We start from the raw sequence: 57,671 nt of genomic DNA, 5'->3' as shown, positions 1-57,671 counted from the left end.
TTTACCTCACCTATGAAACGTGCCACACGTAAACTATGTGGTTCTTCGTACACTTCTCGCGGCGTACCGATTTGTTCGATACGTCCTTCATGCATCACCACCACGCGATCCGACATCGACAAGGCCTCTTCTTGATCATGCGTCACAAAGATAAACGTAATGCCCAATTGGGTTTGTAGCTGCTTTAACTCCAGCTGCATGGTTTTGCGCAAGCGATAGTCTAAAGAACTTAACGGCTCGTCCAATAAAAGAATGCTGGGTTTATTCACTACAGCCCTGGCAATGGCTACACGTTGCTGTTGTCCGCCACTTAATTGTTCGGGTTTACGCGCACTTAAGTGTGCCAACTTCACCATATTTAAAGCTTCATCAACCTGTTGCTTAATCTCTGCTTTCGATAATCCACCTTTGCAACGCAAACCGAAAGCAATATTGTCAAAAACATTCAGATGAGGAAATAAAGCATAACTTTGAAAAACGGTATTTACGTGACGTTCTTGCGGCGTTAAGCCTTTAACATTAACACCATTAATGCAGATGACGCCACCATCAGGTTGTTCAAAACCCGAGATCAAACGCAACAACGTGGTCTTTCCGCAACCGCTAGGCCCCAGCAAGGTCAAAAATTCGCCATGCCTCACCTCGAAGTTAATATCTTCTAAAACATCTTCGTCATCGAAGCGTTTAGTAACTCCTTTGAGTTCAAGAACATTCCCATTCATTACACAGGTAACCCCACTTTCATGATGGATAGTAAAATTGAAAGGGATTATGCAATAGAGCTTCAGTAAAACCAAGTATTTTATATCTCGTCATTGCGAGCGCCAAAGGCGCGCGGCAATCCAGATAAAATAACTCCGGTCCCTTAAATCATTTTGAAAAAATCATTTACTGTTTGAGGCAATGAAAAGTTTTCTGGATAAACTACTTGGGATAAGTATAAACCATTCGGTGTAGCCGTCACATCAGCAGCACGACGGTCTTGCGCTAATAACACTTCTTTAGCCCAAGTGATAGGTTTTTTACCCGCGCCTATCGACATTAATACCGCACTGATATTGCGTACCATATGATGCAAAAAAGCATTGGCTTGAATATCGATGGTAACATAGCATTTTTCACGCGTGACTTTAATAAACTGCACCTCGCGTCGTGCATGCTTGGCTTGACAACTAGCTGCGCGAAATGAACTAAAATCATGGACGCCGATAAGAGTCTGCGCAGCGGACTGCATATCACTTTCATTTAAGGGATAATAACAATGACTGGTATATTGATTCCATAGTGCACTTTTTAAGCGCTGATTATAAATAATATACTGATAACGCCGTGCTAATGCAGAAAATCGCGCATGAAAAGTACACTCCACCCCCTTCACCCAATTAACCCGAATATCTGCGGGTAAATGACTGTTGCAACCTAATAACCACGCCTGTTGGGATCGCTGCGCTAGTGTATCAAAATGCACCACTTGACCTAAGGCATGCACACCTTTATCGGTGCGTCCGGCACAGCTAAGCACAATCGGATGATCCGCAACATGACTAATAGCTTGTTCTAAATAGGTTTGTATGCACGACAATCCCGTTTGCGATTGCCAGCCGTGGTAGGCGCTACCTTGATAAGAAACCCCTAATGCAATTCTCATAAGCTTGATCGTCTGCTTAATATTATTCTTGCTCGACATTACTAGTACGTAAAATATCACTCGTCATTGCGAGCACCGCAGGTGCGGCAATGCATGGATGCCACGCTCATTCCATTCGCTCGCCGTGACGTTGAGTTTTATATTCATGCATTTAATTCTTTAAACCTTGTTTTTGGTTGGATTAGTCGCTGCAGAAATCATGGCTTTAAATTGCTGTAAGCGGGCTTGAGCCGCTTCTGCGGCCTTCGAATCAGGATATTGTTGAATTATTTTTTCAAACGTTTCCATCGCCATTTGCTTATCGCCCTTAGCAAAATAAGCTAAGCCACATTGCAACATAGCATCAGGAACTCGTGCATCTTGGCTATAACGCGTAATAAAACGTTTAAAGAAGTTAATCGCGGGATCGGCTTGACCTTGTAACAAGTACAACTGACCTAAAAAATAATCGGCATTCGCCACATTCAGATCATTCGGAAATTTTTTATTGAAAGTCTCAAAGGCTTCTATCGCTTCGTTGTATTGTTTGGTTTTTAGCAATTGAAATGCAGCCTGATAAGCACGCTCTGCCGCCGGTGTAGGCGCGGCATTAGGCATCATTGACTTTCGGTCAGGAGACACTTCTTTCTTAGAACTACTCAGATCAACCAGTGGACGCGGACCCAAGCGGCTATTAACCGGCAGTGTTGAAACAGCGGCCGATTTTCCAGTATAAGCCGCCGTCGGATTACTTCGTGGAGCCAAGCGTTTTTCCAAAGCTAAATATTGATTACGTACTTGCTCTTCTAATACTTTGATCGCATGTTGTTGTGATTCAATTTTGCCCTGTAAAGTTTGTAATTGTTGTTGTAAATCATCGATTTGCACCAACAAAGGATTCAGATTAGCGATTTGTCGCTCTAAAATCGTGACGCGCTGTTCCAACGAAAAAGAAGCTGAATTACTCGGCACCGCTGGCGGACTTGGCGCGGCTGGACTGGGTTCGGAATTAGGTAGCGTATTATTCGACTGACTCGGTGCATTCGCTGGGCTTGAAGGTGTAGTAGCAGTAGATGATGTCGCTGGCGCGTCATCGTCATCATCATAGGCATCAACGACGGGTGCAAGTGCATACGCGAGTGAGCTTATTAATAAGCTCACACAGCATAAGCTAATCTTAATCGACCTCACTAGGCTCGAATTTATTCTTTCAGGTAAAATCGAGTCTCTATTTTGCAACGTGAGTACTCTATCTAAAGATAAATTCGATCGCATAGTTAATTCCTAATATTACATCTTATCGGTGATGACCGGAGTTTGATACTGTAAATCAGCGCGACGGTTTTTTGCATAATCTGCTTCGCTATGACCAAACGCAACCGGTTTTTCCGCGCCATAACTAACCGTTAAGATTTGCTTGTCATTTACGCCATTCGCGATCAAAAACTGTTGTACACTTAAGGCGCGGCGTCGGCCTAACGCAATATTATATTCGCGACTGCCTCTTTCGTCGGTATTACCCGTTATCAATATTTTAGCTTGTGGATGGCTAATTAGGTAATGCGCCTGTACTTGTAGCGAAGGTTTATCTTCTTCACGGACGATACTTTTATCAAAATCAAAATAATAGATTTGATCACCTACTTGCATAGGATGCGTGCTCTCATCGCCAGCAAAACTTCCGACATCACCGGCTCCCTGTGTCAACGCGCTATCTGCATGCATGGGATTGGCCGTCACATCACCTAATTCACTCTTATCGGCCGTGGAACAAGCGCCCAAACTAACACAGGCTGCAGTCATCACACTTATTTTGAACAATTTTTTTATTAACATAGACTATCCTCTAAAATAGTTAACTCGATAAAAAAGGCGACCAGACCGGATCTTGTACATCACCTTCAGGTGTGGGTAAGCGCAAATTAATTCTTCCATCGACAGAAGCCATGCCTAACAACCCATGTTCACCGGGTTTTGATTCATATAAAACCATTTGTCCATTCGGCGCAAAACTAGGTGAAGCGTCAAAACCTGAATGCGTAACGCTTAATAAGGTATCGTCGTCTAAATCTTGCACGGCTATATTATACATTCCTTGTTCTCGATTGAGTACCACTATCATTTTTCCATCCGGCGAAAAAGAGGCACGCGCATTGTAACTGCCGTCAAACGTAATACGTTGTAAACGTTTACTGCGCAAATCCATTTGATAAATTTGCGGACCGCCGCCTCTATCCGATGTGAACAACAATGATTTCCCATTCGCTGACCAAGTCGGTTCGGTATCAATGGAAAATCCAAAACTCACTTGATGTAAATCTTTACTGGCTAAATCCATTAAATAAATTTTCGGTGTCGCCGAGTTTCTAGATAAGGCTAAGGCCAAGGTTTTATCATCCGGAGACCAAGCCGGTGCACCATTAATACCGGGATAATCACTAATCAATTGGCGTTGCCCATTGGCAATAGTTTGAATATAGATACGCGGCATGATTTTTTCAAAAGAAACATAAGCAATGCGTTTACCATCATGCGACCATGCAGGAGACATAATCGGTTGCGTCGAAGTTAATAACGGTTTGGCATTATGCCCATCCATATCCGCCACTTGCAGACTATAAACACGATGATTATTCTGGCGTGTCACTAACACATAAGCGATATGCGTAGAAAAAACACCGTGAACACCGGTTAATTTTTCATAAATCAGATCGCTTATATGATGCGCTAAAGCGCGCAATTGTGAATATTTCGCGGTAAATTCGCGTTGTGCTAACATTTGCTTACGGCCTTGTGCAACCTGCACTAAATCCATATGCACTCGATATTGTCCCTGCCCTAATGGCGTTATTTTTCCCATAATGACATCGTCAATATGATGCGCACGCCAATAAGATACTGACACTTTATCGCTGCTAGACGCTTGGGTTTTGGCCCATAAGACTTTAAATTGACCGCTATGCGTTAAATCTGACTCAATCACGCGACTCATATCATTTTCGGGCGAAAAACTCTCAGTGCTCACAAAAGGCACCATCGCAACGGGTAATTGATTGGCCACTCCTTGTGTTAACTCAAGATTCAGCGCTGCCGAGGCGTAACTGCTAAACCATAAACTACTAAATGAGAAAAGATTGAACAGTATCCATATCAATTTTTTCGTGGTACGACACGACTTTTTTAAGCACAAGCCCTTCATTTGTTATTCTCCGTTTACTTTATTTTTAGATAATACCCACATTCTTTGCAAAACAGGATGGTAAAATGCACCGATCACATGCAACGTAAATGACGCGATCAATAAATAAGCTAATATTTCATGTGCCTTTGCAAAAAAGTTTGACCAAAGCTGATTATCGGCTAAGGGTGACACGCTAAAAATACCATAAAAACTAATCGGATGATTCCCGAGTGTCGACATAAAAAATCCGGTTAATGGCATCGCCAACATTAATAGATACAATGCGGTAATATTAAATTGGGCTAACTGTCGCTGCCAGAAAGGAATCGATGGCGGTAATTTCGGTGTCTTATTCATAAAACGCCAGATCAGTCTTAAGATCACTAGGCCTAATATAAACAAACCGGTGGCTTTATGTAGATTAAATAAACCATCGCTAAAGTGCGAGGCCGGGATATTGATCATGGTATAGGCAACGATAAACATACCGAAAATCAGCAGTGCCATCAACCAGTGAAAGGATTTAGCAATAAAACCATACACCGTTGCCGAATTTTTTAACATCATAATAGGACTCAATGTTAGAAAATTGAGGATATGGCTCGCCGATTTCAGCATAAACGAGCCATTAATTGATAATGTAGTTGAATTAGCGGCCAATACCAATAACTAATCTATTATTTTAAGGACTAACTTTGCTTGCTAAGCGTACATCTTGTTGCATATCGGGTGTAACCGCATCATTCTTAACGCTAGCTGGGTGAGTAAACACATGATATTGAATTTTACGTTCTTCTGGCAAATGGTTTCCTTCAGAAGCAAACTCACTGGTTTTTTTGTCTGCTAATTCCTTTTTGTCTTCATCACAACGTGTGTTTAATTCAGCAGATTTTTCTTCCTGGGTGTTCTGAGTAGCGTCAACAAGCTCGTTCGTGATTGATTTGCTGGCAAAGTGCGCAAATCCTGTTAACACCCCCGATACAGCGCAGGCTACAACTAAAGGCGAGGCTATAAGCGTAGCGGCAATCATAACCAGATTTGCGGCCAGTAGCGCACAGAAATTTTTTCCAAAACCTTTTCCCGATAAGCCTACAATCCACGGTCCTATTGCAAGCACTGAGAAAAGTGCTAACGCAAACAATGTTGGTACCGACATTGGAAACAATAGCATAGCAGTCAAGGAAATGCCGAAAACTCCTAGGGCTACCAGTGAATTAATGATCTGGGAGTGCTTCTCAACAAAACTTTTTTGTACGCGCATAGGTTTAACTCTTTTAGTCGTTATTATTCGAATAAGTGAACTTTATCATATTTATAAAAGTCTGCTTAGTTTTTATATTGGGGTAATGCCTATTTATGCAATAACAAGTAAACATTCAGCTCAGTTATTTTTTTCACATTAGAAAAATATCTTTATAAAAGATATTCAATAAATTTTATTTTTTAATTCTAAGAATTTATAGATGGTAAATTTTTATTTATTCAAAAAATTACTTATAAAAATATTCTTTCATTAACCATCATGATCATTTTTAAAAATTTTATGTTACAATAAAATTTAAATTAATAATTTATTTATCAATAAAAATAGGAGATATTTATGCCAAATAATGGAATTAGCGGAGCAAATACTAATAAAACTACGAACTATAGAATAGAAAAACCTAAATTTCTTGTAGTAACTAACTCAGTATCACCTACTCCAGAACAAGCTATATTAGCTCTTTATAGAGATGGTAATAGCGCAAGTGTACATTATTTTATTCGTAAAGAGGGTAAACAAGATCAATTTCACTTAGAAGACAACCAAGCTTTTACTTGTGGCCAAAGCAAGTTTAGAGAAGAAGTATCCTTAAATAAAACCGCCATTAGCGTCATGTTTATTAATAATGGAAACGAAAGTTATACGCAAGAACAAAAAGATAAATTTAAAGCTTATTTAGAAGACTTTAAAAAAAGAAATCCAGCAATCGATCTAAAAATAAATCTTTTAGGTTTAGGTGAAGTAGCAACATTAACAAAAGCAGACGTACCCGAAGGAGAAGGAAAAATATTTCCGCGTCATGAAGCACCCGGGAAATTATTTTTTTGGGATGAGCTCGCTGAACTTGGCTTTGGATTATTTATTCCGACCACGCCAGAACAAAAAGGCGAGAGTTGGGTATCACCTGCAAGTTCTGAATTAGAAATTAAAGCTTTACAAGAAAATTTACAAAATTATGGCTATGCTCTAGAAACCAGTGGAAAGTACGATAACGCAACCAAAGCCTGGGTCACTCGCTTTAACCAACGTTATGTTCCGGATCCTACTCAAGCTATCGATGCGAGCATTTGGAGTAAAGCGAGTCAGATAAGTCTCGACCATATACAACAATATAATAATGAAAAAAACATTGCCGCTACACAGACTGCTATTTTGCCAAGCAGTTTATTTAATAAACCTACTGCTCCAGAGGCTGATACCGATGAAGTTACCCAGCAAACTGCTACCTTAAGTATGAAATAATTCGTATTTAATGAATTATCGCCATCATGATTAACCCTATCCTGATGGCAGTAATTTATAATGATAAGTTTTGATTTTAATTGATACGTCGACAATAGGTTTCTTTGATACCACATGCGACAAATATGGCCAACACTAAACTTCCTAGCAAAATAAATAAAGCCGAACGAAAATCACTATTAGAATAATACGGTAAACCTTGTATGGTTAGGCCGTCCCAATTTTTTTGCAACAACCAACCTATCAATGGCTGAAATCCAGCGCCAATAATCACCGATGCCATATTCGCGAATGCCACCGACGTGCCAGCCACCGATTGCGGATTTATTTCTGACGCCACGGCATAAGACGTCGCAACGCCGGTATTAGCAAATCCATATAAAAATAACAAACTAAATAAAATACCCAACGGTAAACCAGGCACTAAAATAACCAAACTGGCAAATAGTAAACTAAAACTTGCCGATAAAATGATAATAATTTTGCGTCGTTGAATTTTATCCGAAATCCATCCGATTAAAGGTCCACCGATGGTCCAACCGATAAAGATCAAACCGATCCCCATCGCAGCGACTTCGTTACTTAACTCATAGGTTTGACGAAAAAATTTAACGCCCCACAATTCGGCTAAGGCGGCCGTGGGTGCATATAATAAGCCGGCCAGCAAAGCATTCCACCAGCTCTGTGGATTGCGTAATACAAGCATTAAACCTGACCACGGCGATTGTGCTAAAGTTTTTTTAGCTTTCGCTTGTGTAGCCGGTAAGATCGGATCGCGAACTAGCAGCGCCACCATCACCGACAGTAAAATCATTAACCCGGCGATAAAAACCAAAGCGTTGCGCCAACCGAAATTGTCGACTAAATAAGCCATTGGCATTTGACCCATTGCAGCACCTAACATGCCTAGAGCTTGTGTTAAACCGGCTAACAATCCAAATTTTTGCGCCGGAAACCACACCGCGGCTACTTTCAATGCACTGACAAAAGCAAAGGCTGCACCAAAACCCATCATTAAGCGCGCAAACGCAGCAATTTCTAGATGCGTGGTACTTGCAAAAATCAGACAAGAGACACCACAAAGAAAGATCATGCTGGTCAATAACCAACGTAAACTAAACCTATCGACGAGAACACCGACCGGAAGTTGCATACCGACATAGGTGTAATAAAAAAAAGCCGATAAACTTCCCAATGCTAAGGCTTGCACTTTAAAATCGTGCATCAACGAATCGACCATCACACCCGGCGCTACTCTGGCAAAATACTCAATAAAAAACGCACTCGCCGCCAGACCCCAAACTAACCAAGGATAATACGGGTGTTGCAAACATCTGTTGATAAAACTGTTATTCGACATTTTAGGTAATCCAAAACTTAAGTGACTGAAACTGATAAGCAAGTTCCTTACCCTGCAAAACTATGCAAACACGTCCCTATAGGCTGATTTAAGCCTAGTATTCCCTTACTTCAGGATTTTTAAATATCCTACATAGTAAACAGTGCAAAAAAATTTGTCTATGTCGATGTTTATAGGTTTGTTTATTTTCAATACTCGATGATCCTGATAGGATGAGCTTGCTACATCTTGCAGATGTGCTTGCGATGCTGCATGAATAATAATAGGTTTCGTTACCGAGAGGATTGTGTTGATTTATGAATAAATACATTAAATATTGGCTATTCTTATTTACTTTCTCCCTACAAATTCCAGCGTATGCCTATAACGATGAAAAAATAAACGCTTTAGCGCATACCTTCATGCAAGAAAATCAAGTTCCAGGCTTGTCGATGGCGGTCATCGACCACGATAAAATCCATTTTTATAATCTCGGCTGGGCCGACCCCGTAAAAAAAATCCCTACGCGTAATCAGACTATCTATACCATAGGTTCTTTTACTAAAACCTTTACCGCCGCACTCGCCGCTCGCGCGATGCTAGAGAAAAAATTAAATTTAAACGATGCCTTTATTAACTATTTCCCTGAATTAAAAAACAACACAAATTTAAATAAAATCACCATTAATGAATTACTCACACATGTTTCTGGTTTTCCTTTTGATTTTCAGCCACGGCCAAAAAACTATTCCGAGCTCATCAATGATTTACAACGGTTTAAATTAACACGAGCGCCTGGTAGTGAATACAGCTATTCAAATGCCGGGATCGGTATCGCAGGATATATATTACAAAGTATTTATCAACAACCCTATCAAGCAATTTTAGCGGCCAAAGTTTTAGTCCCCTTGAATATGCATTCAACCTATTTGCAGGTACCCGCAGAAAAAGAAAAGAATCTTGCTGTCGGTCATGATCCGCATAACAATGTAATTGCTTACAATAAAAACATTGAAACATGGTTTGCAGCCGCCTCACTGAAATCAACTATTTCTGACATGGCTAATTATTTATTTGCCCAAATCCATGCAAATACTCTCCGTGATACAAAACTAGGTAAAACGTTAATTTTGGTCCATCAAAATAGAGTTTGCTTCGCTGATAAGCGATGCTGTGAACAACTGTCATGGCAAGCACATCCTCTATCCGTATTAAAAACTTCAATAGGTGACACTTATTTTATTCACTTCGATAAAGAAGGTTTTCCACTCTTTAATACAAAAAAAATAATGAGTGGTAACACTTTAGTCGGCAGTAAAATTTTTATTGATAAAACCGGATCCGGTTATGGTATGTCCAGTTACATGGCCTATATTCCTGAACAAAAAATTGGCATTGTTATTTTGACGAATAAATTCTTAGGTAACGAAAGAATTAAATTGGGACGTGATATTTTACTCAGCCTATCAACTAGCTAGTCATGGCGAGTTAAAAAAATTGATCGTCATGGCAAGCGCCGCGGGCGCGCGGCAATCCATGAATATGAAACTTGGATAGCCACACGCATTACATACGCTCGTCATAACGCTATTTTTTAATGCACCAGGGTAACAAATGGTTTACCTGGCTGTAATGCCCAAGTAGCAAGAATTTTAGCGCCCTTAGGTCCTGCTTTAGTCCAGTGTACCAGATTAGGTAAATTTTGGTAGCTATCTCCCGCTTTGTAGGTTTTTGCCGCTTGTCCCTCCACCATAAACACCACTTCACCTTCCAGTACATAACATAATTCAGGCCCGGTTTGTTTTTGTGCGGCCTTAATCGCATTCGGGGCAAACTCAGCGATACCCATACCCATTTGATAAGACGATTGCGGAACATTAATTCTTTGTAAAACATGCGTTTGTGGTATCGATTCGGCAAAAGCCACACTCGCTAGCATACAACCGAGACCTACCCGTGCGCTTAATAGCAAAAAGGAAAAAGTTTTAAACATATAACCTCAATTAAATTTTAAAAATAAAAAAAAATTTATTAACTAATAAAAAATTTTATATAGAAAAAGGACATGTCTATTTAAATGTAAATACACTATAATAGTGTCCCCTTTCAGCTTATCAATGTTTTGGCTGCCCTACTAGCAATAACAAGGAGTTATTATGCCCTTTCCTACAGAAATACAAAATGCTTTACGCGTCTATGATCTCAACAAAGGTATCTGGCGACGCTTATTCCGTCGCGATCAAGCGGCGATACGCGCTTTACGCAAACTAAGCGATACTGAACAAACCAATCTGTTAAAAATTTATCAATGCTTTATTGAAAACTTACCTAAAGTTACACAAGAATCGTATAAAGTTTATCTAGCCGTCACTTATTTGAACCCTACGATTCCTGAGATGATGAATGAACTGTATAACGCTAAACTCTTAAAACATATTGATGTTGATAGTTTAAACCATTTAGGTAACCCTCAATTCGAAAATCTCACTTCGATATTAAAAAAACTCAGCGAGGCGCAACTGCTCACACAAGAGAATTTAGATCGCATCGCCATCTATTATGAAGCGCCTGAAAAGCTAAGCATTATTGACTATGCAGTCGAATCACTCGCGATGGCTAATCGATTAAAACAAGAAGACTTTACTGAACTTTCTACGCTGTTGTATGAACTACATAATAATCAATGCTTAACCCCAGAAAATTCCAACCACATAGTAAATTTATACCCAAATTACATTCGCATACTGACCCATTTAGTCAAAAGCCTGCGTTCACACGACCTTTTCACACAGAATAATCTTGATAATATTCAAAAGCTTTTTCAAAAACCGGATTATCTAGCTATCCTGGCCAACGCAGTGGATATACTTACAGATAATGGTTGCTTAAACCAGGTAAATTTAGATAGTATTTACCAAAAACCTGAAGCTGCAGTAAATATTGCCTCTACTTTAATTCTTTTAGACCAATCAGAATTATTGACAAACGATAATCGTAGCAAACTTATGGATGCAAAAAACCAATTTCTACTGAGCAATGAAGCTTATTCTTTGGTATGGCGTCCGCTTGAGATGAGTTTACCCTCACTCGCTACTATGAATGAAAAACAATCACTATTTGACCACATCATTGAACTCGCTCAGCAAGAAGATCCAGCAGAAAAAATCAAAAATTATATTCGTGAATCAAATCCAGAATCCTATAGACGTAGAGCATATAGTAACGATAAATATAATACTGCTCCACCACCCAGTAGACGCCATGATCCGGATAGCTTTCCAGAATATAATCAACTCTCTAGACAGCCCACGATATGAATCCTGTTAATCTGAACTAATAAAAAAAGCATACTGTTTAAACACAGTATGCTTTTCTATCTTCAGTTTTCAATATTTTATACTTTTAGTTTCGGAATTCCCCCTACAATAACAGGTTTGTTTTGCTCTAGAGCAGATAAATCTGTTTGAAAAGGTCGTAATGTTTTATCAAACATCATTGAAGTAGGTCTACTTTCACTGGAATCTTGAATTAAGGATAAAGATCTATTTGGACGTTCAATAAACTCTTTAGCCGCCGTTAAATAGTCGTTACATAAAACGTCTAATAAATTTTCCCATTTTTCGGAAGATTTATCGTTAGTTTGAGATGGAACTATATTATTTATCTCTTTGTTGTATGCTTGTATTTCAGCAAATTTTTTCTCATATTCTGTGGGCTTCTTTTCATCATGGCTTAAAGTGACTGAATTTTTAGGATCTACAGATTTAAGTTTAACACCAGCAAGATCGTTTGGATTAATGACAAAAACAGGTGAACCCTTTTCTTTTTTATCCATTGGAGCAGGCTTCTTTTCAACTTTATTTTTAGCAACTGGTTTTAGTTGAGCTTCTTGGATTTGTTGAAGGAAAGAACCCTTATTGACAATTTGCTCAGGTGCCTTTTCATAAATTACTGGTGGCATTGGCACTGAAGAATTGCTTGATGTATGTACTTTCACTGTTTGATTTATATTTTCAGATTGAGCCAAAAGGATGGTTTGTTCTTCATACATAGCAATCATTTTATTAAAACTGTTGATTTCTTCAGGCGTTTCTTTTTCTTTTTGAGAAAGTTTTTCAATCGCACGCATAAGAGGTAATAATTTTTTTAGTTTTACTATCTTTTCTTCATAATCTTTTATCACTCCTTCAACATTAGGAATCTCTCGGCAAATTTCTTTTAAAATTCTTTGTTGTTCTTGTTTAAAACTAGCAGTGTGCTTTAACATGATCGACCTTAAGCTGAGTTTAAGAATGATCGAGTATAATTTTAGATCCTTAAGATAAACTTAATAATTGTTTATATTTATTATCTAAACTGTAATGAATAACAATTTATTTATCGAATCGAGATGTTTTTTTATATTTCCCAGAATAAAGTAGAGTTTCCCCTATTTATTCTGAAAAATAATCCTATTTTCTAATCAAAATAGAAAACCATGATTCCTATTGAGGACGAAAGGATGAAACTGAAGCACTGGCATCATCAGCTTGTTCTGATTTTACCGGTACTGTATATAAGCTTGAGCAGAATGACGCTCTCGATACAACTGGGCTGTTTTGTTTTTCAGTCTGCAATTTCTTAAAAATAGGTAAGAGATAGTCATGCTCACTGATAAATTGTTCAATATCCTTGATTGTTATCTGCTCTTTATTTTTAAAATTTTCATAAAGTTCACTAACGAGCCGTGCCGGGTTGTTAATCTCTAAATCAAGAATCCGATCGATAATTCTTTTAATTTGATCTGAACCTAGTTTATCTACAAAAAGTTGGGTTAGCTTATCCAAACCTTCTTTTAACAACTCTTTAGATGACTCTAAATAGTTAATAGATTTACCGAGGCCTTGATAGATCGTTTCAAGTGCCGCACTATTTAAACTACGCTGATAATAAAGAATTTTAATATAGGTAGCCAGCTCATAAAGATCTGCTCGTCTAAGAATAGCCGCTTCTTTCTCAGATCCTAAATTAGCTACTGCTTCAATTTCCTTAAGACAAATTAAAATAGTAGTTGCTGCTCTAGGATATTCATTTTTTTTGATGTTTTTCAGAAATGCTTGAAGATGGTCTTGGCCAAGAATATCTGAAGAAGCATAAGCAAGAATTATCGTTTTAGCCCAAGTTTTCGGCGAATACTTGGAGCCCTCCAACGGATGATCAAGTATCCTATCTATTATTAGCTCCATATCTGCACCGAGCTTTTTTTCATTAACCTTACTTATTAACGCTCTTTCTCCTAGTTGTTGATAGATAGCAAGAAAATAATTTATTGCTTTTGCCTGTACTAAAAAAACTTTTTTATCTTCCTTTATTTTAATGCCAAGTTGACCAAGCTTTTCTTTCATTATTGCTTTTTGACCACCCGCTTCCTTTGCTTTTCTTGCTGCTATTTTTTCTTCTTTGGTTAATTTTTTGGATTCATTCATAATTTATTTCTCTAAATAGTTTAGTTTATTATTTACTTTGCATCTAAAAAACTAATTCAAAAAATAATTTTCTAGACTGACAAAGTATAGGTGAACCTTAAAAATAAACAATCACCTATTAATTAAAAATAAATTACTTATTATTATCTTTGCATCATATTTTGCAAGGAGCAAAATTAAAAACTAGTTATTACGTGATCACACCTTCGGGACGTACGGTCAGATTGATTTGCCGAAATGTGTGAAACAAACCCTTATTTTTTGGTACGGGCAAAGGCGATGCCTTATACACTGCCGTTTGTGCAGACCTATCCAATACCGAATTACCGCTGCTTTTGACAATAATCACTTCTAACACCATGCCGCCCGGTGCTAAATGTACCGCTAATTTCGTTTCCAAATGTTTATTCATTTCTGGCGGAATGATCCATTGCTGCGCAATCGCTTGTAGAATAAGATGACGATATTTATCGGTAGTCGCGGCGTTGCGTGCGGCATTGATCTGTTGTTTCGCTAGTGATTTCATTTCTTGATCAAGTAATTGCTGAACATTTTTTTCAACTAACTTTAATGATGCTTTTGACGCTTTAGGATGTTGAGTACTGACTTTTTTTGATTTATTGGCCAGCGCTTTTGTTGCTTTAGTTTTAACGGGCAACACTTTTTTTACTAATGAAGACTGTTTATTCGGCGATTTTAGCGGAATTAATTTATCCCGCTCGGCTTTAGAGACTTTGTTTTGTTTAATCGGTACCACGACTGGACTTTTTTCCAATAATGCCGGTTTCGATAGTGTCTGTGCAGCAACAGGAGATGGCGGTTTTATTTCCTCGACAACCGGCGCAGGTTTTTGCGGCAATGCATCCATCGATATCGCCGTCGCATGAATTACTTGCAAAGGCGGCGGCGCTAAAAATAATAATTTGCTACTATGCCGTAGCGTCAAGAATAACGCTAAAAATAAGACGATATGCAACAGAATCGCAAAGCTTAGCGAATAAGCAACATTTTCTTTATTAACTCGACTCAACATACATCAGGATTCAAACCGCTTTTGGCGGTGACTCGGTTAACAACCCGATATTGATGGCACCGGCTTGTTGCAATAAAACCATGGCTGTCACTACTTTGCCATAATCAACCTTTTTGTCTCCTTTCACAAACACTTGGCGCGGCGTTTTTTTTTGTTCGGCACTACGTATTTGTTCGCTCACCTCTCGGCTTAATTGATCGGCATTTAAAGCTGTTTCAGGATGCGCAGCAGTGTTTAAATAATAAAGTCCTTGGACATCTATCGATACAATAATAGGTTCCTGCGCCGGCGCAATGGTTTGCGCTTGAGCTTGCGGCAAATTCACTTTAATACCTTGTGACAAGAGTGGCGTCGTGACCATAAAAATCACCAATAACACTAACATCACATCGATGTAGGGAACGACATTGATCTCAGACATCGGACCTTTACGTCGTAGCATTGGAAATTGATAAGGATTATGCAACATAACTCCCCGTATTCCCATGAACTTGACGGTACAAAATATTCGCGAACTCTTCTTGAAAGCGGTGATAATTATGTAATAAATGTTGAATTTGATGAGAGTAACGATTATAAAAAATCACCGCGGGGATAGCGACAAATAAACCCATCGCTGTGGCGATTAAGGCTTCCGAAATACCCGGTGCGACCATCGCAATGGTCGCCGTCTGTTGCGAAGCGGATAATGCTTGGAAAGAGGTCATGATGCCCCATACCGTACCAAACAAACCAATGTATGGACTGGTCGAACCTAACGTCGCTAAAAAATCGAGATGTTTTTCTAATTGTTGATGTTGTTCGGAATAGGCAATGCGCATCGCACGTTGCACACCTTCCATAATAACAACCGGCATATCGCCCACTTGTTGGTGTAAACGCATAAACTCACGAAATCCAGAATGAAAAATACTGGCCAAGCCGACGTGTTCATCTTGTTCACGATTTAAATCGGCATAGAGTTTACTTAGATCAATACCTGACCAAAATTTGTCTTCAAATTGCGCCAGTAATTTTCTTGAACGCCTTAGCATAAATCCACGTTGTAAAATCATCGACCAGGATACGATGGATCCCACCAGCAGAATTAACATAACCAATTTAACAATTCCGCTAGCAGCGGAAAAATAACTCCATAGTGTGGGATCAACCGTTGGCATTACCTATCCTCATTATATTTTGTATGAGATACATCTCACTGATAAAAATCACGCACCGTCATGGCGAGGCCGAAGCGTCAGTGAGGCCGCGGCCATCCATGGATTGCCACGCACCTACGGTGCTCGCAATGACGATCATGTTTTACGTACTCGCAATGGCGAGTAAATTATTTCAATCTTTTGTATCTTTTAAGCACGAGTTTATATTAGTTTATTCTATCAGAAAAATCGTAATTGAGTTGTTTTTGTCCGTTAAGATGACCCGGCATCGTCAATCCAAAATGAATATAGGTTTTTTTTGTGGCAATGCGGCCACGCGGTGTACGCATGATAAAGGCTTGCTGAATTAAATACGGTTCGATCACTTCTTCTATCGTATCACGTTCTTCACCGATGGCGGCAGCTAAGCTGTCTAAACCGACCGGTCCACCGTCAAATTTTTCAAGTAAGGTTAATAATAATTTTCGGTCTTGTTGATCAAAACCTTCTTTATCAACTTCGAGTAGATCTAAAGCTTGTGCGGCGAGTCGTTCATCAATCTTACCATCGGCTTTTACTTCAGCAAAATCTCTAACTCGGCGCAATAAGCGATTGGCAATTCGTGGTGTACCACGCGCACGCTTGGCAATTTCATTCGCGCCTTTTGCATCAATCGCCACGCCTAAAATTCCTGCCGAACGCGTCACGATACGACACAGATCAGGCACACTATAAAACTCTAAGCGTTGTACAATGCCAAATCGATCGCGCAGTGGTGACGTTAATAAACCAGCGCGTGTCGTCGCACCAATTAATGTAAACGGCGGCAAATCTAATTTAATCGAACGTGCGGCTGGCCCCTCGCCTATCATGATATCTAATTGATAATCTTCTAAGGCTGGATACAGTATTTCTTCAATTACCGGACTTAAACGATGTATTTCATCAATAAACAACACTTCTTTTGCTTCAAGATGGGTTAATAATGCGGCCAAGTCACCGGCTCTTTCTAAAATCGGACCAGAAGTTTGTTTAAGTGCGACGCCCATTTCATGCGCAATGATATGCGCCAACGTGGTTTTACCCAAACCCGGCGGCCCTACAATTAACACATGATCTAAGGCTTCGTTTCTAGCGCGCGCGGCATGAATAAACAATGCCATTTGCTCACAAACTGAGGCTTGTCCCAAATAATCCGCTAACGCCAGTGGCCGAATACGTGGGTGTAACTTTTCATCTTCAGAAAGTTTTTTAGTAGCAGTTAAGCGATCAGTGATTTGCATAAATAATAATAAACAGTTTATTCTGAATTAAGCCACTACTATCTTAATTGTCCAATTATGATTAATTCAATCATTGCCGTGATAAAAAAAATAGCATAGTCTATGACTATATAATACAACAAAAAGGAATTAACCATGTTAAAAGCATTTTCTGTCAATACCGCTGCATTATTAAAAGCATTACCCTTTCTCGAAGCGCTAAACTGGTCGGGTGAAAATCAAAATACCTTAGATTTAACGAGTATTAAACGGATAAAGGGTTGCCGTACAATTTTAGTTCAGGATAGTCTAATATTGATTCAAAAATTAGATAAGTTAGCTGAAAAAAGTGCTGAAGATAGGATTAAAAGTTACGTCTCAAAAAAAATGAAAGAACTGATTGAAAATCTCAAGCGGTATAACGTCAGCTGTGAACGCTACCCACGAATCAAGGATTTTTTAAATATCATTACGGATAACACCGGCGAAATGGTTGTTTTTATGATAATTGCCAGCGTCGGGGCATCAATTGCATTTCCCCCTTTAGCAGTCATTCCTCTGTTTATTTTTTCTTGGGTGTTAATGGATCTATTTTTTAATAACCGGGACGAAGCGAAAAATCTCCATAACCTATTGCACAGTATCCTAGACGAATTAACAACGCTTGAAAAAGCTGACATTATTTTAAACCCCGAAATTCACGCTGCTCAAAACGCTGTTCCCACTCAGGCATCTCGTCTTACGCCAGAACCTAGTACAAGCAGAAATTACGCTCCTGGTTTCTATGGTTCTATAGAAGATGGGCAGGTAAACACTGAAATAAGTTATATAAACTCCTCCACATCCCCTCGTTTCACTTGAATGGGACTTATTTAAACTTAGTTGACGCTATTTAAAGCTTGTCGAATTAACGATTCTAAAGACAATGATGTGTCTTTAATCTGTAGTACTGCTCGACTCGCTTCCTGATTTTTATAACCCAAGGCTATCAATGCCGCAATCGCGTCTTGTTGAAAGTGCTGTAAAGAACGAATTGTAGTTTTTTCGGATTCTCCACATTGGTTATGGGATAAACTTTTTAAACGATCACGCATTTCGATGATTAAACGTTCAGCGGTTTTTTTTCCAATACCTGGAACCTGTTGTAAAGCACTGACATTTTGCTGCTCGACGCAACTAATAAATTCTGAAGCGGATATTTTTGATAAAATACCTAGTGCGACTTTGGGTCCCACACCATTTACTTTTAATAATTGCGTAAATAAGGCGCGCTCATCGGCTGTGCTAAAACCATACAAAAAATGACCATCTTCACGCACAATAAACTGTGTGTATAAAAAAACCTTTTCTCCACACAAAGGTAATTGATAAAACGTATGCATAGACGCTTGCACTTCATAAGTAAACGCATCGGCTACTTCAATGAGTAGATACGGTGGCTGCTTTTCAATTAGTATGCCGCGTAATCGATTGATCATCGTCTTCTTCCCCTGCGAAATCCTTGTTTAAGTCCTCGGCCTGCCGACTGCCGCGCTTGGGCATGACAAATCGCAATCGCCAATGCATCAGCGGCATCGGCTTGCGGTGACCTATCTAAATTTAATAACAGTCGTACCATATGTTGTACCTGTTGTTTATTAGCCGCTCCATAACCAACCACCGATTGTTTGACTTGCCGAGCAGAATATTCACTCACCATTAATTTAGCTGCAGCCACAGCCACTAACGCAGCGCCCCTCGCTTGACCCAACTTCAGTGCCGCATTGGCATTGATATGCATAAATACTTGTTCTATGGCCGCCTCACTCGGTGCATATTGTTGTACTACACTTTGTAAACCGCTAAATATTTTTTCTAAGCGTTCTGAAAAGACAAGCTTTGCCATTTTAATACAACCGCTATCCAGATAGCTTAATTGTGAACCTTCGATTTGAATAATGCCATAACCGGTGATGCAAGAACCGGGATCGATACCTAAAATAATGGCATTTTTACTTAAACTTTGACTTTCCTGATTAAGCATTAGGCTTGGTTAGTGTAGACATTTTGCACATCGTCTAAATCTTCTAGCAGTTCAATTAAATGCTCCAACTTTTCTTGATCCTCACCATTAAGTTCAAGCTTGGTACTTGCTAACCATGTCACTTCGCTATTCGCGAAAGTTAAATTTTTTTCTTGGTAAATCTTGGTTAAGGCCGCTAATTGGTTTTCTGCCACCCAGATATCAATACTATTATCTGGATAAGTGATGGCATCTTCCGCGCCCTCCTCTAAAGCTATCTCTAAAATACGTTCCTCTTCCGACCCCGGTGGAAAAGTAATCACGCCTTTTTTGCTAAACAAATAGCCGACCGATCCCGTAGTACCTAAGTTCCCGCCTGACTTACTAAACGCATGCCGGATTTCAGCCACGGTACGGTTACGATTATCGGTTAAGGTATCCACTAACACCGCGACACCTTTAGGACCATAACCCTCGTAGCGGATCTCTTCCATTTGCGCACCATCCAAACCACCCGCTCCGCGCTTAGTCGCGCGTTCGATAGTCTCTCTGGTCATATTAGCCGATAAAGCTTTATCCGTGGCTAAACGCAAACGCGGATTACTATTTAAATCGCCGCCGCCCATCCTGGCTGCCACGGTAATTTCGCGGATCAATTTGGTAAATAATTTACCACGCTTGGCATCTTGTTTATTTTTTCGATGCTGTATGTTTGCCCATTTACTGTGTCCGGCCATAACATTCTCTTATATATTATATTTGGTATTCGAAAATATCGTCATGGCGAGCGAATGTTCATTCGTGTGACCACCCATGGATTACCGCGCACCTTCGGTGCTCGTAATGACGAGTAATATTTTGCGCGCTCGTAATGACGAGTAAATTATTTCAATTTTCGTGTCTTCAAGTACGAGCAGCCTATAAATTACCTTCACAAAAAATTTGATTATACTGGATAGCCGTCACTAAGGATGTCATCGGTAGTAACCAAATTAAACCAATTCCTAAAGTCATCAAGGCTAAAAGCCCAAATACTAAGCTTGTTACGATAATCAAACAGATATTTTTAAAAAAATGTTGGTTAACGGACTGAAAAGCCAAACCTAAACTTTGTTTGCTGGGTATTTTTTGATCTAAAATAAGCAGTACCGTCATATACACGAGGATCGAAAGATAGAAATATAAAAAGAAGCAGATTAAAAAAATAACCAGTAAAAAAATACCACCTAAACCCGCGCCTAAATAAGCAATTTGCTGTTTAAATAATGCACTGTGTAACAGTATATTAGTATTTGCAATAATAAAACTATTAAACAGATAGAGTAAAAACCCAATAATTATTAAAGATCGCCAAGCCTGGCGGAAAGAAAAAACCATCTTCGCATGGATGGGTTGATTACGTAAATGCTGTAAGGCCATATACGCCAAAGAAGCGGTGAATAAAAAACGTAACACTTCCACCGTGGCGACGACAATAAATTTAAGCACTAGCTTTAAATTATACAGAATGCTGGCATCATGGACGGTAGCTAATGGCAGTACAAATACATCAAATAACGCCAATATTAAGCCTAATAGCAGGCAAGCGGCTGCCATCACTAAAATAAAATAAAGGAAACCTAACCAAAAAGAGGCTTTCAATCCTTTTACCCGATACCAAGCTTCCAGAAAGATCGCTTTAATCGGAATACGATAATCGCCGCTGGTGGCTTTGCTAAAATTCGGTGGGTTAGAATGTGACATAAGCTAAATGATTATCCAAAAAAATGTGCTACCTGAGATCTGAAGGCTCTTAAAAAATAATTTGATAGTAACTTATCTTAACATAGCAAAATTGATTATTTTTTACGAATCTGTAACGATAACTCATTTAATTGTTGCTCGGAAACTGGACTGGGCGCATGCGTCAACGGGCAGCTTGCCGTCTGTGTTTTTGGAAAAGCAATCACATCGCGTATCGATTTTGCTCCTGTCATCAACATTACCAAACGATCCAGACCAAAGGCCAATCCACCGTGCGGCGGACAACCAAATTTAAGTGCTTCGAGTAAAAAACCAAACTTTTCTTTCTGCTCTGCTTCATTAATATTTAATAAATCAAATACCGCTGATTGTAGATGCGTATCATGAATCCGGATCGAACCACCGCCAATTTCACAACCGTTCAACACCATATCATAGGCTCTGGATAAAGATGATTCTGGATTAGCCAATAACTCTGCGGCATCATTAACTTTAGGTGCAGTAAAAGGATGATGTAAAGCTTGCCAACGCTTTTCCTGTGCATCATATTCAAATAAAGGAAAGTCCACTATCCACAAAGGTGCCCACTCTTGTTTAACACAATTAAAATCATGACCTAATTTGACACGTAACGCGCCTAAGGATTCACTGACCATTTTCGCCGTGCCAGCACCAAAGAAAATAATATCACCGTTTTCCGCTGACACGCGTTGTAATATTGCTTCGACAGTCGCCTCTGGAATAAATTTTAAGATCGGTGATTGCAAACCTTCCAGACCCAATGTGCGATCCAAAACTTTAATATAAGCCAAGCCTTTGGCCCCAAAAATAGCTATGTATTGTGTGTAGTCTTCAATCGCTTTACGACTCAAGTCGGCGCCTTTAGGGATGCGTAAGGCCGTCACCCGTCCCTGTGTATCATTGGCCGGCCCCGAAAAAACCTTAAATTCGATGTCCTTAACCAAATCAGCAATATCTACTAATTCAAATGGAATACGCAAATCCGGTTTATCACTTCCATAGCGTTGCATGGCCGTTGCATACGTCATGCGTGGAAAAGGGTCCGGTAAATTCACATCCAATAATTCTTTAAATAGATGGCGGATCAACGATTCATTCAAGGTTTGTATATCTTCTTCATTACAAAAGGACATTTCCATATCCAGCTGCGTAAATTCTGGTTGACGATCAGCACGCAGATCCTCATCACGAAAACAACGCACAATTTGGTAATAACGATCAAATCCCGACATCATCAATAATTGTTTAAATAACTGTGGTGATTGCGGCAAGGCATAAAATTCACCGGGATGAACACGACTCGGTACCAAATAATCCCGTGCACCTTCCGGTGTGGCTTTAGTCAGCACCGGTGTTTCGATATCTAAAAATCCTTTTTCTTCATAAAAGCGCCGCATCAATTGCACGACGCGCGTTCGCAACCGAAAGCGTTCTTGCACTTCGGGACGGCGCAAATCCAGATAACGATAACGTAATGCTACTTCTTCGCTCACCGGTGTATAAGCATCAATGGAAATTGGTAACGGTGCTGAAGTATTTAAGATATTTAATTGCGTCGCCTGCAATTCTATCGTTCCAGATTTTAAATTAACATTTTCAGTCCCTTTCGGGCGTAAACGTATTTTTCCGGTAATTTGCACCACATATTCGTTACGTAATGTTTCTGCTCGCTTAAAAAGCTCCGCCTGTTCTGGATTAAACACCACTTGTAAAAGTCCAGTACGATCGCGACAGTCAATAAAAATAATGCCACCGTGATCACGTCGATGATGTACCCAGCCACAGACTTGTATGGTTTCATCGACCAAGCTTGGGTTTAATTGCTGATTGAAATGTGTTCTTTGCATATAATATTTTTTAATTTAAGAGGATTTTTCATCCGATTTATCGGTTTTATTAGTTTTGTCCGCAGGATTTGCTGCTGCAGTTTCTGATGTTTTAGTGTCTTTACTCGTTTCTTTATTCGCTTCCGCCGGCTTCTTACTGGCATCCTCAGTTTTAGTTTTCTCTGAGCTATCCGCTTTAGCGGGCGGGTTTTTAAAATCAGTCACATACCACCCACTGCCCTTTAAGTGGAAGGCCGATGCCGAAATCAATTTCTTCAATGCCGGTTCTTTACAAACCGGACAATCGGTTAAAGGTTCTTCACTAAAGCTTTGTATCGTATCAAACGTATGACCACAGGCCTTACATTGATACTCATAAATAGGCATGAAATACCTCACCTTGTTGTATGCATTTGGGGTTTTTGAAAGCGAGCCGGTAGCAAGCTATCTCACGTGCGACTCCATAAGCGGCATTTTAATCCAGTGTTTACACTTTGGCCAGTGCGGACTTACACTCTTTTGAGTGAAGCACTATCGTATATGGCCGCTTTTAGGGAGTTTTTTTGCCATTTTTCAATGGGTGCGAGGTCTTCTTGAAGTAAAGCAATGTTGTCCCTTAACTTTTCTTGGCAGATAAAATAATTATGTCTCGTAGGAGTATAACTTGACATCGTCGGAGCGTAACCATACTTAGCCGCCACAATATAGACATTTTCGCTACTTAGATTCCGAGGACCGGCAAACAAACAGTTATACAGTTTTAACAAGCTGGTTTTAATAAATTGATATAATCTTTCGAACCAACCTGGATAAGCAGCGTCTTTAACGGCGTGATGTAACTCAGTTAGTTTTTGTGCAAAACAATCAAGACTCTTCTGCTTATCGACATAGTATTGATTGGGGTTACGATCAAAGAGACAATGATTTTCCGGCTTAGGATACTCAAAGTTCCAAGCTTCCTTAAAGTCTTGCCAATGCTTAATTAAACATTTTATCATTCCTTGAATCTTTGGCGCATCTTGATCGTTAATTTTAGCAGATGCAATTAAATCATTGATATGCTCTAAATATTTATTCCATACCTCATCGATTATCTTAATGCCTTCTTTTACACGATTTATATCCTTTTGACAGTATTGATAATCATTTTTTTTTGACAAGCCTTTTCCCATATCTTCCATAGCAAGCTCCTTGGATTTCTAGTTAATCTGCATCCTTACTAAATTTTACTCGATACTGCATGCTAAACAAGTTATTTTAACCAAACTAAGAGTGTTCAAAAATAAATAAAAAATATCCCTTTTTTATGTAAATTTTTAAACGCTACTTATTTCATACCTAATTTCCCCATGGAATCAAAGGATGGAGCTCCTTCCGTTTGATTAGAAGCGTTTCTTCTTTGGAAAAAAACACTTGAATTAACCATATATTCAGATCGTTCAAAAATATTCGAAATCCATCGTCTAGCTGACAACCGTTCTCTTAATCCAGGTAGCATTTCTACGTTGAATTTCACCTCAGAAGTGCAAAATAAATCTTTCAGCTTAACTTCAATTTTTTCAGAAAACGAAGCTAAAGACTTAATTTCTACCCATATTTTTGCCAATCGATCAGGCTGTGTTTCAAATATTCCAAGTAGGTCATTTAAGAATCTCAAGTCTTTTTCATCGCCCGCATCGATTAAATCAATCAGATTAGACTCTAGTTCTTTATTCACTTTACTAGATATTTGGTAGTGAGTAATCTCCTTATTTACGTATTGACGAAACAACTCGAGTGAATTCGATTTTTTCTGTTGCGCAAGTTCAACGAGCTGATTTAAAATAGCCTGGGACAAGATTCCTTTCGAAAGAATAGGCCCCCAGATAGGGTAGTAAGCTTCATTAGTCCATAAAAAACCACTTGTTTTCTCTAATAACTGCTCAAGATTGTGTTGATTTAGAAGATTAGCATTCTCTAAACCCTTAACTATTTCTTCAATATAAGAACCAAAATTTTCGATCATAAAATCAAAAATTCTTTGTGAAGATTCTTGCTTAGGAAATACCTTATCTAATGTAAGAATTAAAGCAACCCCCCCTCTGCGCATGTAATCCAGCGTGAAATAGCTCTTTAGGTTGTCTAAGCTAAAAAGCTCTCTCATGCTAAAAACTCTTAGTAGCTGCGTATCAACCTGCGTGCCTGTTATAATACTTATAAGCTCAGTTACAACTATTGGATTTAAAATAATAGTTTTACTTAGACACTTCAGGGCTACAAACAAAGTATGAGGATGCAAGCTAGAGTTGATAATATCAAAGTGTTCTTTCGATAGAAAGTTTGGCCATTCCAGAAAACCTTTTTTAAAAACTTCCAGCAATGGACTTTCACTTTCTTTGATGTGGATTCGAATTTCTTCTTGCATCTCACCTTCGAAGTTTCTGTAACCTTCTACAATAGTTAAAGCATGGGCGGCTTGTATTGGTTCAGCATGATTCAAGGCAATCATCATATCCTTAGAGTGAAAAAAACGAACGCTTAAAATGGCTTTTATTTGTTTAAAAAAATTTAGATAAGTATTAGGTTCTTGTATAAACCGAGCAAGAAGATCCTGAGTCAAATATTTTTCATGAGACATAAACCCTCTGCGAAGTTCCTTAAGTAACTTGCAAAAAGCTACCCTCTCCTTCTCAGTCAGTTTCATAATGCTATGAAATATTTCCTGAGTAAGAAGATGCTGCTTGCCGAGCCTATCCAGCTGATCAGCAACGCCCCAAACCAACCAACCATACCAATAATAAATTTTCCATATCAATTCACCCTTTTTATTGATAATAGTCTGAAAGTTATCGGGTGTAACAAGTTGGTAATGGTCGAGAACTTCTAGCAGAGAAGCCACTTCTAAAGAAATCTCTGTTGGAGTTACTAATTTCTTTATTTTTGAAAGTAGAGGATATACTTCCGAAGCGATCTCTTGAGTCATTACATTGTTTTCTTTCGAAAGTAGAAAAGCCACTCTTGAAGAAATCCTTTTTGGATCCATAAAATTGTTTATTTCCAAAAGTAGAGAAGCCACTTTTGAATAAAACTCCTTTGGAGTCATAGAACATTTTTTTTTCGAAAGTAGAGAAGCCACTTCTGAAGGAATCTCTTTTGGAGTCATTGAATTGTTCATTTCCAAAATAAGCGCTATGTTTTTTTCGTCGTCAAGTTTATTTTTTATTAAAACAACCCATTGTCTAAGTAATACGGGAGAAGTGCAGTTTTTTTCAATAAATTCAAAAGTAGTTTGATTATAAAAGTCCTGTTGCTTGCATAATACCAACAAACTAGCAACCTGCTCTGGCTTAGAAGATTTTTCAACAAGTTTAATATGCTGCTCGTTAAGAAGATCGTTTTGATAAAACTTAACTAATATTTTAGCAAAATAGTTTGGGAAAGCAGATTTTTTAATAAGCTCAATAAGTTTGTCATCACAAAGATTACTTTTATAAAGCGTAGCTAACCCTTCAGCAAAAAATGAAGGGTCAGCTCTATTAACAATCAGATTAATTAGTTTCTCATTTCCTAAAAGATCATTTTTAGAAAATGTAATTAATGCCTTAGCTAAACTTAAGGGTTTATTATGCTTAAAAATTAGATTGACCAGTTCTTTGCTCTCTAAAAGTTTACTTCTAGAGAGCTCAACTAATACCTCAGCAAATTTTGGACCTTTATCTTCGTCTATGGTTTTAGGTCTCGCAGAACAAGCATAATAATCAAGTAATAGATCAACATTAGTTGATGTAAAAATATCATTTTCTTTCAATATTTTTAACCCAGGAGCTGCATACCAAGGATATTTACAGGCGAGAAAGCGAGATAAATAACTTTTAGACTCATCACTAAATTTTAACTTTAAAAGTCCTGCGAGCCCATTTTTCCTAATAAAATCAATCAGGTTGGCCGTAGTTCTAGGGCTGCGTAATGCATAAATCTTCAATAAAAGCTCTTGAGTCAAAAAAGGAGCTAACGCACGAAATAACCTGCTAACACCGAATAAACGTTGAATATTTCTACTGTCTCGGAGATTTTTCAGTCGAGTTAATTTAATTGTAGATAAAGAATCGGTCCTATAATATGCCAGAAACGCAGCCATATTTTGCTCTGTTGCTAGTTTCTGTACTAAAACAAAAGGAGCTAACGCACGAAATAACCTGCTAGCCATATTTTGCTCTGTTGCTAGTTTCTTTACTAAAAAAAAAGGAGCTAACGCACAAAATAACCTGCTATCATCGAATAAACGTTGAATATTTGTACTGTCTCGCAGATTTTCCAGTCGAGTTATTTTAATTGTAGATAAAAAATCGTTCCTATAATATGCCAAAAACGCAGCCATATTTTGCTCTGTTGCTAGTTTCTGTACTAAAAGAATCTGTCCTCCTTGGTAGATATTTTTTAGAACTTCAATCTGGTTTGCCCTTATAGCTAAAGCAGATAGAAAAGGTTCTCTAAATAAATCACATTGTAAAAACAAAATTAATACTCTTGTATATTCTTCTATGTATACAGGCTTTCCTGCTGATACAACATTTTTTAAAGCTAAAAAAACTTTGTTTACATTAGATTCTGTTACTAGCGACTTACTATTATGTTTCTGATCTACCAGTAAAAACTGAACCAACACTCTGAAAAAGTCCGCAGAATCAATATTGTTTGGTATTGGAAAAGCGTCCAGGTATTGTAAAAATTCGTGCAACAAATTCTTCTCTATAAGTTGCGCGATTAAATAAGAATAGGGACCAAGTATGTAAAGAATATTAATCAATGATTGAGTTATAAGTTTTGGTTCATTAATTTTGATCAAACAGGAAACAATGACTTCGAAATTAGAGTGATCTTTTAATATCGATTGATTTTCTGCCCAAAGCTCTAATAGCTGAAATTTTTCAAACAAAGTGGATATATTTTTTTCAGCTTTTTGGTATCTGACAACTGCAGTTTTTTTTGGTTGTTTCACATAAGACTCAAATCTAAATAGAATTTTCTGGAGATCCCCATCTAGAGTCGCATCATCGGAATGTGTTAAAAGCTTATGTATGAATTTTCTGGTTCGGAAATCACGTGGTATATTTTCGATTGAATCAACCATTAAGGAAACCCGTTCAAATTGACTTTCAGAAAGTACTTCAAGCTTGGCGCGGAGCATGTCAGTGTTAGGTCTATTAAGACATACGTGACAACTTAACTTCGTACCTAAAACAACTAGAATTTTTATAAGTATTTTTCCAACCCTAAAGGTTTTATCATCGCGTATTAAAAGCTTATGAATGAATTCTTCGGTTCGGAAATCATGTGGTATATTTTCGATTGAATCAACCATTAAGGAAACCTGCTCTAATTGACTTTCAGAAAATACTTCAAGCTTAGCGCGGAGCTCGTTAGTGTCAAATTTGTCAGTATTTAAAACAACTTTAACCTTTGCCAGTATTTCATCAATTCGCATAAACTTCTCTTTTTTATTAAAAAAATTTTATAATTTCAAAAATAGATATAAAAACATACCCATTTTTGTATCTTAGCAGTGGCTCACTGAAAAGCAATATGCTTTTAAAGTAATAGAAAGTCATAAAAAGACATTATAAGTAATTCTTAAACAGAATATGCCTATAATTAAAAATTAAAAAATCTTAAAATAATATTTGACTGAAAACTTATTTAACCCGCTAATTTATCCAGTACACCCAAGCACTTGAGATTTATAAAAAAGGCGTACGTGGTTTTGCAGAAGAGCGGTTCTAGTGTAAGCTTTGGTATCGTAAATGTTCACTGAGATTATCCATTATGCGCAGCAGTCATCTGTATTTACCCACGCTCAAAGAAGCACCGGCCGATGCCGAGATCAAAAGTCATCAATTAATGTTGCGCGCCGGCATGATCCGTAAATTAGCCTCTGGAATTTATACTTGGCTGCCCTTGGGTTTGCGCGTGTTACGCAAAGTCGAAACTATCGTGCGCGAAGAAATGAATCGTATCAATGGCCAAGAGGTGTTGATGCCCAATCTACAACCAGCGGAGCTTTGGCAAGAATCAGAACGTTGGGATGCGTACGGCCCAGAATTACTACGCATTACCGATAGACATCAACGCTGGTTTTGCTTTGGACCCACCCACGAAGAAGTCATTACCTCGTTAGTACGTAATGAAGTCCGTAGTTACAAACAATTACCGCTGATTTTTTATCAAATACAAACCAAGTTTCGTGATGAAATTCGTCCACGTTTTGGCGTGATGCGCGCCCGTGAATTTATCATGAAAGATGCATATTCGTTTCATCGCGATAAAGCTTCCCTGGCAGCAACCTATCAAATTATGCATGATAGTTATTGCAGAATTTTCACACGCTTAGGATTAAAATTTCGTGCTGTCTTGGCGGATACCGGCAATATCGGCGGCAGTCAATCACAAGAATTTCAAGTATTGGCACAAACCGGCGAAGATCAAATTTTTTATAGTGATAGCAGTGATTATGCTGCAAACGCCGAACTGGCAGAAAGTCTCGTCGTTAATCAACGACCTACTGCTACGGCGCCACTCAAGAAAGTAAAAACACCCGACACAAAAACTATTGCCGCAGTTTGTGAATTTTTAAAAATCGATCCTCAACATTGTGTCAAATTATTAATGGTAAAGGGAAAAAAACATCCTTTAACGGGTCTTATATTGCGCGGTGATCACGAATTAAATCCCACCAAACTTGCTAAAATCCCTGAGATTGCTCACCCTCTCACATTTGCTGGGGAAGCCGATATCTTAAAGCTAACCGGTGTGGCTGTCGGTTACTTAGGTCCAGTCGATTTATCAATACCGTTAATTGTCGATCGCTGTGCCGCTGTGCTTGCTGATTTTGTCTGTGGTGCTAATGAAGAAGGTTTTCATTACACGCATGTTAATTGGGAACGCGATTGCCCATTGCCACCCATTGCCGATTTACGCCAAGTGCAAGTGGGTGATCCCAGTCCCGATGGGAAAGGACATTTAAAAATGCAACGTGGCATTGAAGTGGGTCATATATTTCAACTTGGCAATAAATATAGTCTCGCGATGGGCGCCAATATTACCGCTGAAGATGGAAGTTTACTGCCGATGGAAATGGGATGCTATGGGATTGGTGTATCGCGTATTGTCGGCGCGGCCATCGAACAAAATCATGATGAACAAGGTATTATTTGGCCGCAAGCGATGGCCCCATTTCAAGTAGTGCTTGTTCCAATTGCTTATCATCGGTCTGAACAGGTTAAACATGCTGCCGATGCACTCTATAAACAACTGAGTGATGCAGGCATAGACGTGATACTTGATGACAGAATGGAGCGTCCTGGTTTGTTGTTTGCTGATAATGATCTGATCGGCATTCCCTATCGTTTAGTCATCAGCGAAAAAACCTTGCAGGAAAAAGTCATCGCTTACAAAGCAAGAACCGAAAAAACTGAGCAAATGCTAAATACCCATGACGTTTTGGATTTTTTGCAACAAAAATTAACGCAATGAAAACTATTTAATAGATGCAAGGCTATTTTTTATATATTTATAATAAGCGGAGAAAGTAAGTGAGCTATTGGCTAATGAAATCTGAACCCACTTGTTTTAGCATTCAGGATCTAGCCAAGCGACCTCATCAAACTGAGCCTTGGGATGGTGTACGGAATTACCAGGCACGAAATTTTCTGCAAGCGATGAAAAAAGGTGATCTGGCTTTTTTTTATCATTCAAGTTGTCCAACGCCGGGTATCGTTGGCATGATCAAAATAGTTAACACGGCTTATCCGGATAAAACCGCCTTGCAAGTGGATGATCATCATTACGATCCTAAAAGTACAATCCGTAATCCACGTTGGGTTAGCGTGGATGTGCAATTAATAAGGATTTTTAAATCAATTATTTCTTTAGCAGATTTGAAAAGCCAAGCGGCGTTAAAAAAAATGCGTTTACTACAAAAAGGCAATCGATTATCGGTCATGCCACTGACAGCGTTCGAATGGCAACATATTATGGCCCGACAACCTCATCAATAAAATTAAAGTATTAGACCTCTATTTAAAATCATCGGTATTCAATATAATAATCTGTACTGCACGTACTTGATGAAGCGAAAATTAAAATAGTTTACTCGTCATTGCGAGCGCGGAGCGCGCGGCAATCCCTAAACCAGAGATATCCTAAATTGAATGGCCACGCTCATTCCTTTCGCTCGCCTTCGTAGTGATTTTTTACCTCATGTGCGTTGATAAGAATAATAATTAACTTAAGGAAAAGTAACTATGTCTATTACCAATTGGCCTGCAAGCGAACGTCCACGTGAGAAATTACTCGCTCAAGGTGCGGCTTTTTTATCTGACGCTGAACTGTTAGCCTTATTCATTCGTACCGGTGTCCGCGGAAAAACCGCCTTAGATATCAGCCGCGATCTGCTCTCACAATTTGGTGGTTTACGTTACATCGTTGCAGCCAGCCTGGAACAATTCTCAAAGACACTTGGTTTAGGTCTGGCAAAATATGTCCAAATTCAAGCCGCAAAAGAATTGGCCACACGTTGTTTACAAGAAAATCTTGAGCAACGTAATACTTTCGAAAACCCACAAGATGTTTATCACTATTTAACGCATAAGTTGCGTTCCTACCCTTATGAAGTTTTTAGCTGCTTATTTTTGGATAACGCTCATCGCTTTATTCATTTTAAGGAGCTTTTTCATGGCAGTATTAACGAAGCAGCCGTCTACCCTCGCGAGCTGGTCCGGCAGGTCTATCAACATAATGCTGCGGCGGTCATCTTGGCCCACAATCACCCTTCCGGCATTGCTAAACCGAGTGAAGCAGATAAAAGGATTACACAGGAAATTAAATCTATTCTAACAGCCATTGATGTACGCCTATTGGACCATATCATCATAGGAGAAGGCTGTATGACCTCTTTTGCGACTCAAGGTATGTTGTAAATCTTTTGACAGTTCGCCGCATTTTTGGTATAAAAGCGGGCAATATACTACTCACAGCAATGGGATTTTTGGCAAGGCGCCGCGAGAATGAGCAACCGGAATGTATTCAAGATACATGAGGATTGCGAATTGAGCGGCAACACAGCCAAAAATTCAAGCGCGAAGAGTACATTCAAAGACAATCTGCATTGGGGACTATTATATATGGCTAGGGTCTGTCAGGTAACGGGTAAAAAGCCCATGGTGGGACACAATGTATCTCACTCTAACCGAAAAACTAAACGTCGTTTTCAGATTAATCTACAAGTGCGTCGCCTTTGGGTAGCCACCGAAAAGCGCTTTGTTACATTAAGAATAACGGCGGATGGTTTGCGTACTATTGAGAAGCAAGGCATCGATAAAGTACTGGCTACGCTACGTCAGCGCGGCGAAAAAGTTTAAACGGGAAAGCACATCATGCGTGATAAAATTAAGTTAAAATCAACGGCTAGCGCTTATTACTATACAACCAGTAAAAATAAGAAAGCCACGCCGAATAAATTAAAATTTAAAAAATATGATCCTATCACTCGCAAACACGAAATGTTTGAAGAAGATAAGATTAAATAGTTAAAAATACTCAATTAAAGCCTGTCCAAAAGCATTTATTTGGGCGGGCTTTTTTTTGCCCGCTGAGAATGTTCTATGCATTCTTATTACTCTTAGTTTCTGGACGCATCAGCGGAAACAAGATAACATCCCGGATCGATGCGGAATCGGTAAATAACATCGCTAATCGATCGATACCTATCCCCTCTCCTGCGGTGGGTGGTAAACCGTATTCCAATGCTTGTATATATTCTTCATCATAAGGCATTGCTTCTAAATCGCCGGCTGATTTTGCTAAGCTTTGCTGCTTGAAACGTGCTGCTTGATCTTCGGGATCATTTAACTCGGAAAATCCATTGGCTAATTCTCGGCCGCCAATATAGAGTTCAAAACGATCTGCTAACTGTGGATCTTGATTGTTGCGTCTGGCCAAAGGCGACACATCAATTGGATACTCAGTAATAAAAGTGGGTTGCTTTAATTTTTGCTCAACGGTTTCTTCAAACACCGCAAATTGTAATTGTCCGATAGATTCACTCACTGGAATCTTTAGACCAGCGGCAATTTTTTGCAAGGATGGTAACTCAGTAATATCTTTTAACTGCCACTGTGGATTATATTCGAGTATGGCATTAAGCACACTGAGGCGTTTAAAAGGCTGGGATAAATCATAGGTTTCGCCTTGATACGTCAATTGTTCAGTCGCCAAAATAGTTTGTGCTAACTCACGGATTAATTGTTCGGTTAAATCCATTAAATCATGATAATCGGCATAAGCTTGGTAAAACTCCAACATCGTGAATTCAGGATTATGCCGAGTCGAAAGTCCCTCGTTCCGAAAATTACGATTAATCTCAAAAACTTTTTCCATACCGCCAACGACTAAGCGTTTTAGATGTAACTCTGGCGCCACACGCAGAAATAATTCCATATCTAAGGCATTATGATGGGTGATGAAAGGCCTGGCCAAAGCACCACCAGGTAACACATGCATCATTGGGGTTTCCACTTCAACAAAACCCCGTTGGTTTAAAAACTGACGGATTCCGTTGATAAGTTGCGAACGAATTTGAAAGGTCTTTCGAGTTTTTTCGTTGGTCATCAGATCCAAATAGCGTTGTCGATATCGTTGTTCTTTATCCGACTCTGAAAGCCCATGAAATTTATCGGGCAATGGCCGTAAGGATTTACTCAGCAAATGAACTTTTTCTGCTTTAACGGAAAGTTGCTTGGTTTTAGTACGAAACAATACACCGTTGATACCCACAATATCGCCCAAATCCAAACGTTTAACTGCTTCAAAATCTTCTAGACCGATGTTGTCTTGCTTGACATAGACCTGCATTTTCCCCGACATATCTTGAATATCGAGAAATAAACTTTTACCCATATCGCGCTTTAACATAATCCGACCAGCAAGTTGGACAGACGCATGCTTTAGCTCTAATTGCTCAGTATTAGCTTGTTCATATTGGCTATATAAATCAGCGGCTAAGCTATCACGGCGGAAGTGATTTGGATAAGCCTCTGAAATGCGTCGTAATTCATTTAATTTTGTTAGACGTTGCGCAAACAAATCTTCAGCATTATTCGTAGTCGTTTCTTTTTCATGGTTCATGTCAAATGTTTCCACACTTATCGATTTTCAAGCTTACTAGTTTAACAGATCACGATAAAGAAAAAGCGATTCTTGCCAAGAGTATCTATAAGCCTGCTTTTAAACTGGCGATCAAAAAAGGATTAAGATGGCCATTTAACACCGCTTGCGTATTACCTGTTTCAACACCGGTGCGCAGATCTTTGATCCGTGCATCATCTAATACATAAGAACGGATCTGACTACCCCAGCCGATATCACGCTTCAAAGACTCTTGGCTTTGTTTTTCTTCAGCACGTTTACGTAGTTCTAATTCATATAATTTTGCACGTAATTGCTTCATTGCTTGGTCACGGTTTTTATGTTGCGAGCGATCGCTTTGTGATTGCACCACTACGCCGCTAGGAATATGCGTCATACGCACTGCTGAATCAGTACGATTGACATGCTGCCCCCCCGCTCCACTAGCACGATAGGTATCGATACGTACATCTGCAGGGTTAATGTCGATGTCGATGGTGTCATCCACTTCGGGTGATACAAATACCGCGGCAAAGGAAGTATGCCGCCGTTTATTCGCATCGAAGGGTGATAAACGTACTAAGCGATGCACGCCAGTTTCGGTACGTAACCAACCATAAGCATACTCACCTTCAAATTTAATCGTAGCACTCTTTATTCCTGCCACTTCACCGGCAGACACTTCGATTAAGTCGACTTTAAAATTATTTTGCTCTCCCCAACGCAGATACATCCGTAATAACATTTCTGCCCAATCTTGTGCTTCGGTGCCACCTGAACCGGATTGAATTTCCAAGTACGCAGAATTTTTATCTAATTCACGCGGAAACATGCGTCTGAATTCGAGTTGTTCTAATCGTGATTCCAGTGTTTGTAATTCTTGCGGTAGCGTGGCTAATAGATCATCAGCCCCTTCAGTCATCGCTAAATCATGCAGATCTTTGATATCGCTCAGACCTTTTTCTAATTGCTGAAAGGTATCGACTATTTGCTGCAATTGCGCACGATCTTTGCCTAATTGTTGCGCTTTGTCTGGCTGATTCCAAATGTTGGGATCTTGGAGTTCGTGATCTAACTCTTGAAGTTGTTCAAGTTTAGTTGGATAGTCAAAGGTACCTCCGTAATTCCATACTACGGCTTTCAAGTTCTTTGATTTTTTGAAGGATGGGAGCGGTTTCAAACATAACAGATAATGAAGAACTAAATAAAAATTATTTTTTAATGGGCTCTATTTTAAGAGCGTGATTAACACACTAAGGATACTCACCGCTACGACCATCATGCTGCCTAACCTAATGGTGAGATCTTTTTTACTCATTTCAATATCGCGTTTTAAATCCACGCTAAGCGCTGCAATATCGCGTTTTAAATCACGTATATCTTGCTTTGTTGCTATATTAGTTTCTATAACTTCCTTAAGTGCTTCGGCTTGAATTTCTGCTATATTTTCCGCAACACCCGCTTCTCTAAGCTTTTTAACATACTGAAGCGTATCAAATGTTAAAAAACCAGCCATAAACTCTATCTCCTAAAATATTATTATTTTAACCTAACTTTTTTTGTGTCGAAAACCCAGCCAAGCTAATTGCAAATTTTCGTAATGCCTGCACGCCGGTGGCTTCGGCTTGTTTACACCACTCTTGTAACGCTTCTAACAGCTCGCGTTGCGTCGCGGTAGTACGACCCCAAATTGCCTGCAGTTTCAGCCGGTACTGATACACTAAGGCTAACATATGGTGATTATCCATCACTTCCGCGATCTGTTGCTTGCCTTCTTCGTTTAATAAAGACTCGGTACGAATCAGTGCAACTTTGGCGCGTTTTAATAATGCCTTACTACTGGTATTGGCCTTTAGCTTTTCTTCATGTAACACCGGCAATAATACCTCGCGACTATAACGCGCTAACACTTGAAAGCGGTTAGTAATCAATGCGGCTAACGTATCTGCATCAACGTGTGCTTTACCTGGGATATTCTCAAGTTTAGGTGATACGCGTTTAACCTTAGACAAACCTAAAAATTGTAATAAACGGATATAAACCCAACCCAAATCAAACTCCCACCATTTCACCGAAAACTTAGCTGAGGTTGGAAAGGTATGGTGATTATTATGTAATTCTTCACCACCAATAAAAGCGCCTAAAGGGATGATGTTGCGCGCTGCATCCGGACATTCAAAGTTTCGATAACCCCAATAGTGACCGATACCATTCACTACACCAGCAGCAAAGAAAGGTATCCAGGCCATCTGTAAAGCCCAGATGGTAATCCCAGGAATACCAAATAAAACCACATCAATAACAAACATCAATGCAATACCCGCCGCGCTATGCTTGGTATAAACATGTCGTTCTAACCAGTCATCCGGTGTCCCTTGACCATAACGGTCCATGGTATCTTTATTTTTAGCTTCGTCTCGATATAGCTCAGCCCCTTCAAAAAATACTTTTTTAATACCTCGAGTTTGCGGACTATGTGGATCTTCATCGGTTTCACACTTAGCATGATGTTTACGATGGATGGAAACCCACTTTTTAGTTTCCATACCCGTGGTTAACCAGATCCAAAAACGGAAGAAATGACTGATGGCGGGATGTAGTTCCAAGGCACGATGCGCCTGGGATCGATGCAAATACACCGTGACGCCCACGATAGTGATATGCGTTAATATCAATAAGGCTACGACATAACCCCAAAATGATAAATTCAATACACCAAATAATATTTCCACAGTAACCTCTTGTATTTTAATGCTAACCTAAGTCACTCTTAGTATAGTCAAAAAGCTTTATTATAAATTTTAATGCTTATTCTTGTTTATATTCTATTAACTTGACCACTTTTTTTACACCCGAAGACTCTCTCGCTATCGATACCGCTAAATCAGCTTGTTTCGGTGTCGCTATGCCCAATATATACACCACTCCGTTTTCAGTCACTATCTTAAAATTATTCGATTTAAGTTCTCTATTGGCAAACATCTTGGTCTTAACTGCTGAAGTGATACCCACATCTTGAGCACGTCGGTAGACTGTCGTAGGGATCCCAAGGGCAATTTCATTAAATACACGTCGAACTTGCGGGATGCTATTAGCATAGTGTTCTGCTTTAGCTTTTAATTCCTCATCATAGGCTTGGCCGGTTAACAATATCACCCGGTTATAACTCACCGCAGCAATATGGGTTTCAGCGTTTAGCACCGGATCATTCGCTAATTTTCGGTTGATCCTAAAGTTAATTTCCTCATCAGATTTAATCGTATTAATAGGCCGTGGATCTGTCACTAAACCACCCGTGGTTGCGCTACCCGCCACAAAAGCACCCGCCAGACAACCTTGTAACCCTAATGATAGGATTAAAATAATAAAGATTTTTCTCATTTCGTTTCCTAGCCTCTAATAAACAGGATGGTTAATGGTAAAAAAAACCGCCTTGGCCAGCCATATTAACTGACTGGGAAATAAACCTAGAACGAGGAGTAGTATAGCATTAATACTCAGTGCAAGGTAGGCATCTGGCGCTACCATTATGCGGGGTATAGTGGGCTCAGGCTCCTCGAAATACATCACTTTTATGACATTAATGTAATAATAAGCCCCAATAATAGCAAAAATAATGGCCAATGTGGCTATCCAGAGTAGATGGACTGAAATTAGGGCTTCTAAGATACCTAATTTGGCGAAAAAGCCAATAGTGGGTGGAATTCCCGCCATAGAAAACATCGCCAGCAACATCATCAGCGCTAACCAAGGATTTCGTGCATTCAGCCCTTTTAAGTCACTAAGTTGCTCAACCTGTCCTGATTTACTCATCACCACCAATAAGCCAAATGCGGCCAAGGCCATCAGACCATACGCCAACATATAGAAAAGACTCATGGCATAACCCATCGCCGTACCGGCAACTAAGCCAAGTAAGCCATAGCCCATATGCGCTATGGCGGAATAAGCCAACATGCGCTTTAAATTGCTTTGCACGATAGCTACTAGGTTACCCAAACTGAAGGATAAGATAGCAATAACCGCTAATAAAGGCTGCCAATAGCTGAGTAAGCTGGGCATGGTATCGACTAGCAAACGGATGGCCAGTGCTAAACCGGCTATCTTCGGTGCCGCACTGATAAACAAAGTAACCGGCGTGGGCGCACCTTGATAGACATCCGGGACCCAAAGTTGGAAAGGTGCCGCCCCGATCTTAAATGCAATTCCCGCTAGGATAAAAATAAGCCCCGTACTCAGCAGTACATGAGATTGCCCACCCACGAGCAAAGCCTGATGTATCGTAAGTAAAATTAAAGAATGTGTGGCACCATATAATAACGAGAGGCCATATAAGAATAAGCCTGAAGCCAAAGCGCCTAAAATAAAATATTTCATCGCCGCTTCTGCTGCCTGACTCGATTGACGTTGTAAAGCCACCATCGCATACAGCGGAAAGGATAATAGCTCTAAACCCAGGTACAGAGTTAGTAAACTATTCGCCGACGTCAACACCAACATACCCAGTATTGAAAATAAACCCAATAAATAATATTCACCCGAATGAATATGTAACTGCTTAATCGCATCACGTGCATAAACAAAGGCAAATAGACTAAATATCAAAATACATAACTTAATAAAATAGGCGACCAAATCCCAGGTAAAATGTTGATGAAAAAGGAATTGCGCGGGTACATGATGTAGATGCATCACTAATGCCAGCGTAATGACCAGGCTTATTTGCGTCGCACTATAGGTGAGCAAACTGGATTTCTGTTCTACAAATAATTCGAGTAATAAGATCACACATGTCATCAACAATAAAGCGATTTCAGGAGCAGCAGGAAATTGGAGTAATTGTTGTAATGTCATCATAATTTAGTTTGCAAACTCCAATGTAAAATTGAGTCTATGGAGGCATGCATGATCGTTAGTAAAGGAGCAGGATAAATACCGATAAAAATAATCGCCACTGCTAGTAAAATAAACACCAGTTTTTCAAAACCATGTATATCACTACTTTCAGCGATTAAAGGATTGGTAATTTCACCAAAAAATACGCGCTTATACATATACAGTGTATAAGACGCACTGAGAATTAATGTAGTGGCGGCAATCGTAGTAATCCAAAAGCTAGCTTGCATGGCACTGAGGATGATCATGAATTCGCCGACAAAGCCGGAGGTGCCTGGCAAGCCAACATTCGACATGGCGAACAACATAAAAAATGACGCCAGTAAAGGCATGCTGGTCGCAAGACCACCATAATCTTTGATCTGACGACTCCGAAATCGATACGCCAACATCCCGACCGCCAAAAACATCGCACCCGAACTAAAGGCGTGTGAAATCATTTGCACCATCGCCCCTTCTAAACTCATGTACGCCAATAACGTGTTATGACTCTGTTTCATGATGGCAAATAACATAAAACAACCGAGCACCACAAAACCCATATGTGCGATCGAGGAGTAAGCAATTAAACGTTTCATGTCCACTTGTGCCAAGGCCACCAAACCTATGTACACGATAGCAATCAAGGCCAGCGCTATCATAAAACCATCTAATAAACGACTGGCATCAGGAACGATTGGCAACGTAAAACGCAGAAAACCGTAGCCTCCTAACTTCAACATTAATGCCGCCAATACTACTGAACCACCCGCGGGTGCTTCGGTATGCGCATCAGGTAACCAAGTATGTAGTGGCCACATCGGAATTTTTACGGCAAACGCAATTAAAAAAGCGACAAAGATCCATACTTGCACCGGCATGGTCAATTTCATCGGATAAAAATGCGCAATCAAAAAGTCATGCTCTGGGTTATGCACGCCGAGATACAGTAAAGCAATCAACATCAATGCCGAGCCAAAAAACGTATATAAGAAAAATTTTATCGAGGCATACGAACGATTATCACTACCCCACACACCGATACTCAGATACATAGGAATCAGTATTGCTTCCCAAAACACATAAAACAGTATTGAATCGGTGGCAGCGAATGTTCCTATCATCATGCCTTGCATGAGTAAAAACGCCGCCATATATTGCGCAACTCGCAGAGTGATACTGCGCCAAGCTGCCAAAATAACCAGTAAAGTCGTAAACACCGTTAATAGGATGAGTGGCAAAGAAATACCATCCACACCTAAAGCATAATTAATATTGTATACCGTTATCCACGGAATATTTTCTTGGAACTGCATACTGCTAAGAGCAGGATTAAAATCCAAGTACAACGGTACACACAATAGCAACGTAATCAGTGAAGTCATTAAAGCAATCACGCGCGCGCGTTGCGGGTAACGATCGCCATTAACGGCCACCGCCAGTACACCGCCGAATACCGGCAACCAAATAAGTAAACTTAATAAGTGGTTATGTATAAACAAAGCTAATAAATTTAAAAACATTCTTATACTACAAATTTATAAGGAATAAACCGATAATGATTCCCAACACCATAATAAACGCATATTGATAAATGTAACCCGATTGCAAACGACGTAATACATTGGAAAGCCAACTAATACGTCTTCCTGAGCCGTCAATCAATTTTTGATCAAGTACATTTGCATCGACATTAAAAAATATTTTTGCTAGGCGTCGACCACCATTCGCAAATACGCTCTGATTAAATGCATCAAAACCATATTTATTCACTAAAACCCGATACAACCAAGCAAAATGTTTTTGCGCCCAAATAGGAATGGCAGGAAATTGACAATAACAAAACCACGCCAATACAATGCCAAGCAGCGAAAAAATAGTTGCCGTACTTAACAGTTGCTCAGAAGTCAGCATCTGATGATTGGGTAATACACTCAGGCTGCCAGCGAGTAAACCTGGAACATTTAAAAAAGGCTGTACTAATAAAAATCCTGCAATAGCAGATGGAACCGCTAATACAATTAAACTAAATTTAACGATAGTGGTGGTTTTTTGATAATGTTTGACGGGCATGCGTGCTTTGGTATGAAACACTAAGAAAAAAGCACGAAAAATATAAAATGCGGTAACCAATGCACCGATTAACACACAGTAATAGGCGTAGGCAGCTGCGGGTAAAGTCGATGCATGCACTGCATCGATAATCGCATCCTTAGAATAAAAACCTGAAAAAGGCGGTAACGCGGCTAATGCTAAGGCACCCACTAAAAAACAAACATAGGTCAACGGCATGACTCTGGCTAAGCCACCCATTTTACGAATATCTTGTTCATGATGCATGGTTAAAATAACTGAACCCGCCGCCAAAAATAATAAGGCTTTGAAAAAAGCATGTGTGACTAAATGAAACATGCCTGCTGCGTAGGCCGAAGCACCTAAACCAACCATCATATAGCCGAGTTGCGAAAGCGTAGAATAAGCAATGATGCGCTTAATATCGTTTTGCACGATTGCCACTAAGCCCATAAATAAAGCGGTAGTCGCACCCAAAATTAAAATAAGATTTAATACGCTCGGTGCATATTCATATAAAGGCGAAAGACGTGCGACTAAATAAACACCGGCGGTAACCATGGTCGCCGCGTGAATTAACGCAGAAATAGGTGTAGGACCTTCCATGGATTCCGGCAACCAAACATGCAACGGTATCTGTGCAGATTTTCCCATCGCGCCGACGAATAACAGAAAACAAATAACCGCAATAACCGAATAAGAAGTATGTGGAAAAAGACTGATACTCGCGTCTTGCAACGCAGGTGCGGCATGAAAAACTTGGTAATAATCCAAACTGCCAAAATAATTGAATAATAAAGCAATACCTAGAAAAAAACCAAAATCGCCAACACGATTCACCAGAAAAGCCTTTAAACTTCCGGCATTCGCCGCTTCACGTTTAAACCAAAAGCCAATCAACAAATACGAAACTAAACCCACTGCTTCCCAGCCAAAAAACAACTGCAAAAAATTATTCGCACTCACCAACATCAACATCGCAAAAGTGAATGCCGACATATAACTAAAAAAACGCTTATAACCCGGATCGCCGGCCATGTAAGTGACGCTATAAATATGCACGATCAATGAGATAAACGTGACGATTAGCAGCATCACCACCGCTAATGGATCAATTAAAAAACCGATATTAAAGCGAAATTTGCCGGTTAAATCCCACAAATAAAGATTGCCGTCAAAAGTACCGCCATGTAAAAAAAATAACTGATAAGCAAAGTACAGTGATAAAACGAATGAAACAGCAACGCCTAAAATAGTGATGCGATGCGCCAGACGATCACTGATACGTCGACCGCCTAAGCCAGCAAATAAGGCGCCTGCTAAAGGACATAATACCAATGCGAGGTTGATTAACTGATAATGACTCATTACCAACTACCCCTTTAAACGATTTAAGGCATCAACTTGGATGCTATGCCGCGTGCGGAATAAAACAATCAGTATTGCTAAGCCGATGGCCGCTTCCACCGCTGCCACGGCTAACACAAAAAACACAAACACTTGGCCGGATAAATCCGCAAAAAAATGTGAGAACGCGACAAAATTCATATTTACGGCTAATAGTAGTAGCTCGACACACATCAGTAAAATAATGATATTTTTCCGATTGATCACCAAGCCAAGTAAACCCAAGCTAAATACGATAGCAGCGAGTATTAAGTAATAGTTTAACGGAATCATTTTTTTCTCTCGGCTGGCATTTTTATAATTCGTAATCGATCCGAAGGCTTAACTTTTAATTGCAATTCAGGTGCAATCGCTTTATTCAAACGCTTTTCACGAAAACTTAAGGCAATAGTCGCAATAATACCCACGAGCAGTAAAACGCCGGTAATTTCAAAGGGATAAGCATACTGCGTATACAATACATCACCTAACGCTTGTGTATTACTCGCATCTTGAGCCAAGGGCAACAGGCCGGCGCTACCCGAAAGGGGAAACACTGCGTAGATAAGTAATGCCAATAAGATCAGTACACTGACAACCGCAAAAAACAGATAACGCACAAAACCCGGTTGTTTTTCAGCGCTATCAATATTCAACGTCATAATCACGAATAAAAATAGCGTCATGACCGCACCGACATACACTAAAACCAAGATTAAACCTAAAAATTCTGCTTCTAATAATATCCATAAAGCAGCAGCAGAAAAAAAAGCTAATACCAAAAATAACGCACAGCGCACCGGATTACGAAAAATGATCGTCATCAATGCAGCAGCAATAAGCACTATAGCAAAACCAAAAAAAGCAAATTGTTGTAGAAGCATTATTACCCTATAATTTTTACATTTTATAATTTTTCAGAAACTCGTGGTTCCGGCTAACTATTCACATAAGGCTTAGCCCTCCCCGTTTTAGGTTGCCACCTACTTTAGCGATACTTCACTTGCAAAATGGTAGTTTTAGGGCTCCTAGCCTGAGGTATTGCCTAAACCAATCACTATTTATGTAAACCTAACTTCGCAAGTCCTAGGTTAAATGCTAGCATTCTAAATGACCAATCTATGCATAGCAACTTCCTATTAAAAATTTTGACTTCAAAGCCATCGACGATCGCTGAAATTAAGCCCGCCTTGTCCTCTCGCAAAAAAAGCTATTATCCTAGCTTCAATAATACGTACACTTCAGCGTCATTAGAATAGAATCATTTTGTCTATTTTTATGCTGGCTTAGGTTTTTTTTACTTTTTTCCTGGTGCCTAGCTTACATTCTGCAATGCTATTTTAAGTAAAATTTAATAAAAAACTGTTAGTCTAATAATAATCCTATACCATTAAGGAAAAATTTTATGTCTAAGGATATTAAAACCTACATTCAAGAAGTCACTTTTCTTACCGAACAACCAAATATTTTATTGCAGAAAAAGATAGACAACCAACCTATGAGTATTCCTTATAAAGTAGGAAATACAGTTCATTTTTTAACCCCTCCTGTTAAGGACGATAATCATCATCTTAGGGTTCAGTATGGCAACGAAAAGGAAAAAACCAAGTTAGAAAAATTTTTTATAAACCCTACCGAACGTTAACAAAGAAGACTTTATCCCACAAAGGTGCAGATATTGAATTCAAAGATTTGCAAGATCATTTTGTATTCTTAGTCTCGTATAAAAAATCTACTTTAGAAGAATTCAAAGAAATAGTAAAAAAATTTCCAGATAAGGTTAAAAATCTAACTCAAGAGGCATATGACAAAATAGAAGATTTCGCAGAACAATTGGGGGAAAAAAGCAACCAAGAATTTACAGAATTAAAATACAATCTTAAAGAATTTAAAACACAGTGGAATATCTACAGAGAACCCAACTCAGCTAAGAAATTAGGAAAGAAGTTTACTAGTGAATTTCAAAAGCTCTACAAAAAAATAAAGGAAGAAATCAATACTCTTAATGATGATGTTAATAGTTTATTTGAAGACGAAGAAACAGAAGTAATAGATGTAGAAAAAAATAGCTTAGAAAAATTACCTACAACGGCTAATAAGCCTATATATAACACCGCTTGCAAGTTACTTGACAAATTCGAGATACAAACAGGAATGATTTATTATATTAATAATGAAAACCTTTACTGCATTTACCGAGGAGATAATCATTACCTAAAAGCCTTTGATAAGTTAATTGCGTTGATGAATCCACAAGAATTAGCTATACAAAATCGGAATCCTCATGATTCCTTAGTTAAAAATCAAAATACTCTGACAAGAAATCACAGGGGAAACGATCTACAATTATTCAAAAAAACTTTGATTGTGGTCAGTATTCTTGTCACTGCCGGTCTCATTGGCGCTCTGATTGCCGCCGCGACCGTTTTATTCTCTCCTTTTATTGCATTAGCGTTAATCCCTGTACTTGGGATTAGCAGCTTAGGTTTATATAAAGTTTGTAAAAAGGCAGAAGTTGTCTCTGTCGACAATTCTTTATCTCAACAACCACCAAAGTTCAAATCCAAATATCTGCAAGCTAGAGTAATAGGTAACGTCGATGTCATTTCTCCTGCTGGCCCTTCTCATGACGCAAAGGCAGACAACAATCCGAATCCAAATGATGATAGGACAACTACAGCAAGTTTTAAGGGCAGGTAATTTTTAACATCAGAGTGTGCAAGGATGCACATTAAACGCGATAAAAATGATATCGACAAGCTTAGGGATGCTCCATTCAAGACTCAAAAATGGCATTTTTAGCGCATCCTAACACAATTAGCATGCACCGAGTCAGCAATATTTCAGAAAACTTAACTCCGTGAACGCGTATTTTAAATGTTAGCATTCTAAATGACCTTCCTAATAGAAACCATTAGTGTCACCAAATCCTGCCGCTTTCAATATCACGCATTTATTTTAAATAAATGCAGAATGGGTCTGCTATTTAAACCCTTCCAAAAAACTCTTAAAAAAAACTTAAGAATTTAGAGGTATACTAATTAAAAATTAGAGTTGGAGCTCTTATGATTCCTAGCAAAAAAGACCCCACACTGCCCAAATATTCCCATCAACTTCAAATCCTTAATCGTTTTTCCAATTTTATCGCTAATACAGGCTTAAATAGCACAACTAAAGAAAATGCCTACAAAGTTATAGATTGTCTAAAATTTATTAAGATTAATTTAGACTTTATTGGTTATGCGGTAGAACATCGAAATGATGATTCTATCTATACCTATGCCCAAGACAAACCAAAAGGAGTTATCCGAGATTTCAATAATACCGCCATGCATTTTAATAGCTATTCTTCTACCGCGCTTGTCCAATTAGGATTAAAAAATCTTGTTGAACAATTTGAACAGGCTATAGAAGCTATGCAAAAAAAACACGAACTTGAAGCTTTTGCAAAAAAATTACATTTCGATGGGGATATTGGGTGTATAGAGGCAAGAACCGCTGCCGCATTATCCTTTGCTGCAACTCGCTTAAGTAGCGTCGTTCATTCCTTAGATGACCGAATGGAAGAATTTTATTCCCTCTCACAGAATGACAATGATCCTAGCAATATAGTCAATAAAGCCATAGACTTTTTTAAGCCATGGATGGGACAACAAGCTATTTGGGGAGATACAAAATATGTGATTAATTCAGCTTTAATTAAACGATATCTTACCGAGATACTGGTAATTAATTTGCCAGCTGCAATTATCTTAGATGAATTAAAAGAGAAAGAGGGAAATCCACACCACTTAGCCCTTATTGAAGATATTAGTTCTCAAGAATTAATACAAGTATTATTAACTCGAGAATATGGGCTTAAATTTTTGAAAATAGTGAGTTTGAATCAATCTTCAGAAGTTATTTTAGCGTTACTGCATAAAATAGACAATGAAACGATTAAAAAATTATTTAATGAAAATCCAAAGTTTTTTAACGCAAAATTCCTAAATCTTTTACTCGAAAATCATTCCGCTGCGGTGTGTGAAGCATTATTCGAAAAATTAAGTGAGCAAGGAATCGATCATTTTAACACTCAATTCAAAGAAATTTTACTGCAACGCTTTAAAAAATCGATTAAACCCTCATCCTTTTTTACATTTATCCAGATTAAAGCTACTCTAAATTATCTAGTCGAAAATCGAGTAAAAAATGGGATTTTTTGTCTGATTGGATTGAGCTTCACTTTACTCACGGCCCTAGCAGTCATTGGCATTCCTTATACTCTAACCATCTTACTAACTCTATCTGGATTGTCTATAGGATGTTTCCCTTTTATTGGTGCTTTTGTTGTAGTAGGGATTCTTGCTGTAATTCCTATAATAGTGCTGTTGCTGTTAGGGATAGACTTTATTCGTATTGTCATTAATCCCTTTAAAAGCATCTACAAGTTCCATAATTTAAAACAAAATCTCCTGAATAATGTTTTAGCTTTACAATCCACTCGTTTGTTAGCATTATTTTTTTCTAATTTTTCATCACAACAACTTAAAACGCTGAATTTTCCTTTGATTGACTTACAAAAACGTTTACCTGATTTATTATTTACTTCCAACCTCTCAGTTGCTCCAGAAATAGAAGATACTTTTTACCAATATTGGTACTCAAATTCAACACTCCGATCGCTACTTATCGATAATGAACAGCCCTTGTTAGTGGAATGTATTAATAATTATTTTGAAGGGAAATTAGCTAAGCCGCATCCAAAAATAATTCTTTTAATTGAAGAATGTTTGGCTGAAAAGGCAAAGAAACAGGATTTATGGAGCAAAGAGCAAGCATTTTTAGAGGATATCAAACAAAACGATCAAGTCTTTCCTCAGAAAAGCTTAGAAGAAATTTGGCTTAACGGTGTAGGTAGTTGGAGTTATTATCGCTATTTAAAACAAAAGAATGATTTATCTACGCAAATCCTAGTCGATCGTTTACTCCTAAAAAATGAATTATTCGGTGCAGATTGGCGCAACGAGAATTTCACTCAATATCTATGCGACTTCCGATTAAAGCAAAAAGAGGAGCAACAAGCGTTTGAAACAGCAAAAAGCTGCATTAAAACCAATAATGGATTAGCTAAAGTGATTAAACCCAACAATTGGAGATTTTTTATGAAGCAATTAGCAAATCCAAAGCATCGAGAGTCGTCATTACGTAAATCAGTTCCAATAACCGATGGTACTAAGAAATATGTTCATTTAACAGATAAAGTTATTTCTTATCAAAAGGATCGACATCCAAAACCAAAAACAAACTACTCTCATACAAAAAAAACTTCAACAACCCTGCTTTCTCCGCATTTATTAACATTTCTCTTTAGCTCGGACGGAGGAATCCTGTTCGATCGTCGGCAATGCCAGGTGAAAGCATTACTGCTGCGCAATGCCATCACTTACAAGCATAAATGGGTAGGAGAAGAAACTTCTGTCAACAACTATAAAAGCTCTATACAAGGTATTAACGAAACAAATGAACAACGTTTTATAGAAAAAATACAAACTACCAGTACAATGAATGAAGTATTGGCAAAACTAAACAAAGAAGCGTTACGCGCGATTATTATTCAAAGTAACACGCCTACAGAGCGTTTGAGCGCTATTCAGCGTCGAGATGAAATAGAATCTACGTTTTCTAAGCGTTTACCTATCCTATTTTATGAGCCTGCACAAAAAAGCTTAAAGACTTATACATTACTAGCGCAAGAACGTGATCAATATAATGAAAAAAAGGATATACCACGAGGTAATCGTTTATGGGGTTATAAATCCTTAACTTCTTCTAGATAAACCGAGTTAACTTAGCGATAAGGGGCATCTTCTTTCCTTTCTTCTGCTATCTGTTTCTCATACTTATCACCAATTGCCAACAATTTTTCTTTGGTCATAATCTGTTCGCCACGATGTTCAAAATGATAATGTGGAATATTAGTCTCCACGATAGCATCGACTGGACAAGATTCTTCGCAAAATCCACAATAGATACATTTAAACAAATCGATCTCATATAAGGTCGTACGTCGTGACCCATCATCGCGTGGCTCTGCTTCAATGGTAATGGCTAAGGCTGGACACACCGCTTCACACAATTTACAGGCAATACAACGTTCCTCACCATTGGGATAACGACGTAACGCATGTAAACCGCGAAACCGGACTGAACGTGGCGTTTCCTCTTCGGGAAATTGAATCGTGACTTTTTTCTTAAAAAAATGGCGACCGGTCACACCCAGTCCCTTAAAAAGTTCCCAAAGTGTAAAGGTTTTAATGAGCTGTACTATTTTTCTTAATAAGTTCATGCGTTAAACCAAGGACCCCATTTAAATTGTACCGCTAGTGCCACGACTGATACCCAAAGTAAAGTCACCGGAATTAATACTTTCCAACCCAAACGCATTAGCTGGTCATAGCGATAGCGTGGGAAAGTCGCTCGCGACCAAATGAAAAGCCCCAAAAAACCAGCCATTTTTATAAAAAACCAAATAATACCAGGAACCCACGCCAACGCCTGATCTAACACTGCGACGCCTTGAAAAGGTGACAGCCAACCACCTAGAAATAATAAACTGGCAATCGCTGCGATCAAAATCATATTCATATATTCAGCGAGAAAGAATAAAGCAAAACTTACACCTGAATACTCGACATGAAAACCCGCTACAATTTCGGATTCTCCTTCCGCCAAATCAAAAGGAGCACGATTGGTTTCAGCAATTCCCGAAATCCAATAACAAACAAATAAGGGTAGTAGTGGTAACCAATACCAATGCCAAATGCCGCCTTGTTGGCGAAGCACAATATCATGCAGATTCATACTGCCCGCTGCTAATAAAACACCGACAAACGCAAAGCCCATGGCAATTTCATAAGAAATGGTCTGCGCAGCGGCACGTAACGAGCCCAGCAACGCATATTTAGAATTGGTCGCCCAGCCAGCAATTAAAATGCCATACACACCCAACGAAGTAATCGCAAACAAATAAAGTACGCCGGCATTAATTTGTGTTAATGCTAAACCTTCGCTAAACGGAATAACTGCCCATGCGGCTAACGCGGGCGCGATGGTAATAACCGGCGCTAAAATAAATAAATAACGATTCGATGCGGTGGGAACAATAATTTCTTTGGTAATTAACTTAACTACATCGGCGATTGGCTGTAGAAAACCTAAGGGTCCCACCCGATTTGGACCTATCCGGGTTTGCATATAACCGATGCCTTTACGTTCAATAAAGGTTAAATACGCGACAGTAAGTAATAAAGGAATGGTAATGACAATGATCTTAATCAAGATCCAAATTAATAACACTAAATCATTCAGCATAGAGTCTAACCTCACCAAATGATTCGCCTAAAGCAGCGGTTTCTTCACAACCGGCAGCGATGTAAACACAATGATCTGGAATACTTGCTTGTATCGACAAAGGTAATAAAGCCTGACCTACTCCTTGTTCGATACGAATTAATTGACCCGAGGTAAAATTTAATTCACTGGCCAATGCAGGATTAATCACCACACCAACGGGTTCAGTTGTTGCTGACGCTTGTAGGGCTAAGGATCGACGCACTAAACTATCCACACCGTAAATAGGCCATTCACTGATACGCGTTATACTCTTCATACGCTTCGCACTTGAACTTTTGTCTGCGATGCTCGCGCGGGTGATTGCATTTTGTGTATCAATCTCAACCGCAAGACTAGCTTGGCCAAGATATTCTAGTAATGTTGGCTCCAGTTCTTCGCGAATAAAGGCATGATCGGATCGATTAAAATCCGCTAATTCCAAACTATTTCCCAAAGTTTGCAGAATTTCCCACGCCGAACGCGCTTGTCCTAATGGCGGTATCACCGCTGAAAAGCTCTGCCAACAACCGGCCAGATTGATAAAACTACCTTGAATCTCGGCAAATGTTGCCATCGGTAAAATAATATGCGCATGATCTAATAAGGATTGCGCTTTAAACGGTGATAAAGCCAATACAAAATCGGCTTGCTTTAATGCCTTACTGACCTGTTGCGGATTAGCGCAATCTAATGTGGGCTCGATATTCAATAACATAAACGCACGTAAATCCGCATCGAACATTTCAGCGGCGGATAAACCAGGTTCAGCGACAGAAACACCGCACGGCAAACGGTGTGGTATCGCGCCGGCTAAGCTAGCGCCGGCACTATTTGCACCTTCGCTTAAAGTCACACAGCGTGCACCGGTTTGCTGAGCAATAAACTGCGTTAAAGATCGAATTAAACTGGCTTGTGGATGATTATGTGCCAAAGCACCTAACACGATCAGCGTATTTTCAGCCGCTTTTAATTGTTCAACTAAGTCACTTTCGATGTCAATGGGCGTGAATTCAGCAAACGCTGCCAATGATTTTTCATCTGCTGCCAAGGCTTGCGCAATCCCTAATAAAGTCGGCACCAAGGCATCCGGACTCACGCACCAGTTTTCATGTAATGCAAAAGGAACGCTGACATCCACGCAATGCAGACTCGCAATTCTTGTACCAGCTAAATTCGCTTTGCGTAAACGATGTGCCGCTATCGGCTGTTCACGCCGAATATTCGAACCCACCAACCACACAAAATTGGCCTTTTCGAATTCAGATAACGTGATCCCTGGCGGGCACAGCGCTGAGTGCATTTGATCCGACACATCGGTTTGATGTAAACGATGATCAATGTGTGATGTCCCTAAGCCACGCAATAATTTTTGGAAAAAATAAAACTCTTCTGTCGTACAGGAAGGCGAAGCCAAACCCCCGACAGTTTGAGAACCGTGTTTTTGCAGAATTTTTTTAAATTCAGTCACTACTTTTGCTAACGCGGTTTCCCAATCGACAATAAACCATTGCCCATTTTCTTTAATATGCGGTTTTGTTAAGCGTTCTTTACTATGAATGCCGAGATAACTATATCGATCGCGATCCGACAACCAAGTTTCATTGATCGCTTCATTTTCACGTGGCACAGCGCGCATCACTTGTTCGCGACGCGTGTGTAAATAAATATTCGAGCCCAAACAATCGTGCGGCGCTATGCTAGCCGATTGTTGTAATTCCCAAGCACGCGCCGTAAACCTAAAGGGTTTCGATGTGAGTGCGCCCACCGGACAAAGATCAATAATATTTCCTGATAATTCTGATTCCAAACTATGTTCGATATAGGTGCTGATTTGCAAATCTTCGCCACGATTCAGTGTGCCTAATTCTTTAATTCCAGCAATTTCTTGACCAAAACGCACGCAACGTGTGCATTGTATGCAGCGTGTCATTTCAGTCGCAATCAATGATCCTAAATTATCGTCTTTGACGGAACGTTTACCTTCAGTAAACCGTGACAGTGAAGAGCCATAACCTAAAGAAAGATCTTGTAATTCGCATTCACCACCTTGATCACAAATCGGACAATCTAAAGGATGGTTAATCAACAAAAATTCCATCACCGAACGTTGCGCTTCTTTGGTTTTCGATGAGGTGGTATAAACTTTCATACCTGCGGTTACTGGCGTCGCACAAGCCGGTAAGGGTTTCCCGGATTTTTCCACCTCGACCAAACACATACGACAATTGGCAACTATGGAAAGTTTTTTATGATAGCAAAAACGTGGAATATAAATACCCGCCTTATCGGCCGCTTCTATAATAGTGGTATTTGGTTCGACGTTAAAAGTACGACCATCTATTTCTATGTCTATCATATTTTTTCTCGACAACTAATCGACTTCTTTCGAAACACAGAAATTTGCTTGAGTTCGCGGCGAACGACTGGCGAGGACCGGAGTTTACTCGAGTAAATGAGGACCGAAGCCAGGTGTTCAACAATGAAATCAAGCAAATTACACAGTTTCGATCTAATCATGCGGATCACCTACTGGGCAACGTTTACGCTCAATATGTTCAATAAAATCATTCCGAAAATGTTTAATAAAACTTTGCACCGGCATCGCCGCCGCATCACCTAAGGCACAAATGGTATGCCCCATAATCTTTCCTGCCACACTATCTAATAAATCCAGATCACTCATCCGCCCTTGTCCATGTTCAATACGGTGTAACACACGCCACATCCAGCCGGTTCCTTCGCGACAGGGAGTACATTGACCACAGGACTCTTCTTTATAAAAATGTGCAATACGCGTTAGGATTTTCACCATGCACGTGGTTTCGTCCATGATGATCACAGCGCCTGAACCTAACATCGAACCGGCTTTAGCAATCGAATCATAATCCATCGTGGTATTCCACATCGCTTCCGCGGTTAACACCGGCATAGACGATCCGCCTGGAATCACTGCTTTTAAACTTCTGCCGTCTTTCATCCCACCTGCAAGCGCTAATAATTCTTTAAATGAAATGCCTAACGGCACCTCAAAATTACCGGGTTTATTGACATGACCGGTCACACTGAATAATTTACAACCACCATTATTGGGTTTTCCTAATTCTAAAAACCACTGTCCACCCTTTTGTAAGATCACCGGAACCGAAGCTAAGGTTTCAGTATTGTTTATTGTTGTGGGGCGACCATATAAACCATAATTCGCAGGAAAAGGCGGTTTAAAACGCGGAAAGCCTTTTTTTCCTTCTAAAGATTCCATTAACGCGGTTTCTTCCCCACAAATATATGCACCCGCGCCTAAATGGTTATACAACTGAAAATCAAATCCAGAATCTAAAATATTAGTTCCCAATAAACCGGCTTCGTAGGCTTCTGCTAGCGCGGTTTCGCAGCGCTCAAAAGGTTCATAATATTCACCACGTATATAGTTATAACCCACGCTAGCACCCATCACATAAGCGGCTATCGCCATCCCTTCAATGAGTTGATGCGGATTAAACCGTAAAATATCGCGATCTTTGCAGGTTCCAGGTTCTCCTTCATCGGAATTACACACGATATATTTTTGACCTGGAGCGCCGCGCGTAATAAAGCTCCACTTTAAGCCCGTCGGAAACCCTGCCCCACCGCGACCACGTAAACCAGAAAGCTTCAACTCAGCAATAATTTTTTCCGGAGGGGTTTTTTCTTTTAAAATCCTTTCCCAAACTTGATAACCACCCACACGCCGATAATTAGGCAAACTCCAAGGCTCATCAAAATGTAAGGTACGAAAACAAATATCATTCGCCATCTAAGTTATCCAAGATTTTATCTAGTTTTTCGGGTGTTAAATCTTCATAATAACGTTGTCCGATATGGACTACTGGGGCATTTGCGCAAGCACCCAAGCATTCGACTTCGCGTAAGGTAAATTTTTCGTCAGTGCTGGTTTCACCAAAATTAATTTGCAAACGATTTTGCAAATGCTTAACAATTTTGTCACAACCGCTCAACATACAAGAAATGTTGGTGCAAACTCCAATCTTATGCCGACCTATCGGCTTGAGTTCATAAAGCGTATAAAACGTGGCTACTTCATAGGCGGTCACGCGTGACATCTCTAAATAATCAGCCACCGCATCAATTAAGTCTTGAGATAAATAACCACCATTGTAATCTTGAGCAAGCGTCAACGCCGGTAACACCGCCGATTGTCTACGTTCAGGTGGATATTTCTTGGCCCATTTCTCAATAGCGATTTTTAATGCTTCTGGCAATAGGTCGCTTTTGTTATTCGTCACACTCTTCATCGATCGATTTCACCAAATACGATATCAAGACTGGACAATATGGCGACCAAATCGGCAATCATATGTCCGGAAACCAATTCATTTAAAGCGGCCAAATGTGGAAAGCCCGCTGCGCGTATTTTAACCCGATAAGGCTTATTAGCGCCATCCGATACCATATAAATTCCAAACTCCCCTTTGGGATGTTCTATCGCGGCATAGGTTTCACCCGGTGGCACACAATAACCTTCGCTAAAAAGTTTAAAATGATGGATCAGTGATTCCATATCGTCTTTCATCTGCAAACGCGTCGGTGGCACCACTTTATGCTCAGTCAACGTCACTGGGCCCGGATTAGCACGTAACCAACCCACACATTGTTTAATTAAAGCATTTGATTGACGCATTTCTTCGATGCGTACCAAATAACGATCATAACAATCGCCTTTACTACCTATTGGTATATCAAAGTCTAATTCATCATACACTTCATAGGGTTGTTTTTTGCGCAAATCCCAAGCGACACCCGAAGCGCGCAAAATTGGACCGGTACAGCCTAATTGTAAAGCGCGTTCTGCTGATAATACACCAATACCGACAGTTCGTTGTTTCCAAATACGGTTATCAGTGAGCAAGGTTTCATAATCGTCAATCAGCTTAGGAAATCGTGTAATAAAACTTTCAATAAAGTCTAATAAACTTCCCTCACGATTAGCATTCATCTCACGGGTTTCTTTTTCATTATGCCATTGTGAAGGTTTATATTGTGGCATTTTGTCCGGCAAGTCGCGATACACACCGCCTGGTCTATAATAAGTTGCGTGCATACGTGAACCTGACACGGCTTCGTAACAGTCGATTAAATCTTCGCGTTCGCGAAAGCAATATAAAAAAACGGTCATCGCACCGATGTCTAAAGCATGCGCACCTAGCCATAGCAAATGATTCAAGAGTCGCGTGATCTCGTCAAACATGACACGAATATATTGAGCACGTTTCGGAGGCGTTACGCCTAATAATTTTTCTATCGCTAAGACATAGGCATGTTCATTACACATCATGGACACGTAGTCCAAACGATCCATGTAACCAATACTTTGATTGTAAGGCTTAGACTCGGCCAGCTTTTCGGTTGCGCGATGCAATAAACCGATATGCGCATCTGCCGATTGGATAACCTCACCGTCTAATTCTAAGATTAAACGCAACACACCATGCGCAGCAGGATGCTGCGGACCAAAGTTTAAGGTGTAATTACGTATTTCAGGCATGCATTTACTCGTTCTGGTTTTTATGAAAACAGGTTAAGGTATCTTCAGGCATTGTTTTACGAATGGTCTTCGGCACTAAGGTACGTGACACCACGGTAACGGGTTGATAAATAACGCGGCCCTCGGTCGCATCATAACGTACTTCAACATGTCCGGTTAACGGAAAATCTTTACGAAAAGGATGGCCGACAAAGCCATAGTCGGTTAATAAACGCCGCAAATCAGGATGTCCACTAAAAAAAACACCATACAGATCAAACGCTTCTCGCTCATACCAATTAGCTGCCGGCCATAATTTAATGATCGACGGCACTTGTGGTGGTTCACCCTGAGCAAACACACGCAAACGTAAACGCTGATTATGCGTGAGTGATAATAAATGATAGACTACGCCAAAACGTGGTTTAGTCCAAGCCACCGGGTGGAGATCACCGCTGGTGTCTACGCCTCGCTCAAAACCGGTTAATGTTGAACGTTCGGTGGTCCATTCACTGATGCCATACTCAGCATAGTCCACGACACAAACATCTACTAATAGTTCAAACTTAAAATCAGCTTCATCGCGCAGTGCTAAACACACCTCATGTAAGTTTTCAGCAGCAATCTCTAAACTGATTTCACCACGCGCAACGGTTATCTCTTGAATAACCGCATCAAAACGTTGGTTTATTTTTTGGAGATGCAGAACAGCGTCTGACATAGCTTAAGTACGCTCAATAAAGTGTGTTTTTTTTATTTTATTTTGTAACTGTATAACACCATACACTAACGCCTCTGCGGTGGGCGGACAACCCGGCACATAGACATCCACAGGCACAATTCTATCGCAACCGCGGACTACGGAATAGGAATAATGGTAATAACCTCCACCATTCGCGCAGGATCCCATAGATATCACCCAGCGCGGCTCGGCCATTTGATCGTAAACCTTGCGTAAAGCAGGAGCCATTTTGTTGCACAAAGTTCCAGCAACGATCATGACATCAGACTGCCGCGGACTGGGACGAAATACCACACCAAACCGATCCAGATCATAACGTGCTGCAGCCGAATGCATCATCTCTACCGCGCAACATGCCAAACCAAACGACATCGGCCATAAGGACCCACTACGCGCCCAGCCGAGCAGCTTATCTAGGGATGTAGTAACAAAACCTTGTTGTTGTAATAATGGTTCTATTCCCATTGTAAGGCCCCTTTTTTCCACTCGTATATAAAACCTATCAATAATAAACCCAGAAAGATTCCCATCGCTATTAAACCAGGTAGGCCTATGCGTCTTAAGGAAACCGCCCAAGGAAATAAAAAAGCCGTCTCTAAATCAAAAATGATGAATAATATAGCAACGAGATAATACCGGATATCAAAAGGCAGTCGCGCATCACTGATACCTGGAAAACCACATTCATAGGAAGATAACTTGGCCGGATCAGGACGTTGCAACCCCGTTAAATGACCGATGGATAAGGCCGCCACACCAACAAATAAGCCAAAAGCAATAAAGATCAGTATGGGAAAATAATTTTGTAACATGGTTTTTTCATTACCCTGTGCAATTTTGTCGCTAGTATACAACCTTCGCTGGGCAAAATTCTATACTTAATACAAAGATCACCGTCATGGCGAGCGAATGTTCATTCGGGTGGCCATCCAATAGATTGCCGCGCACCTACGGTGCTCGCGATGACGAAATTTTATCGCTAAGCGTGAATTTAATTTAAAAAAATTTCTGAATACTCTTAAAGATTGAGCTCTAATTTAATAGATGTTAGGATGCCAAATAGGCTTAAAAATTTTAAGGAAAAATAATATGCACCCTGTAATGATGGATTATGATTGGGTACCGCTTTCTACGCAGCCCTACCTACTAGAATGTGATGTTGATTTAGTGAAAGAAGCTTTATATAGCATTCTTCATCCAGTTGCTGAAAACTCAGATACACCCCCAGAGTCTATACAAATAGCACATGCACTTAATAAGTATATCGAAGAATGTAATAACGCTTTTTTGGCCAGTGAACGTATTCGACTTTTTTTATTATTAAGTCTATTGGTTAGTTTGACCATCTCCCTTATTGCGCTGGCTACGCTGCCGGTTAGCACCGTCAGTGTTACTTTAA

The 57,671-nt window shown here is 39.5% G+C and carries 54 protein-coding genes and 1 pseudogene (2 of these 55 only partly in view); 13 read left to right on the top strand and 42 right to left on the bottom strand.

Annotated elements, in window-relative coordinates:
- From potA to AAHF87_RS01205, 7 genes are all read right to left on the bottom strand, one after another.
- On the bottom strand, window positions 1–722 hold the 5' portion of the coding sequence (potA, locus tag AAHF87_RS01235; RefSeq protein WP_342146443.1) for a spermidine/putrescine ABC transporter ATP-binding protein PotA. 376 nt of this gene lie to the left of the window's left edge; the window shows 722 of its 1,098 coding nt (coding positions 1–722); the start codon lies at window positions 720–722; its stop codon lies off the left edge, out of view.
- 143 nt (window positions 723–865) lie between these two features.
- Complete coding sequence (gene truA / locus AAHF87_RS01230; protein ID WP_342146441.1) at window positions 866–1,648, bottom strand: tRNA pseudouridine(38-40) synthase TruA; 783 nt, start codon at window positions 1,646–1,648, stop codon at window positions 866–868.
- Window positions 1,649–1,807: 159 nt separating this feature from the next.
- Window positions 1,808–2,902, bottom strand: a complete 1,095-nt coding sequence (ybgF, locus tag AAHF87_RS01225; RefSeq protein ID WP_342146440.1) for a tol-pal system protein YbgF — start codon at window positions 2,900–2,902, stop codon at window positions 1,808–1,810.
- Between the two features lie 15 nt (window positions 2,903–2,917).
- Complete coding sequence (gene pal / locus AAHF87_RS01220; RefSeq protein ID WP_342146439.1) at window positions 2,918–3,463, bottom strand: peptidoglycan-associated lipoprotein Pal; 546 nt, start codon at window positions 3,461–3,463, stop codon at window positions 2,918–2,920.
- Window positions 3,464–3,482: 19 nt separating this feature from the next.
- Window positions 3,483–4,769: a Tol-Pal system beta propeller repeat protein TolB gene (tolB, locus tag AAHF87_RS01215; protein ID WP_425288009.1), complete on the bottom strand. Its 1,287-nt coding sequence runs from the start codon at window positions 4,767–4,769 to the stop codon at window positions 3,483–3,485.
- A gap of 60 nt (window positions 4,770–4,829) precedes the next feature.
- The gene (locus tag AAHF87_RS01210; protein WP_342146437.1) at window positions 4,830–5,375 is read right to left on the bottom strand and encodes a cytochrome b; all 546 of its coding nucleotides are present in this window, start codon (window positions 5,373–5,375) and stop codon (window positions 4,830–4,832) included.
- A 115-nt stretch (window positions 5,376–5,490) separates the two neighbouring features.
- The gene (locus tag AAHF87_RS01205) at window positions 5,491–6,069 is read right to left on the bottom strand and encodes a hypothetical protein (RefSeq protein WP_342146435.1); all 579 of its coding nucleotides are present in this window, start codon (window positions 6,067–6,069) and stop codon (window positions 5,491–5,493) included.
- Window positions 6,070–6,408: 339 nt separating this feature from the next.
- Between AAHF87_RS01205 and AAHF87_RS01200 the strand changes: the two genes are divergently transcribed.
- Complete coding sequence (locus AAHF87_RS01200; RefSeq protein ID WP_342146433.1) at window positions 6,409–7,314, top strand: N-acetylmuramoyl-L-alanine amidase; 906 nt, start codon at window positions 6,409–6,411, stop codon at window positions 7,312–7,314.
- A 76-nt stretch (window positions 7,315–7,390) separates the two neighbouring features.
- On the opposite strand, the gene AAHF87_RS01195 is transcribed toward AAHF87_RS01200, so the two are convergent.
- Window positions 7,391–8,674: an MFS transporter gene (locus tag AAHF87_RS01195; RefSeq protein WP_342146432.1), complete on the bottom strand. Its 1,284-nt coding sequence runs from the start codon at window positions 8,672–8,674 to the stop codon at window positions 7,391–7,393.
- A gap of 296 nt (window positions 8,675–8,970) precedes the next feature.
- Here AAHF87_RS01195 and AAHF87_RS01190 point away from each other — a divergent pair, with 296 nt between their 5' ends.
- The gene (locus AAHF87_RS01190) at window positions 8,971–10,131 is read left to right on the top strand and encodes a serine hydrolase (RefSeq protein WP_342146431.1); all 1,161 of its coding nucleotides are present in this window, start codon (window positions 8,971–8,973) and stop codon (window positions 10,129–10,131) included.
- Between the two features lie 116 nt (window positions 10,132–10,247).
- Here AAHF87_RS01190 and AAHF87_RS01185 read toward each other — a convergent pair whose 3' ends face one another.
- On the bottom strand, window positions 10,248–10,646 hold the full coding sequence (locus AAHF87_RS01185; protein WP_342146430.1) for a cupin domain-containing protein: 399 nt from the start codon (window positions 10,644–10,646) through the stop codon (window positions 10,248–10,250).
- Window positions 10,647–10,809: 163 nt separating this feature from the next.
- Between AAHF87_RS01185 and AAHF87_RS01180 the strand changes: the two genes are divergently transcribed.
- A complete protein-coding gene (locus tag AAHF87_RS01180) occupies window positions 10,810–11,970 on the top strand; it encodes a hypothetical protein (RefSeq protein ID WP_342146428.1) in 1,161 nt (386 codons plus the stop codon).
- Window positions 11,971–12,047: 77 nt separating this feature from the next.
- Here the strand turns inward: AAHF87_RS01180 and AAHF87_RS01175 are convergent, their stop codons facing one another.
- The 6 genes and pseudogenes from AAHF87_RS01175 to ruvB form a co-directional block, all read right to left on the bottom strand.
- On the bottom strand, window positions 12,048–12,920 hold the full coding sequence (locus AAHF87_RS01175; RefSeq protein ID WP_342146427.1) for a hypothetical protein: 873 nt from the start codon (window positions 12,918–12,920) through the stop codon (window positions 12,048–12,050).
- A gap of 217 nt (window positions 12,921–13,137) precedes the next feature.
- On the bottom strand, window positions 13,138–14,118 hold the full coding sequence (locus tag AAHF87_RS01170) for a hypothetical protein (protein WP_342146426.1): 981 nt from the start codon (window positions 14,116–14,118) through the stop codon (window positions 13,138–13,140).
- Between the two features lie 190 nt (window positions 14,119–14,308).
- Entirely contained in the window at window positions 14,309–15,151 is an 843-nt protein-coding gene (gene tolA / locus AAHF87_RS01165; protein WP_342146425.1) for a cell envelope integrity protein TolA, read from the bottom strand.
- Between the two features lie 10 nt (window positions 15,152–15,161).
- Window positions 15,162–15,620 carry a protein TolR gene (gene tolR, locus AAHF87_RS01160; RefSeq protein WP_425287989.1) on the bottom strand — a complete coding sequence of 153 codons (459 nt, stop codon included), beginning with the start codon at window positions 15,618–15,620 and terminating at the stop codon, window positions 15,162–15,164.
- Window positions 15,610–16,299, bottom strand: a pseudogene (gene tolQ / locus AAHF87_RS01155) (protein TolQ); the annotation flags it as partial. The gene tolR and the pseudogene tolQ, both read right to left, overlap by 11 nt.
- 218 nt (window positions 16,300–16,517) lie before the next feature.
- Window positions 16,518–17,573 carry a Holliday junction branch migration DNA helicase RuvB gene (ruvB, locus tag AAHF87_RS01150; RefSeq protein WP_342146423.1) on the bottom strand — a complete coding sequence of 352 codons (1,056 nt, stop codon included), beginning with the start codon at window positions 17,571–17,573 and terminating at the stop codon, window positions 16,518–16,520.
- Window positions 17,574–17,708: 135 nt separating this feature from the next.
- On the opposite strand from ruvB, the gene AAHF87_RS01145 reads away from it, so the two are divergent.
- Complete coding sequence (locus AAHF87_RS01145; RefSeq protein WP_342146422.1) at window positions 17,709–18,413, top strand: hypothetical protein; 705 nt, start codon at window positions 17,709–17,711, stop codon at window positions 18,411–18,413.
- 17 nt (window positions 18,414–18,430) lie between these two features.
- Here the strand turns inward: AAHF87_RS01145 and ruvA are convergent, their stop codons facing one another.
- The 8 genes from ruvA to AAHF87_RS01105 form a co-directional block, all read right to left on the bottom strand.
- Window positions 18,431–19,030 (bottom strand): Holliday junction branch migration protein RuvA, encoded by a 600-nt coding sequence (ruvA, locus tag AAHF87_RS01140; RefSeq protein WP_342146421.1) that lies wholly within the window; start codon window positions 19,028–19,030, stop codon window positions 18,431–18,433.
- Window positions 19,027–19,575 (bottom strand): crossover junction endodeoxyribonuclease RuvC, encoded by a 549-nt coding sequence (gene ruvC / locus AAHF87_RS01135; RefSeq protein ID WP_342146420.1) that lies wholly within the window; start codon window positions 19,573–19,575, stop codon window positions 19,027–19,029. The genes ruvA and ruvC overlap by 4 nt, the downstream gene beginning before the upstream one ends.
- A complete protein-coding gene (locus AAHF87_RS01130) occupies window positions 19,575–20,291 on the bottom strand; it encodes a YebC/PmpR family DNA-binding transcriptional regulator (RefSeq protein WP_342146419.1) in 717 nt (238 codons plus the stop codon). The genes ruvC and AAHF87_RS01130 overlap by 1 nt, the downstream gene beginning before the upstream one ends.
- A 181-nt stretch (window positions 20,292–20,472) precedes the next feature.
- Window positions 20,473–21,297: a hypothetical protein gene (locus tag AAHF87_RS01125; protein WP_342146417.1), complete on the bottom strand. Its 825-nt coding sequence runs from the start codon at window positions 21,295–21,297 to the stop codon at window positions 20,473–20,475.
- A gap of 95 nt (window positions 21,298–21,392) precedes the next feature.
- Window positions 21,393–23,165: an aspartate--tRNA ligase gene (gene aspS, locus AAHF87_RS01120; RefSeq protein ID WP_342146415.1), complete on the bottom strand. Its 1,773-nt coding sequence runs from the start codon at window positions 23,163–23,165 to the stop codon at window positions 21,393–21,395.
- Window positions 23,166–23,180: 15 nt separating this feature from the next.
- Window positions 23,181–23,531 (bottom strand): zinc ribbon domain-containing protein, encoded by a 351-nt coding sequence (locus AAHF87_RS01115; RefSeq protein WP_342146414.1) that lies wholly within the window; start codon window positions 23,529–23,531, stop codon window positions 23,181–23,183.
- A 122-nt stretch (window positions 23,532–23,653) separates the two neighbouring features.
- A complete protein-coding gene (locus AAHF87_RS01110; protein ID WP_342146413.1) occupies window positions 23,654–24,325 on the bottom strand; it encodes a hypothetical protein in 672 nt (223 codons plus the stop codon).
- 146 nt (window positions 24,326–24,471) lie between these two features.
- Complete coding sequence (locus AAHF87_RS01105) at window positions 24,472–28,608, bottom strand: hypothetical protein (RefSeq protein ID WP_342146411.1); 4,137 nt, start codon at window positions 28,606–28,608, stop codon at window positions 24,472–24,474.
- A 338-nt stretch (window positions 28,609–28,946) separates the two neighbouring features.
- Between AAHF87_RS01105 and AAHF87_RS01100 the strand changes: the two genes are divergently transcribed.
- From AAHF87_RS01100 to rpmG, 5 genes are all read left to right on the top strand, one after another.
- Window positions 28,947–30,653, top strand: a complete 1,707-nt coding sequence (locus tag AAHF87_RS01100) for a proline--tRNA ligase (protein ID WP_342146410.1) — start codon at window positions 28,947–28,949, stop codon at window positions 30,651–30,653.
- Between the two features lie 74 nt (window positions 30,654–30,727).
- The gene (locus AAHF87_RS01095; protein WP_342146408.1) at window positions 30,728–31,177 is read left to right on the top strand and encodes an EVE domain-containing protein; all 450 of its coding nucleotides are present in this window, start codon (window positions 30,728–30,730) and stop codon (window positions 31,175–31,177) included.
- A 246-nt stretch (window positions 31,178–31,423) separates the two neighbouring features.
- On the top strand, window positions 31,424–32,098 hold the full coding sequence (gene radC / locus AAHF87_RS01090; protein ID WP_342146407.1) for a RadC family protein: 675 nt from the start codon (window positions 31,424–31,426) through the stop codon (window positions 32,096–32,098).
- Between the two features lie 204 nt (window positions 32,099–32,302).
- A complete protein-coding gene (gene rpmB, locus AAHF87_RS01085) occupies window positions 32,303–32,539 on the top strand; it encodes a 50S ribosomal protein L28 (protein ID WP_342146406.1) in 237 nt (78 codons plus the stop codon).
- 15 nt (window positions 32,540–32,554) lie between these two features.
- A complete protein-coding gene (gene rpmG, locus AAHF87_RS01080) occupies window positions 32,555–32,707 on the top strand; it encodes a 50S ribosomal protein L33 (protein WP_339049490.1) in 153 nt (50 codons plus the stop codon).
- A gap of 73 nt (window positions 32,708–32,780) precedes the next feature.
- Here rpmG and lysS read toward each other — a convergent pair whose 3' ends face one another.
- From lysS to AAHF87_RS01030, 10 genes are all read right to left on the bottom strand, one after another.
- Entirely contained in the window at window positions 32,781–34,304 is a 1,524-nt protein-coding gene (gene lysS, locus AAHF87_RS01075) for a lysine--tRNA ligase (RefSeq protein ID WP_342146405.1), read from the bottom strand.
- 85 nt (window positions 34,305–34,389) lie between these two features.
- Window positions 34,390–35,488, bottom strand: a protein-coding gene (gene prfB, locus AAHF87_RS01070; protein WP_342146404.1) for a peptide chain release factor 2 whose coding sequence is annotated in 2 segments (ribosomal slippage) — window positions 34,390–35,412 and window positions 35,414–35,488 — 1,098 coding nt in all. Because the reading frame shifts where the segments join, the coding sequence is not laid out codon by codon here.
- A 44-nt stretch (window positions 35,489–35,532) separates the two neighbouring features.
- Window positions 35,533–35,820: a hypothetical protein gene (locus AAHF87_RS01065; RefSeq protein WP_342146402.1), complete on the bottom strand. Its 288-nt coding sequence runs from the start codon at window positions 35,818–35,820 to the stop codon at window positions 35,533–35,535.
- A 28-nt stretch (window positions 35,821–35,848) separates the two neighbouring features.
- Window positions 35,849–37,030, bottom strand: coding sequence for a DesA family fatty acid desaturase (locus tag AAHF87_RS01060; protein WP_342147852.1), 1,182 nt, complete (start codon window positions 37,028–37,030; stop codon window positions 35,849–35,851).
- An 82-nt stretch (window positions 37,031–37,112) separates the two neighbouring features.
- Window positions 37,113–37,685, bottom strand: coding sequence for a BON domain-containing protein (locus AAHF87_RS01055; RefSeq protein WP_342146401.1), 573 nt, complete (start codon window positions 37,683–37,685; stop codon window positions 37,113–37,115).
- A gap of 15 nt (window positions 37,686–37,700) precedes the next feature.
- Entirely contained in the window at window positions 37,701–39,161 is a 1,461-nt protein-coding gene (nuoN, locus tag AAHF87_RS01050) for an NADH-quinone oxidoreductase subunit NuoN (RefSeq protein ID WP_342146399.1), read from the bottom strand.
- Window positions 39,158–40,702 carry an NADH-quinone oxidoreductase subunit M gene (locus tag AAHF87_RS01045; protein ID WP_342146397.1) on the bottom strand — a complete coding sequence of 515 codons (1,545 nt, stop codon included), beginning with the start codon at window positions 40,700–40,702 and terminating at the stop codon, window positions 39,158–39,160. The genes nuoN and AAHF87_RS01045 overlap by 4 nt, the downstream gene beginning before the upstream one ends.
- 7 nt (window positions 40,703–40,709) lie before the next feature.
- Window positions 40,710–42,620, bottom strand: a complete 1,911-nt coding sequence (nuoL, locus tag AAHF87_RS01040; RefSeq protein ID WP_342146396.1) for an NADH-quinone oxidoreductase subunit L — start codon at window positions 42,618–42,620, stop codon at window positions 40,710–40,712.
- Between the two features lie 6 nt (window positions 42,621–42,626).
- Window positions 42,627–42,932: an NADH-quinone oxidoreductase subunit NuoK gene (gene nuoK, locus AAHF87_RS01035; RefSeq protein WP_342146394.1), complete on the bottom strand. Its 306-nt coding sequence runs from the start codon at window positions 42,930–42,932 to the stop codon at window positions 42,627–42,629.
- Window positions 42,929–43,522, bottom strand: a complete 594-nt coding sequence (locus tag AAHF87_RS01030; RefSeq protein ID WP_342146393.1) for an NADH-quinone oxidoreductase subunit J — start codon at window positions 43,520–43,522, stop codon at window positions 42,929–42,931. Before AAHF87_RS01030 ends, nuoK begins: the two co-directional genes overlap by 4 nt.
- 521 nt (window positions 43,523–44,043) lie before the next feature.
- On the opposite strand from AAHF87_RS01030, the gene AAHF87_RS01025 reads away from it, so the two are divergent.
- The 3 genes from AAHF87_RS01025 to AAHF87_RS01015 all read left to right on the top strand — a co-directional run bounded on the left by AAHF87_RS01025 (window position 44,044) and on the right by AAHF87_RS01015 (window position 48,457).
- Window positions 44,044–44,283: a hypothetical protein gene (locus AAHF87_RS01025; RefSeq protein WP_342146391.1), complete on the top strand. Its 240-nt coding sequence runs from the start codon at window positions 44,044–44,046 to the stop codon at window positions 44,281–44,283.
- Between the two features lie 47 nt (window positions 44,284–44,330).
- Complete coding sequence (locus AAHF87_RS01020; RefSeq protein ID WP_342146389.1) at window positions 44,331–45,338, top strand: hypothetical protein; 1,008 nt, start codon at window positions 44,331–44,333, stop codon at window positions 45,336–45,338.
- Between the two features lie 365 nt (window positions 45,339–45,703).
- Window positions 45,704–48,457, top strand: a complete 2,754-nt coding sequence (locus tag AAHF87_RS01015; RefSeq protein WP_342146388.1) for a hypothetical protein — start codon at window positions 45,704–45,706, stop codon at window positions 48,455–48,457.
- Between the two features lie 11 nt (window positions 48,458–48,468).
- Here the strand turns inward: AAHF87_RS01015 and nuoI are convergent, their stop codons facing one another.
- From nuoI to AAHF87_RS00970, 9 genes are all read right to left on the bottom strand, one after another.
- Window positions 48,469–48,966, bottom strand: coding sequence for an NADH-quinone oxidoreductase subunit NuoI (gene nuoI / locus AAHF87_RS01010; protein ID WP_342146387.1), 498 nt, complete (start codon window positions 48,964–48,966; stop codon window positions 48,469–48,471).
- Window positions 48,963–49,991 (bottom strand): NADH-quinone oxidoreductase subunit NuoH, encoded by a 1,029-nt coding sequence (gene nuoH, locus AAHF87_RS01005; RefSeq protein WP_342146386.1) that lies wholly within the window; start codon window positions 49,989–49,991, stop codon window positions 48,963–48,965. The genes nuoI and nuoH overlap by 4 nt, the downstream gene beginning before the upstream one ends.
- Complete coding sequence (gene nuoG / locus AAHF87_RS01000; protein WP_342146385.1) at window positions 49,981–52,368, bottom strand: NADH-quinone oxidoreductase subunit NuoG; 2,388 nt, start codon at window positions 52,366–52,368, stop codon at window positions 49,981–49,983. Before nuoG ends, nuoH begins: the two co-directional genes overlap by 11 nt.
- A gap of 153 nt (window positions 52,369–52,521) precedes the next feature.
- A complete protein-coding gene (gene nuoF, locus AAHF87_RS00995) occupies window positions 52,522–53,802 on the bottom strand; it encodes an NADH-quinone oxidoreductase subunit NuoF (RefSeq protein WP_342146384.1) in 1,281 nt (426 codons plus the stop codon).
- Window positions 53,792–54,301, bottom strand: a complete 510-nt coding sequence (gene nuoE, locus AAHF87_RS00990; RefSeq protein ID WP_342146382.1) for an NAD(P)H-dependent oxidoreductase subunit E — start codon at window positions 54,299–54,301, stop codon at window positions 53,792–53,794. The genes nuoF and nuoE overlap by 11 nt, the downstream gene beginning before the upstream one ends.
- Window positions 54,298–55,551 carry an NADH-quinone oxidoreductase subunit D gene (locus tag AAHF87_RS00985; protein WP_342146380.1) on the bottom strand — a complete coding sequence of 418 codons (1,254 nt, stop codon included), beginning with the start codon at window positions 55,549–55,551 and terminating at the stop codon, window positions 54,298–54,300. The genes nuoE and AAHF87_RS00985 overlap by 4 nt, the downstream gene beginning before the upstream one ends.
- A gap of 4 nt (window positions 55,552–55,555) precedes the next feature.
- Window positions 55,556–56,251 carry an NADH-quinone oxidoreductase subunit C gene (locus AAHF87_RS00980; RefSeq protein ID WP_342146378.1) on the bottom strand — a complete coding sequence of 232 codons (696 nt, stop codon included), beginning with the start codon at window positions 56,249–56,251 and terminating at the stop codon, window positions 55,556–55,558.
- A gap of 3 nt (window positions 56,252–56,254) precedes the next feature.
- Window positions 56,255–56,737 (bottom strand): NuoB/complex I 20 kDa subunit family protein, encoded by a 483-nt coding sequence (locus AAHF87_RS00975; protein ID WP_422395876.1) that lies wholly within the window; start codon window positions 56,735–56,737, stop codon window positions 56,255–56,257.
- Window positions 56,728–57,084, bottom strand: coding sequence for an NADH-quinone oxidoreductase subunit A (locus AAHF87_RS00970; RefSeq protein ID WP_342146376.1), 357 nt, complete (start codon window positions 57,082–57,084; stop codon window positions 56,728–56,730). Before AAHF87_RS00970 ends, AAHF87_RS00975 begins: the two co-directional genes overlap by 10 nt.
- 277 nt (window positions 57,085–57,361) lie before the next feature.
- Between AAHF87_RS00970 and AAHF87_RS00965 the strand changes: the two genes are divergently transcribed.
- Window positions 57,362–57,671 carry the beginning of a hypothetical protein gene (locus AAHF87_RS00965; protein ID WP_342146374.1) on the top strand. The gene runs 332 nt beyond the window's last position, so the window shows 310 of its 642 coding nt (coding positions 1–310); it begins with the start codon at window positions 57,362–57,364; its stop codon lies beyond the right edge, outside the window.

This window comes from Rickettsiella endosymbiont of Aleochara curtula, assembly GCF_964030935.1.
GTDB lineage: Bacteria > Pseudomonadota > Gammaproteobacteria > Diplorickettsiales > Diplorickettsiaceae > Aquirickettsiella.
This window is presented reverse-complemented; position numbering and strand designations above follow the sequence as displayed.

Bases quoted from the DNA above. Each gene is read 5' to 3' on its own strand.
- truA (WP_342146441.1), bottom strand. From the start codon at position 1,648: ATGAGAATTGCATTAGGGGTTTCTTATCAAGGTAGCGCCTACCACGGC.
- ybgF (WP_342146440.1), bottom strand. From the start codon at position 2,902: ATGCGATCGAATTTATCTTTAGATAGAGTACTCACGTTGCAAAATAGA.
- pal (WP_342146439.1), bottom strand. From the start codon at position 3,463: ATGTTAATAAAAAAATTGTTCAAAATAAGTGTGATGACTGCAGCCTGT.
- AAHF87_RS01210 (WP_342146437.1), bottom strand. From the start codon at position 5,375: ATGATGTTAAAAAATTCGGCAACGGTGTATGGTTTTATTGCTAAATCC.
- AAHF87_RS01205 (WP_342146435.1), bottom strand. From the start codon at position 6,069: ATGCGCGTACAAAAAAGTTTTGTTGAGAAGCACTCCCAGATCATTAAT.
- AAHF87_RS01200 (WP_342146433.1), top strand. From the start codon at position 6,409: ATGCCAAATAATGGAATTAGCGGAGCAAATACTAATAAAACTACGAAC.
- AAHF87_RS01195 (WP_342146432.1), bottom strand. From the start codon at position 8,674: ATGTCGAATAACAGTTTTATCAACAGATGTTTGCAACACCCGTATTAT.
- AAHF87_RS01190 (WP_342146431.1), top strand. From the start codon at position 8,971: ATGAATAAATACATTAAATATTGGCTATTCTTATTTACTTTCTCCCTA.
- AAHF87_RS01185 (WP_342146430.1), bottom strand. From the start codon at position 10,646: ATGTTTAAAACTTTTTCCTTTTTGCTATTAAGCGCACGGGTAGGTCTC.
- AAHF87_RS01180 (WP_342146428.1), top strand. From the start codon at position 10,810: ATGCCCTTTCCTACAGAAATACAAAATGCTTTACGCGTCTATGATCTC.
- AAHF87_RS01175 (WP_342146427.1), bottom strand. From the start codon at position 12,920: ATGTTAAAGCACACTGCTAGTTTTAAACAAGAACAACAAAGAATTTTA.
- AAHF87_RS01170 (WP_342146426.1), bottom strand. From the start codon at position 14,118: ATGAATGAATCCAAAAAATTAACCAAAGAAGAAAAAATAGCAGCAAGA.
- tolA (WP_342146425.1), bottom strand. From the start codon at position 15,151: ATGTTGAGTCGAGTTAATAAAGAAAATGTTGCTTATTCGCTAAGCTTT.
- tolR (WP_425287989.1), bottom strand. From the start codon at position 15,620: ATGTTGCATAATCCTTATCAATTTCCAATGCTACGACGTAAAGGTCCG.
- ruvB (WP_342146423.1), bottom strand. From the start codon at position 17,573: ATGCAAATCACTGATCGCTTAACTGCTACTAAAAAACTTTCTGAAGAT.
- AAHF87_RS01145 (WP_342146422.1), top strand. From the start codon at position 17,709: ATGTTAAAAGCATTTTCTGTCAATACCGCTGCATTATTAAAAGCATTA.
- ruvA (WP_342146421.1), bottom strand. From the start codon at position 19,030: ATGATCAATCGATTACGCGGCATACTAATTGAAAAGCAGCCACCGTAT.
- ruvC (WP_342146420.1), bottom strand. From the start codon at position 19,575: ATGCTTAATCAGGAAAGTCAAAGTTTAAGTAAAAATGCCATTATTTTA.
- AAHF87_RS01130 (WP_342146419.1), bottom strand. From the start codon at position 20,291: ATGGCCGGACACAGTAAATGGGCAAACATACAGCATCGAAAAAATAAA.
- AAHF87_RS01125 (WP_342146417.1), bottom strand. From the start codon at position 21,297: ATGTCACATTCTAACCCACCGAATTTTAGCAAAGCCACCAGCGGCGAT.
- aspS (WP_342146415.1), bottom strand. From the start codon at position 23,165: ATGCAAAGAACACATTTCAATCAGCAATTAAACCCAAGCTTGGTCGAT.
- AAHF87_RS01115 (WP_342146414.1), bottom strand. From the start codon at position 23,531: ATGCCTATTTATGAGTATCAATGTAAGGCCTGTGGTCATACGTTTGAT.
- AAHF87_RS01110 (WP_342146413.1), bottom strand. From the start codon at position 24,325: ATGGAAGATATGGGAAAAGGCTTGTCAAAAAAAAATGATTATCAATAC.
- AAHF87_RS01105 (WP_342146411.1), bottom strand. From the start codon at position 28,608: ATGCGAATTGATGAAATACTGGCAAAGGTTAAAGTTGTTTTAAATACT.
- AAHF87_RS01100 (WP_342146410.1), top strand. From the start codon at position 28,947: ATGCGCAGCAGTCATCTGTATTTACCCACGCTCAAAGAAGCACCGGCC.
- AAHF87_RS01095 (WP_342146408.1), top strand. From the start codon at position 30,728: ATGAAATCTGAACCCACTTGTTTTAGCATTCAGGATCTAGCCAAGCGA.
- radC (WP_342146407.1), top strand. From the start codon at position 31,424: ATGTCTATTACCAATTGGCCTGCAAGCGAACGTCCACGTGAGAAATTA.
- rpmB (WP_342146406.1), top strand. From the start codon at position 32,303: ATGGCTAGGGTCTGTCAGGTAACGGGTAAAAAGCCCATGGTGGGACAC.
- rpmG (WP_339049490.1), top strand. From the start codon at position 32,555: ATGCGTGATAAAATTAAGTTAAAATCAACGGCTAGCGCTTATTACTAT.
- lysS (WP_342146405.1), bottom strand. From the start codon at position 34,304: ATGAACCATGAAAAAGAAACGACTACGAATAATGCTGAAGATTTGTTT.
- AAHF87_RS01065 (WP_342146402.1), bottom strand. From the start codon at position 35,820: ATGGCTGGTTTTTTAACATTTGATACGCTTCAGTATGTTAAAAAGCTT.
- AAHF87_RS01055 (WP_342146401.1), bottom strand. From the start codon at position 37,685: ATGAGAAAAATCTTTATTATTTTAATCCTATCATTAGGGTTACAAGGT.
- nuoN (WP_342146399.1), bottom strand. From the start codon at position 39,161: ATGATGACATTACAACAATTACTCCAATTTCCTGCTGCTCCTGAAATC.
- AAHF87_RS01045 (WP_342146397.1), bottom strand. From the start codon at position 40,702: ATGTTTTTAAATTTATTAGCTTTGTTTATACATAACCACTTATTAAGT.
- nuoL (WP_342146396.1), bottom strand. From the start codon at position 42,620: ATGAGTCATTATCAGTTAATCAACCTCGCATTGGTATTATGTCCTTTA.
- nuoK (WP_342146394.1), bottom strand. From the start codon at position 42,932: ATGATTCCGTTAAACTATTACTTAATACTCGCTGCTATCGTATTTAGC.
- AAHF87_RS01030 (WP_342146393.1), bottom strand. From the start codon at position 43,522: ATGCTTCTACAACAATTTGCTTTTTTTGGTTTTGCTATAGTGCTTATT.
- AAHF87_RS01025 (WP_342146391.1), top strand. From the start codon at position 44,044: ATGTCTAAGGATATTAAAACCTACATTCAAGAAGTCACTTTTCTTACC.
- AAHF87_RS01015 (WP_342146388.1), top strand. From the start codon at position 45,704: ATGATTCCTAGCAAAAAAGACCCCACACTGCCCAAATATTCCCATCAA.
- nuoI (WP_342146387.1), bottom strand. From the start codon at position 48,966: ATGAACTTATTAAGAAAAATAGTACAGCTCATTAAAACCTTTACACTT.
- nuoH (WP_342146386.1), bottom strand. From the start codon at position 49,991: ATGCTGAATGATTTAGTGTTATTAATTTGGATCTTGATTAAGATCATT.
- nuoG (WP_342146385.1), bottom strand. From the start codon at position 52,368: ATGATAGACATAGAAATAGATGGTCGTACTTTTAACGTCGAACCAAAT.
- nuoF (WP_342146384.1), bottom strand. From the start codon at position 53,802: ATGGCGAATGATATTTGTTTTCGTACCTTACATTTTGATGAGCCTTGG.
- nuoE (WP_342146382.1), bottom strand. From the start codon at position 54,301: ATGAAGAGTGTGACGAATAACAAAAGCGACCTATTGCCAGAAGCATTA.
- AAHF87_RS00985 (WP_342146380.1), bottom strand. From the start codon at position 55,551: ATGCCTGAAATACGTAATTACACCTTAAACTTTGGTCCGCAGCATCCT.
- AAHF87_RS00980 (WP_342146378.1), bottom strand. From the start codon at position 56,251: ATGTCAGACGCTGTTCTGCATCTCCAAAAAATAAACCAACGTTTTGAT.
- AAHF87_RS00975 (WP_422395876.1), bottom strand. From the start codon at position 56,737: ATGGGAATAGAACCATTATTACAACAACAAGGTTTTGTTACTACATCC.
- AAHF87_RS00970 (WP_342146376.1), bottom strand. From the start codon at position 57,084: ATGTTACAAAATTATTTTCCCATACTGATCTTTATTGCTTTTGGCTTA.